Below are 56,913 nucleotides of genomic sequence, written 5' to 3'. Positions count from 1 at the left end.
AGCAAATTTTTCGAGCGCTGCCCGCGCCCGATCCTGTGCTTCCGAGCGCATGATTTCGCCCACGCCCAGAATTTGCTGGAAATCCGAATCATCGATCACGAAAAGCAGGATGAGCGAGCCGCCCGTGTTTTTTGCACGGCGCGCCGCATAGGCAACGGCGCGCCCGCATTCGGGCGTTTCGTCGATGACAGCAAGAAACTTGCGGCGGTGACCGGCTTCCCGGCTAAGTCGTTTTGATACCATGGCCGCAATTTGCCATCGGGATTGATCGTCTGCAAGCTGGCATTTGGCAGGGCGCGATGATCGAAACGCGCCCTGCTGATCAATAAATTCAGTTCTGCAACCAGCCGACGATGTCGCGGACATGGCGCATGGTCTGTTCGGCGATCACGCCAGCCCGCTCGCCGCCATCGCGCAGAACGCTGTCGATGTAGGCCGGATCGGCGACCAGTCGGCGCATCTCATGGGTGATCGGCGAAAGCTTCGCGACCGCCAGTTCGGCAAGCGATGCCTTGAATTCGGAGAACTGGCGTCCGCCGAATTCCTTCAGCACATCTTCCTTCGACTGGGAGGAAAGGGCCGCATAGATGCCAACCAGATTATCGGCTTCCGGACGACCGGCGAGGCCATCGAGTTCCGTTGGCAGGCCGTCGGAATCGGTCTTTGCCTTGCGGATTTTCTTGGTGATGGTCTCTTCGTCATCAATCAGGTTGATGCGCGACAGGTCCGATGGATCGGATTTCGACATCTTCTTGGTGCCATCGCGCAGCGACATGATCCGCATTGCCGGGCCGGAAATAACCGGCTCGGTGAGCGGGAAGAAGCCCGATACCTGCTCGTCACCAACCTGCATATCCACACCGATGCCGAGCGAGGCGATACGGTCGGAATAGTCATTGTTGAACTTCTGGGCGATATCGCGGGTCAGTTCCAGATGCTGCTTCTGGTCCTCGCCGACCGGTACGGCGGTGGCGCGATAAAGCAGGATGTCGGCGGCCATCAGGCTCGGATAGGCAAACAGGCCGAGCGAAGCATTTTCGCGGTCCTTGCCTGCCTTGTCCTTGAACTGGGTCATGCGGCTCATCCAGCCGATACGCGCGACGCAGTTGAACACCCATGCAAGTTCCGCATGCTGCATGACGCGGCTCTGGTTGAAGACGATGCTCTTCTTCGGATCGATGCCAGCGGCGAGGAAAGCTGCGGTGACTTCGCGGGTCGACTGCATCAGTTCAGCCGGATCGGGCGAAACGGTCAGGGCGTGCATGTCCACGACGCAATAGATGCAGTCGTTGGTGTTCTGCATATCCACCCACCGCTTGATCGCCCCGAGATAATTGCCGAGGTGAAGATTTCCGGTCGGCTGGACGCCGGAGAAAACAAGCGGTTTGAACGTGCTCATGATCGTTTCCTAAAAAAGTTAGCCCCGCCGGTGGAGAGCGGGGATTTTGAATGCTGGTCTTTTCGCAGAGACGCAGCCGCCTTTCAAGCGCGAATTATTGCTCGCTTTCAGGGGCTTTCTTTGCCGCGCCGCGCTTGATGTTGCGGCGGATCATCCCCGTATTGGCCCCGCCGAGACCGAAGGCAAAACCGAAATAAACCACCATTGCGGCGACCACGATTGCGGTCACGGTTCCCGCCCGTACAACGAGCGGCGCAGCCGAGGAAAGCTCATAGGCGAAGTAGCCGATGGCAAAATGGATGCCGGCAGCCATGATCGCGGCAGCGACGAGGAGGCGCGGAATGCGGGTGAGGAGTGGAATATCCTGCCCCCAATGGCCGCGCTTCACCAGTGTCGCGAAAAGCAGCACGGCGTTGACCCAGCCCGCGACGATTTCAGCGGTGGCGATGCCGGTTGGTCCGAAATGCGGAAAAAGCGTGATGGCAAGCGAGACGTTCACCGCCACCGAAATGGCGGCAAAGATCATCGGCGTGCGGGTATCCTCGCGGGCGAAGAAGCCCGGAATGAACGCTTTTATCAGCACGAAAGCAGGAAGGCCGAGGCCATAGATCGCCAGAATATTGGAGACGACGAGCGTGGAGTCCGGGCTGAACTTGCCGCGTTCGAACAGAAGACGGACGATGGGTTCCGACATGACGAGCAGGGCCGCCGCCGCTGGCAGCGTCAGAAACAATGTGAACTCGACCGAACGGTTCTGCAGGTTAGACGCTTCTTTCATATGCCCGCCGCGCAGCGCGCGCGCCAGTTCCGGCAGCAGCACGGTCGCCACCGCGATGCCGACGACGCCGAGCGGAAGCTGATAGATGCGGTCTGCATAAACGAGCGAGGAAACCGCGCCTTCCATGCCTGAGGCGATGTTGGTGTTGATCAGCAGGTTTATCTGCGTGATGCCGCCGGTGATGGCGGCAGGAAGCGCCAGAACCAGCAACCGTTTGACATTGGAGGTGAGGCGCGGGCGACGAAAACCGATCTTGATGCCTGCATTGCGCACGGCAATCCAAACAATGGCAAGCTGAACCAGGCCCGCAGCCATGACGCCCCAGGAAAGGCCGTAGCCTACCGAAAGCGCGTCATAGCCGCGCCACCAGGCCACGGCCAGAACGCCGATCAGGATGATGTTGAGAAAAACCGGCGCAATGGCCGCGGCGAAATAGCGGTGCAGCGAATTGAGCATCCCGCCCATCATCGAAGCAAGCGACATACAGGCGAGATAAGGAAACATGATGACGGCGAGGCGCACCGTATTGTCGAATTTTACCGGATCGTCGGTGAAACCCGGAGCGATGACCGTGCGCACGATGAAGGGCATGGAAAGTTCCATCACGATGGTCAGGAACAGAAGCACGGTGAAAAGCACGCCGAACACTTCTTCGGAAAAACGGCGTGCGCCGTCCATGCCGTTCTTTTCGATTTCCTTGGCAAAAAGCGGCACGAAGGCGGAATTGAACGCGCCTTCGGCAAAGAGCCTGCGGAATGTGTTTGGGAAACGGAAGGCGGCATTGAATGCATCGGCCACTGGACCGGTGCCAAGTGCTGCCGCCATGAACATCTCGCGCGTGAAGCCGAAAATGCGGCTCATCAGCGTGCCGGACGCGACCGTGGCGAACTTTTTGACCAAACTCATTTACTGAAAAACCTATGCTGCGGCCTGCGACGAGCGGCCGTTTGTCTTGCTGCCATTTTCCGCGCCCAGCACACCAAGCAGCTTGCGCCTGATATTGCCCTGGCGGGTGGCGTTTGAAATCTTGTGGCCCACTAGGTCGGTTACGTAAAAACTGTCAATCACCTTCTCGCCAAACGTGGTGATATGGGCAGAAGCAATATCCAGTGAAAGGTCGGAAATAAGGCCGGTCAGCTCCGAAAGCAGGCCGGGTCGATCCAGTCCTTCCACCTCGATGACGGTGAACTTGTTGGAGAGCGTGTTATTGATCTCGACGCGCGGCTCCACCTTGAAAGCCTTGGCAGCCTTTTTCGGCTTGGTGCGCTTGGCCAGCACGTCGGGCAGATGCGCCTTGCCGGACAGGACATCCTCGATGACCTTGCCGACGCGTTCAGCGCGGCGGCGCTCGTCGTCGTCGGTATCGAATTCGCGGCTGATGAGAATAGTGTCCAGCGCGCGCCCGTCGCCGGTCGTGAAAATCTGCGCGTCTACGATATTGCCGCCTGCCGCGGCACAAGCGCCGGTGATGATCGACAACAGGCGCGGATGGTCGGGCGCCAGCACCGTGATTTCGGTCACGGCCTCGAATGTATGCGGCTTGGCCATGGTGGCCAGAGCCCGCTGGTTGCGGTCGGCTTCCCGAATGAAATGGGCGTGCCGGACCTGATCCTCAAGGCTGACTGTAAAGAGGTAGTTTTGATAATGCAGATCGAGATAGGCTTCGCGCTCATCCGATGGCCAGTCGGCCAGTTTTCCGGCAAGCGCCTGCCGTGCCTGCCGGTCGCGGTCGGCGCGGGACAGTTCCGAAAAGCCGCCGGTTAAAACCAGTTCGGTTTCATAGAAGAGCGTGCGCAGAAGCTGGCCCTTCCAGCCATTCCACACGCCAGGGCCGACCGCCTTGATGTCGCAGACCGTCAGGATCAGGAGAAGCTTCAACCGCTCCATGGTCTGTACCATGTCGGCAAAGTCTATGATGGTCTTGCGATCATTGAGATCACGAGACTGCGCCACCATGCTCATGGTCAGATGTTCGCGCACAAGCCATTCGACGGTTTCGGTTTCGGCGGGGGTAAGGCCGAAGCGCGGTCCAAGCCTGCGGGCGATGCGCGCACCGGCAACCGAGTGGTCCTCCGGGCGCCCCTTGGCGATGTCGTGCAGGAGCAGCGCTACATAAAGCAGGTTGCGGTCACGCTTGACGGTGGTGATGAGGTGGTTTGAAAGCGGATGTTCGTTTTCAAGCTCGCCATGCTCGATTTCCGACAGCACGGCGATGCAGCGCAGCAGATGCTCATCCACCGTATAATGGTGGTACATGTTGAATTGCATCATGGCGACGATCTTGCCGAAATCCGGAATGAATTTCCCAAGCACGCCGGATTCGTTCATGCGGCGCAAAATGAGTTCGGGATTGCGCGGCGAAGCGAGGACTTCCAGGAAAAGCCTGTTGGCTTCGGGATTTTCACGCAGATCGGCGTTGATGAGCTTCAGCGAGCGGGTGAGCTGCTGCATCGCTTCGGGATGAAATTCCAGCCCGTGCTTGTCCGCCAGATGGAAGAGACGGATGATATTGACCGGATCTTCCTTGAAAACCTCCGGCCGCGCGATGTTGATGCGGTGATTTTCCGAAACGAAATCGCCGTCTGCGGAAAGCTTGCGCTTGCGTCGCGAGAAAGTGAGGAAGATGCGGTTGAAGCCCGGAACGTGCTTGGCTTGCTGTTCCTCCAGCGCGGCACAGATGATGCGGGTGAGGTCGCCCACATCCTTCGCCACCAGAAAGTAATGCTTCATGAAGCGTTCGACATAGTTCTGGCCGGGGTGCGCCGTATAGCCAAGGCGTTCGGCGATTTCCGGCTGTATATCGAAGGAAAGGCGCTCTTCTGCCTTCAGTGTCGCAAAATGCATGTGGCAGCGCACGGCCCAGAGAAAATCCTCGGCCTTGTTGAACAGCTTCAGCTCGGCGCGTGACAGAACGCCGAGCTTGACCAGTTCTTCCTTGGTCTTGACGCGATAAAAATATTTGGTGATCCAGAACAGCGTGTGCAGGTCGCGCTGGCCGCCCTTGCCTTCCTTGACATTCGGCTCGACCAGATAACGGGTTTCGCCCGCCTTGCGGTGGCGCTGGTCGCGCTCGGCAAGCTTGGCCTGAATGAATTCGGGGCCGGTATCCTTGACGATTTCCTCATCGAAGCGGGCGACAAGCGTCTTGAAAAGGTCCTTGTTGCCGGAGAGCAAGCGTGCGTCGAGGATCGCCGTGCGGATCGTCATGTCCTCGCGCGCCAGACGGATGCACTCATCGATATTGCGTGTGGAATGGCCGACTTTCAGCCCCATGTCCCACAGCATGTAGAGCATGTATTCGACCACCTGCTCGCCCCAGGGGGTCTGCTTGTAGGGCAGCAGAAACAGGAGATCGATATCCGACCCCGGCGCCAGCCCGCCCCGCCCATAGCCGCCGACTGCGACGATAGCCATATTTTCGGCCTTCGACGGATTGACCATCGGATAGGCCTTGGTGGTGGCGAATTCGAATAGCGCCTCGATCAGCGTGTCCATGAGAAAGGAAAGGCGTTTGGCGCAGAGCGTGCCGCCGCCATCCTTCATCAGCATGCCTTCCGCATTGGCGCGCCCGCGCACCAGAGCATCCTTCAGGGCCTGAAGCACCACTTTGCGCACGGTCGGGCTGGTATAGTTTTCGTCCGTGGAATCCGCCAGTTCGTTGAGCTTGCGGCGCAGCGTTTCGGGATTGACGATCTCTTCCAGCTTAAGGTCGTGTGCGCTCATGCGGCATGTAGATCCGGTTTGCGGAGAAAGGACAGCGGGCAACCTATCCTATAGCCGCTTTTATCGACGATGAATATCCAAAAGCAAAGGCCGGGTTTCCCCGGCCTTTGCATCGTTATTCGCTGTTTTTTCAGTTCGTCGCATTATAGGCGGTGATTGCCGCCATGTTGACGATGTCGGAATCCTTCGCGCCGATGGTGACGATCTGCGCGGGCTTGTCGAGGCCGACGAGCAACGGGCCGATGATCGTTGCGCCGCCCAGTTCCTGCAGCATATCGGCGGCAATCGAGGCCGAGTGATTGTCCGGCGTGACGATCACATTGGCCGGACCCGACAGGCGGATGAACGGATATTGTTCCATCAGCTTCGGGTTCAGCGCCACATCGGCACTCATTTCGCCATCGAATTCGAAATCGACATGGCGTGTCGCCAGAATGCGGACGGCTTCCTGGATACGTGCGGAGCGTTCACCGCCCATATGGCCAAAAGTCGAGAAGGCGGTCAGCGCCACTCGCGGCACATAACCCATGCGGCGCGCCATGCCTGCGGCTTCCACCGCAATGTCGGCAAGTTCGTCTGCGGTTGGCATTTCATGGACGGCGGTATCGGCGATGAACACGGTGCGTCCGCGGCAAAGCGCGATGGAAACACCGACCACGCGGTGGCCGGGCTTGGAATCGATCACGCGGCGCACGTCGTCCAGACCGGTCGCGTAGTTGCGGGTCACGCCCGTCACCATGCCATCGGCATCGCCAAGCGCCACCATGCAGGCCGCAAAATGATTGCGGTCATTGTTGATGAGGCGGTGGCAATCGCGTGTCAGATAGCCCTTGCGCTGGAGTTTCTCGTAGAGATAGTCGGCATAGGCGGCATTGCGGCTCGACAGGCGCGCATTGATGATTTCAATGCCGGGGCGGTCGAGATCAAGACCGGCAGCCTTGGCTGTGTCCTGCACCCGTTCCTCGCGGCCCACCAGAATTGCGGTGCCAAGGCCCTGATTGACGTATGAAACGGCAGCACGCATCACCTGTTCTTCTTCGCCTTCGGCAAAGACGATGCGCTTCGGCTGGCGGCGCACGCGTTCATAGATGCCGCGAAGGGTCGAGGCGATCGGATCGCGGCGCGCCGACAGTTCGCGCTTGTAGCCTTCAATGTCGGCAATGGCGCGTCCGGCAACGCCGGTTTCCATCGCAGCCTTGGCAACGGCAGCCGAGACGGATGCAAGCAGGCGCGGATCGAACGGTACCGGAATGATATAGTTCTGGCCAAAGCGCGGACGGCTGCCCTGATAGGCGGCAACCACGTCGTCCGGCACGTCCTCACGGGCGAGTTCGGCCAGCGCGTTGACGGCGGCGATTTTCATCGCGTCGTTGATGGTCGTCGCGCGCACGTCGAGCGCGCCGCGGAAGATGTAGGGGAAGCCAAGCACATTGTTGACCTGGTTCGGATAATCCGAACGGCCGGTAGCAACGATGGCGTCGTCACGGATGCGCGCCACTTCTTCAGGCGTCACTTCCGGGTCGGGATTGGCCATGGCGAAGATGATCGGGTTCGGCGCCATGGAGCGGACCATGTCTTCCGTGAAAGCGCCTTTGGCCGAAAGGCCGAACACCACGTCCGCGCCGTTCAGGGCATCGGCGAGCGACCGCTTGTCGGTCTTCACCGCGTGCGCCGATTTCCACTGGTTCATGCCCTCTTCGCGGCCCTGATAGACGACGCCCTTGGTGTCGCACAGGATGACGTTTTCCGGGGCAAAACCCATCGCCTTGATAAGCTCGATACAGGCGATGCCCGCCGACCCCGCGCCATTGCAGACGAGCTTTGTCGTCTTCATGTCGCGGCCGGTCAGGTGCAGCGCATTGATGAGGCCGGCGGCGGCGATGATGGCCGTTCCGTGCTGGTCGTCGTGGAAAACCGGAATATCCATCAATTCGCGCAGGCGCTGCTCGATGATGAAGCAGTCGGGCGCCTTGATATCTTCCAGATTGATGCCGCCAAACGATGGGCCGAGATAGCGCACCGCATTGATGAAAGCGTCGATATCGGTGGTATCGACCTCAAGATCGATGGAGTCAACATCGGCAAAGCGCTTGAACAGCACGGCCTTGCCTTCCATGACCGGCTTCGATGCGAGCGCGCCCAGATTGCCGAGGCCGAGAATGGCGGTGCCGTTGGAAATGACGGCGACCAGATTGCCCTTGGCCGTGTAATCATAGGCGAGAGCGGCGTCTTCGGCGATTGCCTTCACCGGCACAGCGACGCCCGGCGAATAGGCGAGCGACAGGTCGCGCTGCGTGGTCATGGGCTTGGTGGGGTTGATCTCCAGCTTGCCCGGACGACCCTGCGCGTGAAAGTCCAGCGCTTCCTTCTCACTGGCTGTGGGTGCGCGTTCTGATGTGTTGCCCTTCGGCGTCGAGGCTGGCATGTTCCCTCCGGTTTTCTCTGCGGGAAAACCTCGATAGCGCCAGTCTTGCATTGTGTAAACAGCGCTTACGGGAATAGATATTCATCCAAAAGCGATGGAATACGAAATTTTATGACTTTGGCGTTGTTCGCCAAGCAATAAATGAAGGTTTGCCAATGGAAGCGAAGGCGAGTGAACATATGTTGGATGCGGAAGAAAATGCCGCCGAGGCACCCGTTCGCCTGACGCCGATGATGGAACAATATATCGAGATCAAGGCAGCCAACGTCGATTCGCTGCTCTTTTATCGCATGGGCGATTTCTACGAGCTGTTCTTCGATGACGCGGTGGAGGCATCTGCGGCGCTCGGCATCACGCTTACCAAGCGCGGCAAGCATCTGGGCGAGGATATTCCCATGTGCGGCGTGCCGGTCCATGCCGCCGACGACTATCTGCAAAAGCTGATCGCCAAAGGCTACCGGGTTGCAGTCTGCGAACAGGTGGAAGATCCGGCGGAGGCGAAGAAGCGCGGCTCCAAATCGGTGGTGAAGCGCGACGTGATCCGCCTCGTCACGCCTGGAACGCTGACCGAAGAAAAACTGCTGGACCCATCAGAAGCCAATTTCCTGATGGCCATGGGGCGCACGCGCGGCGATGGGGCGCTGGCGCTCGCCTGGATCGATATTTCGACTGGAACTTTTCGCGTGGCGGAAACCACGTCGGACCGGCTTTTCGCCGATGTGATGCGCGTGGACCCGCGTGAACTGGTCGTGGCCGACAGCGCCTTCCACGATGAGGAATTGCGCCCCGTCTTCGATCTGGTCGGCAAGGCGGTGACGCCGCAACCGGCGACCCTCTTCGATAGTGCTGCTGCGGAAGCGCGCATCCAGCGCTATTTCAACGTTGCGACGCTCGATGGTTTCGGCCAGTTCAGCCGCTCCGAGCTTTCGGCCATTTCCGGTGCGATTGCCTATATCGAAAAGACGCAGATTTCCGAGCGCCCGCCGCTGATGCGGCCCGAGCGCGAGCATGAAGGCGGCACGATTTTCATCGATCCGGCCACGCGCGCCAGTCTGGAACTGGTGCGCACCATGTCGGGCAGTCGCGATGGCAGTCTTCTCAAGTCCATTGACCGCACCGTTACCGGAGGCGGCGCGCGGCTTCTCGCCGAACGTCTGACCGCGCCACTGACCAATCCGAAGGAAATCGCGCTGCGGCTCGATTCTGTTTCCTGGTTCCTGAGCGAACCGGGCCTCTGCGAAGCCATGAGGGCTGAACTGAAAGGCGTGCCGGATATGCCGCGTGCGCTTTCGCGTCTTGCCGTCGGGCGCGGCGGGCCGCGCGATCTGGGTGCGCTTGCGCGAGGCTTCGAAGCTGCGCACACCATTGCAGGCCTGCTGGAAAGCGCTTTGCTGCCCGACGAGCTGGCCCATGCCCGCGATGCGGTCAGCGCCATGCCTGCCATCTTTACAGCGCATCTCGACCGGGCTTTGGCTGATGAATTGCCGCTCCTGAAACGCGACGGCGGTTTCGTGCGCGCAGGCTATAATGCCGAACTCGATGAAATGCGGGCCTTGCGCGACCAGTCGCGCCGGGTGATCGCCGGATTGCAAGCCGACTATATCGAAGAGACCGGCATCAAGTCGTTGAAGATCAAGCATAACAATGTGCTTGGCTATTTCATCGAGGTGACGGCCAACAATGCCGGGGCGATGACGGGTACGGATGAAGCCAAGGGCCGTTTCATCCATCGCCAGACCATGGCCAATGCCATGCGCTTTACCACGACAGAACTGGCGGAACTGGAAAGCAAGATCGCCAATGCCGCCGACCGCGCCTTGTCCATCGAGCTTGCCGTGTTTGAGGAACTGACGGCGGAAGCCGTTTCTCATGCCGACAGCATCCGCGCGGCAGCATCGGCGCTCGCGGTTTTCGACGTTTCGGCAGCGCTTGCTGTGCTGGCGGAAGAGCAGGGCTATTGCCGCCCGCAGGTCGATGACAGCCTGTCCTTCAACATTGTTGCCGGTCGTCACCCGGTTGTCGAGCAGGCTTTGCGGCGGCAGGCGGCCAATCCGTTTGTTGCCAATGATTGCGATCTCTCTCCGCAAGAGGATGGCGGGAACGGTGCGATCTGGCTTCTCACCGGCCCGAACATGGGCGGTAAGTCGACCTTCCTGCGCCAGAATGCGCTGATTGCCATTCTTGCGCAGATGGGCTCCTTCGTCCCTGCCGGGTCCGCGCAGATTGGTGTCGTGGATCGGCTGTTCAGCCGTGTCGGTGCTTCGGACGATCTGGCGCGCGGGCGCTCCACCTTCATGGTCGAAATGGTGGAAACGGCAGCGATCCTCAATCAGGCAGGCGAGCGCTCGCTGGTGATTCTTGATGAGATCGGGCGCGGTACGGCGACTTTCGACGGACTTTCCATTGCCTGGGCCGCGGTTGAATATCTGCATGAGAAGAACCGCTGCCGTGCGCTGTTTGCTACCCATTTCCATGAAATGACGGCGCTTTCAGAAAAACTGGAGCGGCTTTCCAATGTCACCATGCGGGTCAAGGAATGGGACAATGACGTCGTCTTCCTGCATGAAGTGGCGAAAGGTGCCGCCGATCGTTCCTATGGCGTACAGGTCGCGCGTCTTGCTGGTCTGCCGGAAGCGGTCGTCAACCGTGCGCGTGACGTGCTGCACCAGCTCGAAGCCGGTGAAACATCCGGCAAGGCTGACAAGCTGATTGATGACTTGCCGCTGTTCTCGGTCGTCTTGCAGCAGGAAAAGCCGAAGCCGCAGGTTCGGGCCAAGGACAGCGAACTGGCGAAGGCGGTCGCCGCCATCAGCCCGGATGAGCTGACGCCGCGCGAAGCACTGGACCTGATCTACAAATTGAAGGAACTGGCCGGAAAGGCGTGAGGTTTCTGGACCCTCGCCCTTCGATCCTTCGACAGGCTCAGGATGAGGCTATGCTCCCCACCTCAGGAGAAGGGCGCGGTAGTCTGTTTGAGATTCTGGGTATGACGTGCCGAAAATGGTAATGTTTGCGAACCGGAGCGGAGTGAACCGGAATATCTACAGACTACACAAAACGGTTCGCTTCCGCGCCGTAATACGTAATGTAACGGCTGGAGATGCGCTCAATCGGCAGGATGATGAACACATCCGTGGTGCCGAATGCCTCGTCGATCACGGCGCCATCCCCGATCATCGCACCGAGACGCAAATATCCCTTCACCAGAGGCGGCATGGAAAACAGTGCAACCTTGTTGTTGATGGCTTCCTTCGGCATCAGGTCCATGGCCTGATAACGATTGGGCAAGGCGCGAACGTCCCAGTCATCGGTGGCCCGGCAATTGTGATGAAGGAAGGACAGGCCGAGTGCGTGCGCGGCAGGCACAGCGCCGTGGAACGACGCGCAGCCGAACATCACATCGATGGAATGGCGGCGGCAATAGGCCCAGGCCCCTTGCCACAAAAGCTCGACGGTACGCTTGGAACGGTATTCCGCCTTCACGCAGGAGCGACCAAGTTCAAGCAGACGAAGATTCGGGCGCGAAAGGGCCAGGCGCTGCACGTCATATTCGTCGGCAGAATAGAAGCCGAGCGCCTTTTCCGCCTGATCGCTGCGCATCAGGCGATAGGTGCCGACAATCTGCTGGTGTTCCGGCACGGGAAGGGCGGTATCGTAAACGAGAAGGTGATCGCAAATGGCGTCAAAGCGGTCGGCATCGCGAAGCTCCACGGCTTCTATGCTCTCCCGGCGCGCACCCATTTCGTCGAAGAAGACGCGAAAGCGCAATTCCTGCGCGGCTTCCACGGCCTCGCGTGAATTGGCAAGCCGTACTTCCAGCGATCCGATGCGCCCCAGAACAATGGGGTCGCCGCCGGACGCAAACAGCGCCTGTTGTGCTTCTAAGCCTGACATGACCGTATCATCAATGATTTGCTGGTCCATTCCAAGCAGTACTGTCATGATGATGGCTCCTGATTTGCCTATTCCCGTATTCCTGAATGGCTTTCCCACTGATATTTCAGCGAGAGCCGCCAATTCCAGCCTTCGTCCGCCCTGATTGAAAGGACGGGCGTCCAGTTCGGCCGAAGCATTACAGATTCAGTGCTACGCGAGGATGACAGAAGCATGTCACCAATGTGTCAATTCGAGTGGCCGGACCTTATCCCCTTCAAAAAGCTTTTAATTTCACGCGATCAAATTATGCGAAAGGCAGAAACTGTTCAAGCCGTCCCGTCAGCGGATGGCCGTCAGCGGGTGGCCCGCTCGCGCCGCCAGCCGAGAAATTCTTCCAGAATGATAAGCCCAGCGCCGATGGTTATGAACGTATCGGCGAGGTTGAAAACAGCGAATGACCATGTCGGCAGATGGAACAGGATATAATCGACCACATAGCCATGCATCACACGGTCGATGAGATTGCCGATTGCACCGCCAACGACCAGCGCGAAACCGTAGCGCGCGAAAATGCGGTCCGGCGCGTTGGTCCACCACAGGTAGAGCACGAACAGGATAACTGCGGCGGTGATTGCCACCAGTCCCCAATCATGCAGCCAGGCGAGCATGGAAAAGGCGATGCCTTCATTGTGCGTCCGGAACAATGCGAGGAATGGCAGCAGGTCGATCTGCTGGCCGTAGCCCATCCGTGTTTCCACCAGATGCTTGACGCCCTGATCGATCAGCACCGTGAGGATGACGACAAAAAGCGAGGACCAGACCGCATGCCGCTTCATCCCTAAGCCCTTTCATCGAGCGTGAGCGCGTCGCGACGAATTTCGTACAGCATGACGCCGGTGGCAATTGCGAGATTAAGAGAATCTGCGCGTCCTGCTTGGGGAATGCGGGCTAGCTTGTCGCACGTATCGGCAAGGCTGTCCGGCAAGCCCTGCTGTTCGTTGCCCATCATCAAGACCACGGGTTTGTTGGCATAGGGAATGGTGCGGTAGTCGACGGCGCCTTTCAGATGGGTGCCGACGACTAGGCCGGAAACGCCTTTGCGCCAGTTGAGAAAATCGGCTTCACTCACCTTGTAGAGCGGCATGGAAAAGACCGACCCCATGGTGGCGCGCACGGTTTCCAGCGAATAGGGGTCGGTGGTGTCGCCAATCAGAATAACGCCCTTGGCGCCAACCGCATCGGCGGTACGGATGACGGTGCCAAGATTGCCGGGGTCGCGCACGCGGTCGAGCGCGATATAAACGTCGTTGCCTTTCGGCTTGAGGCTTGCAAGCGGGCGATATTGCTGCTCGAAGACGCCAACCACCATTTGCGGATTGTCACGCCGCGTAATGGCGGCCATGATCTTTTCGGTCACTTCCAGCACCAGTCCGCCCTTGGCGAATGTGCGGGCGGCGACCTGCTCGACCATTTTGTTGCCCTTGCCGGATTTGGCGAAGACCAGCGTCTTGATGCGCCAGTCCTGTTCCAGCGCGTCGATGACAAGCTTCAGCCCTTCGGCCAGAAACACGCCCTGCTGGTCACGGAATTTTTTCAGCGCCAGCGAGCGAAGGTCCTTCACAATGGGATTGGTAAGGCTGGTAACTTCCTTGACCTGACCCACCCGGGGGCTTTTGGAAAAATCGTCGTCACGGCTCATTTGGCTACCCAGCGGCTGAACATGGAAGTGGAAAGTGCGCGTCCTGCCGCCCGTTCACGCAGGATAAGTTCACCCGATTCGACTGTCCCGCCAAGACCGGTGAAACGGTCGCGCATTAGCTCGTGAATGGCGAAGAAGGATGCGCGGATGGAATAGGCTGTCAGGATGACGGCGAGCGGCTTTGGCGTCATGATCGACCGGCATGTATCCACCATGGCAGGCAGATGCTCGAACAATTGCCAGACCTCGCCGCTCGGGCCGCGTCCATAGGCAGGCGGGTCAAGCAGGATGATGTCATAGAAGCTGCCGCGCCGCTCCTCGCGCTGCACGAATTTCATCGCGTCTTCGCAAATCCAGCGGACCGGCTTGTCGGAAAGCCCGGCCATTTCCTGATTTTCACGCGCCCATAAAATGGCTTTCTTGGATGCGTCCACATGGGTCACTTCCGCGCCAGCCCGTGCCGCCACCAGCGAGGCCACGCCCGTATAGCCAAAAAGATTGAGCACCTTCACGCTTCGTCCGGACTTTACACCTTCGCGGATAAGCCCGTCCATGAATGACCAGTGCGCGGCCTGTTCGGGGAACACGCCGACATGGCGGAATGAGGTGAACCGGCCATGAAAGGAAATACCGTCGTGCTGCATCGGCCATGTTTCACCGAGCGGCACTTTCGGGAACGCCCAGCGCCCCATGCCTTCCTCATCGGTGTTGCCGGTGAAGACGGCGTCCGCCTGATCCCACTCTTTTTGCGGCAGGCTCGGCAGCCAGATCGCCTGACCTTCCGGGCGCACGATGCGATAGGGGCCATATTGCTCGAGCTTCAACCCGTTGCCGCTGTCGAGCAGCGCATAATCGGGCGAAGGTTCCGTTTCGAGAATGAGCGGCAGTCTTTCCGCCGGACGCGCACCGGCATAAGGCTTGATTTCGCGAAGCGGGGTAACGGGCTTGTCGTCTACGGGCTTGGGTGCAGCCTTGGCGAATTGCGGGCGCGGCTTTTTGAAGGACGAACCTTTATTATCAAATTTACCTTCAGGACGCGGCGCATCATGTCTCGCGCGCTCAAAACTGCGTTCCTGCTTGCCGCCCGACGGCTTTTTGCCTTTTCCCTTTGGCGCTTTCACCCGAAACTCCAATCATCGTGATTGGGTCTAGGTAGGATAAACAGCGCCGGTGCGAAAGGGGAAAACGTCGTCCAATCGCGCACAAAAGGCTTTTCAAGGCACGAAACCCGGAAGTTTTGCTTCCGGGTTCGAGAATGACGGCCGTTTCAGGAATTCACGACCGATATATTGCGCTTTTCGGCGGCTGTGCTGCGCTCAAGCAGGCGAGCCGCCTCCTGCTTGTACATCCGCTCCTTGCGTCGATGCTTGCCCTGAGTGAGCCACGTCACCAGAGAACCGATGACAACGCCAAGAAGGAGCGCACCAAAAAGCCACAGGAACAGAGGCGCATTATAGGATAGCGCCGGATTGCCCGGATTGAACGGATCGACCGTGAATTGCACCGACGCACGATTGGCAACCGACAACGCAATCAGAACGACGGCGAGCGGTACAAGAACGATGATGGCGATGATGCGTTTTGCCGCCATAGCGTCTATCAGACTGCGCCGTTGAGACGGTCGCGCAGTTCCTTGCCGGTCTTGAAGAAGGGAACCCACTTTTCTTCCACGTCCACCGTTTCACCGGTACGCGGATTGCGGCCGCTGCGGGCAGGGCGGTTTTTCACCGAAAAGGCGCCGAAGCCACGCAGCTCAACGCGATTGCCTTCGGCAAGTGCATTGGTGATCTCGTCGAATACCGCGCCCACGATGTTTTCGACATCGCGCTGAAAGAGATGCGGATTGCGGCTGGCGATAATCTGAACGAGTTCCGATTTGATCACGGCTTTAAACCCCTGTTCTTCTGTTTGTTTCATCCGGCAGCTACCGGATATTGTTCGTGTGCCCGGCTGGCGTCAATTCGTTTCAGGCGTACCGTCAACGTGCCAAACCGAAAGAAGTCCGTCAAGAAAGATGCGCTCCCTGGCGATCTGCTTCAACATGCCATCGGCTTCCTGTGGCGCGCCGATAAGGCGCGCACCGGCGTGAATGATGAGATCGCGCAGGGAAAAACCGGTTTCGCCGCTGACCGGTTTCCATTCCAGGCGAGGCAGATCCTTCGACAGCCCCTTGCCTGCAAGCCAGGCCACGGCTTCCTCTTCACCGCCCAGCCCGTCGATCAGCTTTTTGTCCAGCGCCTGCCGTCCGGTAAAAACCGCACCATTGGCAAGTGCGAGTGCCTGTTCATGCGTGAAAGAACGGCGTTTTTCGACAATATCGACGAACCACGCATAGGAATCCATGATCATGTTGCTGATCATGCCCTTGGCCTCTTCGCTGGCCGGGCTGAAATAATTGGGTTCCGCCTTGAGCGGCGAAGACTTGATGGTTTCAACCTTCACGCCGATCGTATCGAGCAGCTTCGAGACGTCCGGATATTGAAACAGAACCCCGATGGAGCCGACGATGGATGTCTGTCGCGCGATGATGTGATCGGATGCACTGGCAATCATGTAACCGGCGGAGGCAGCGAGCGTGCCCACCTGCGTCACGACCGGCTTTTTCTCGGCAATCTTGCGCACGGCTTCGAAAATGGCTTCGCCGCCAACCGTCGTTCCGCCCGGCGAATCGAGAACCAGAATCACGCCTTTGACGGCATCGTCCTTGGCGATCTTGTCGAGGCGCTTCAGCAACTCCTCATTCTCGAAGATGGTGCCCTCGATGCGAACCTTGGCGATATGCGGCTGGCTGAAATTCGCGCCGCGCATGGACCATGAAGCGAAGACGGCAATCACGGCTGCGATCAGAAGAAGGAAGGCTGCACGCCAGACGGTCAGCTTTCTGCGCAGTTTGCGGCGTTCGATGATTGCTTCGGCGTCTTGAGCCATTCCCGTCCATCCATTGGTTCAAATAGCGTGGTTTGCGCTTGGCATTCACCTTTTGCCTCGAATGAGGACACGCGGCAAGTATCTTCGAAAAATGGGACTGACCGGAAATCGTTCGTGTTTCGCGAAATGCTCCGTTATCTGGATGTATATTGTAATGACGCTGCGCGCGATTCCCGGTTTGTTGTCAGCTCAGCTTTCATGGTGGCATCACGCCCGGCTGTAATTCGGTCCGGATTTGTGATATCAAAGAGTTGATTAGCATTCCATCAGGGATCGATGGAGTGAAAATTGGGCTGAATTATCAAAGGCATAATCCGCTCCTGCTCTTTATTTCCGAGGCGGGTGTGGTGTTTTGCGCGGTATAAAGCTATTGAGCAACCGACTATTTCACCCCAAATAAACCTTATTGAAATGAAAAAGCGCGACACGGACGCGCCGCTTATTGAATTCTACGAGCCGTCAAGGAACTGAACGCCGCATGACTGTCGATACCACAAATAGCCATGCGCCGCATAGCGCGACCGCTCAAGGTCGCGGCATAGGCAGTGTGCGTTTTGGTGCGTCGGAGAAGGCCGAGACGCTTTTTCATGCCGCGCAGCGCCATTCGGTTCGTGTCCGTGTCTTGAAGACCGCTCTTCCGGTCGCCGCTATTATCGTGGCGGCTGTATTCTCATGGTACACGTTTCTGGCCACGCCGAACACGCCCATTAAGGTGGAAGTGAATAATGGCGGCGAAAGCGGCAAGCTCGTCATGACGAGTCCGCATCTGAACGGATACACCAAGGATAATCGCCCTTATTCGATGACTGCTGCCAAGGCGACGCAGGATGCGAAGAACAGCGGAGCGATTTCGCTTGAAGGCATTTCCGCCGAGCTGCCGGTTGGCGAAAAGGGCATGGCAAAGGTCGAGGCAACGTCGGGCGTTTACGACAACGCCAATGGACGTTTGCAACTTGATAAGGACTTTACTGTTACGACAGATGACGGTTTGCGTGCAGTGATGCATTCCGCGGACGTCAATCTCAAGAGCGGGCAGATCACGACCGACAAGCCCGTCGATATCCGCAGCGGCAGCACGCATATTCTGGCCGACAGCATGCAGGTCAAGGACAACGGCAAGGTTCTTATTTTCGAGAACAAGGTTCGAATGACTGTTGACGGCAGCGTTGTTTCGCCCAACAAGGCTCCCTGAAAAGGGCGCTGATTTGAGGATAGGGAAGCGTTCGGGCCGATTTTTATCTGTGCGGACGCTTGAGTGCATTCTGAAGCCGGTTTTTGGACCGAAATGTGCTCGAAAACAAATTGTTAGAGCGTGATTCTGATGCAATCGGAATGCTACAGGCTCTAAATCGCTTTTTTGATCGCATTTTGCGATGCCGAATGTTCCCATTTGGACGCAAAGTGCTTAATGTTGCGTCTGACCGCATATCGGCTGAGGGATGGTCGAATGCTTCGGGGAGCTGAAGATATATGGAACGCGAGACGGGCAAGATGAACAAGGGTACAATGGCCCGCACTTTGCGGATGGGATTTGCAGTTCTGGCGCTCGGGCTTGTCGCGGCTCCGGCAGCTTCTCTGGCACAGGAAGGCGCGGCCGTGAACGGCCTGAAGCTTTCCAACAGCAAGGCCCCCGTCAAGATCGACGCTGACAAGCTGGAAATGCGCGACAAGGAAGGCGTTGCCGTCTTCACTGGCAATGTTGCCGTTTCGCAGGGTGATGCCCTGCTGAAGGCGGGCCAGATGACGGTCTACTACAACAAGGCCAAGAAAGACGGCGAGGCGCAGGCGCCGGAGCCGACAAGTGCTGGCGTCGGTGGCCTTGATTCGTCGAGCATCGATCACATCGACATTTCGGGAAAAGTTTATCTCAAGTCGGGCACGCAGGTCGCAACCGGCGATACGGGCCGTTATGACGCCAAGAACCAGGTGATGGTTCTTCAGGGACAGAAAGTGGTCCTGACCGATGGCGATAATGTCGTGACCGGCTGCAAGCTGACGGCGCATCTTGATACGGGTCGCGCCAATGTCGAGAGCTGCAAGGGACAGTCCAAGGGTCGCGTGTCGATCATCATGGCTCCGAAAGATCAACAGCAGGGCGGCGCTGCGCCCAAGCAGAACTGACCGGAGCAGGCGTGGGATTGTTCTGGAACAAGAAAGCCGACGGGCCGCAAGCCGCATCGCAGAATGTGAACGCACCATCCGATGTCGCGGGTGCCATGCCCGGCCAGCCGGGTAAATCGGCGCGTCTCAAGGGAACGCTGGTGGCGCGCGGTCTTTGCAAGAGCTATCGTGGACGGCAGGTCGTCAATGGCGTGTCGTTCGGCGTGCGTGCGGGCGAGGCAGTCGGCATTCTGGGTCCGAACGGTGCAGGCAAGACCACCTGTTTCTATATGGTGACCGGCCTTGTTCCGGCTGATGCAGGCTCCATCGAGATCGACGGTTTCGATGTCACATCGATGCCGATGTATCGCCGTTCCCGTCTTGGCATCGGCTATCTGCCGCAGGAAGCCTCCATTTTTCGCGGCCTCTCGGTGGAAAACAACATCAAGGCCGTGCTGGAAGTGGTGGAAAAGGATCGTTCCAAGCGCGCCTCCGAGCTGGATGCGCTTCTGGAAGAGTTTCACATCGCTCATTTGCGCAAGGCACCCGCCATTTCGCTTTCCGGCGGTGAGCGCCGCCGTCTCGAAATTGCGCGCGCGCTTGCCTCGCGCCCGAACTTCATGCTGCTCGATGAGCCTTTTGCTGGCGTCGATCCGATTGCCGTTTCGGATATCCAGCAGCTTGTCCGTCATCTGACGAGCCGCGGCATCGGCGTGTTGATTACCGACCATAATGTGCGTGAAACGCTCGGCCTTATCGACCGCGCCTACATTATTCACGCCGGTCAGGTGCTGACGCATGGCCGTCCCGCTGAGATTGTCGCCAACCCGGATGTGCGCAGGCTTTATCTCGGCGATCAGTTCACTCTTTAAAGCGCCATTGATCTGAATAAATTCAGATCCCCGCTCCAGATTCTCCCGTTGTAAGCATCATTGGCGGGCGCGAAATAGGCGTGCGTGCCATGATTCGCGCCGCTTCTACCGCGACTAATTTCCCTTTTGCTCGGAAAGCGCGCATTCTGAATTGACAAGCAAGGTTCATACCAGTTTTCATTCAGCCTGGCCGGAACAAGTGGTTCTTGGCGGTGGGCAAGGGTGAAACAGGGGAGATAACGCGTTCCATGGCTTTGTCGCCCAAGCTCGATTTTCGTCAATCTCAATCGCTGGTCATGACCCCCCAGCTAATGCAGTCGATCAAACTGCTGCAGATGACGCATGTTGAGCTTGAACAGTTTCTCGACGGTGAAATCGAAAGAAACCCGCTGCTGGACCGAATTGAGGCAGCAAATGATGATTTTTCGAGCGCGGACCCTGTGCCGGAAGGTGCCGAAACGGGCGGAGACGAGCTCGCATCCGACGACATGTCTGACGGCGACTGGTTCAAAACGGATGCTTCGGACGATGCCGAAAATCTCGCATCCACTTTCGACAGTTCGCTTGAGAACATCTTCCCCGACGATCCGGGACGTTTTGACGAAGTCGGCCCCGATCTGGCTGCGCAATGGAAATCGTCAACCGGCGACGGATATGTTGCGGGCGGCGGTTATGACATTGATCAGGTCACGGCAAGCCGGGTTTCACTGAGCGAGCACGTGGCGGAACAGATTACGCTGACTTTTTCCGGTGTGACAGACCGGTTCATCGCGACAGCGCTCGCCGACGCGCTGGATGAGAGCGGCTATCTGCGTGTCGACATTGTCGGGCTCGCCCAGAATCTGGGCGTGGAAACGGCAGAGGTCGAACATATTCTTGGTATCGTGCAAACCTTTGATCCGCCCGGTCTTTTTGCCCGCGACCTGCGGGAGTGCCTGGCAATCCAGCTGCGCCTCAAGGACCGTTTCGATCCGGCCATGGAAGCTTTGATCGACAATCTCGATCTTCTGGCGCGGCGGGATTTCGCAACGCTCAAGAAGCTGTGCGGCGTCGATCAGGCCGATATTCTCGATATGCTGACCGAAATCCGCATGCTTGATCCGAAGCCGGGTGCTTTGTTTGAAATTTCCGTCGCCGATGCCATCGTGCCGGATGCACTGGTGACGCCCTCGCGTGACGGTGGCTGGGCTATCGAACTCAATCCAGCCGCGATGCCCCGTCTCATCGTCAACAATGAATATTATGCGGAGGTAAGCGCTTCCGTGAAGGCCGAGGAAAAAGCGTTTCTCTCGGATTGCATGCAGACGGCGAACTGGCTCATGCGCAGCCTCGACCAGCGCGCGCGAACAATCCTCAAGGTTACGCAGGAAATCGTCCGGCAGCAGGACGCCTTTCTGCGCCACGGGGTGACCCATTTGAAGCCGCTCAATCTGCGCATTGTCGCCGATGCTGTCGGCATGCATGAATCGACCATCAGCCGCGTGACCGCGAACAAGTTCATGGCCACGCCGCGCGGCGTGTTTGAACTGCGTTATTTCTTTACCGCCTCCATCGCTTCGTCGGAGGGCGGCGACGCCCATTCGTCTGAAAGCGTGCGCCATCGTATCCGCCAGATGATTGACGCCGAAGCGCCCGAAGACGTGCTTTCTGATGACGCCATCGTGGATGCGCTGAAGAAGGACGGTGTGGATATCGCGCGAAGAACCGTCGCAAAATATAGGGAATCGATGAATATTGCTTCATCAGTTCAGCGCAGGCGTGAAAAGAAGGCGAGATTGTCAGCTTCCTGAATGTGAAAGTCAGAGCGCTTCCGCTCATTGCGGCATGAAGAGATTGTTATAAATCACAGATTGTGCCTTCGGGGTTTTGTACCCGTATTCCAATAGGGCGATGGCTCTAAAATTTTGGATTTGCAGCTTCCTTGTTTCAGAAAAATTCGACGTCGATTTCTGAGAAGAACCGCATAGCAGGATGATCAGCTGGCAGGAGGAGCAATTGACAAGCGCCAATTCACCCAATAGAAGCCCCGCTCGCGCGGCGAGCCTGGTCGGGGACCCTTTGTTTTCCGGGTTTCGCAACGAGCCGTCAGCGCGGGCGTGCGGGCGGTAAAACAATTGCGTTTTACGACGCAAGCCGCGTCGAGGCAGAATTGAAGCATGGTTCCCAATAGCGAAACCGATTGGGAGGAAGGCGTGGATTTGGTGTTTCCAGCAAATGCTTTTTTGCAGGAAACGTCTGATAATCCGTAATTTCTGGAAGAAATTGCGGTGGTGCATATGTTTGAAGAAAGGCAGCGTGACGTGCCGGGAAAATCCAGGCAACAGACCGGCTGGTGGCGCGTTACGTAAAAGAGCGGTGTGCGGCAACCATCCCGGTGAGGGGCTATCGATTGGCGCAGCTACGACTTCCAAGGCTTTTCGGAAGGTGTTTCAACACCTCGCCGGAAAGTGCGCCTGAGAAGGGGGCTTGCTCCGTGAATCCGATTGGAAAAACGCACAGGACGAAAAGCATCTTTGATGCTGGTTCGCTTTGCGCTTCGCTCGCCTTGTGATTAGACTGAGTCCTGTGGTGTAACGCAAATGAGGTGTGCCAAATGACTCTGCGTGTATCTGGAAAGCATATGGACGTCGGTGAAGCTTTCACAACCCGGATCGTTGATCGGGTGAACGAAGCTGTCGGCAAATATTTCGATCATGGCTTTTCCGGACAGGTTACGGTCACCAAGTCCGGTTCGCGTTACAGTGCAGATTGCACCTTGCACCTCGATAGCGGTGCAACCTTGCAAAGCACTGGCGACGCACAGGATCCACAGCTGGCTTTTGAAGCGGCTGCGGACAAGATCGAAACCCGCCTTCGCCGCTATAAGCGCCGTCTGAAGTCGCGCCCGGCTACACAGCCAGATGCGATCTATGATGACGTTGCATATCGTGTTATGGCACCCCTGTCGGAGGAAGAGGAGGATCTTCCGGCGGATTATGCGCCGACTATCGTTGCGGAATCGTCCGTCGCCCTGCGCACCATGTCGGTGGCGTCGGCGGTCGTGGAGCTGGATCTGATCGAGAATCCGGTTCTGGTATTCCGCAATGCCGGCAATGATGAAGTTAACATCGTCTACCGTCGCGCGGACGGCAACATCGGCTGGGTCGATCCATCAATGGTCACCCGCCAGGCCGCGCCACGCGCCTGACGGCAAACCTGAAGCGCACGCAGCGGATCGCGACTAGGCGGCCGCGTGCGCTTCCCAAAACCGGGCCGTGACGGCCTGATTGAAGAAGGAACGGAGAGAATGGATCTTAGTGATCTGATTCAGCCAGGGGCGATTATCCCTGCGCTGAAAGCCAGCTCCAAAAAGCAGCTTTTGCAGATTCTGTCTGAAAAGGCTGCGGAACTGACCGGTCTCCCTGAGCGTGAAGTTTTCGAAACAATTCTCCAGCGTGAGCGCCTCGGTTCCACCGGGGTAGGGAACGGCGTCGCCATCCCGCACGGCAAGCTGGCGAACATCAACAAAATAGCCGGAATCTTCGCCCGTCTGGAAACCCCGGTCGATTTCGAGGCTCTGGACGATCAACCCGTCGATCTTGTTTTTCTGCTTCTCGCGCCGGAAAATGCCGGCGCGGATCATCTGAAGGCTCTCTCGCGCATAGCCCGCATGCTGCGCGATGCCGACACTGTTGCCAAATTGCGCGGTACGCATGACGCGCAGGCACTTTATTCATTCCTGACGGCTCAGCCCGCTTCCAACGCAGCCTGAGTTCAATAGAGCATTTCCAGCAAAGGTGCGAAGCGGTTTTGCGTCGGAAAATGCGCAACAGATAGATAGAGCGGTTCAGACGTTTCATTTAAACAGGGACCGGTCTCTTTTATCGAAAAAAACCGCCGTTCAGCTCGAACGGCGGTTTTTCTTGTTCGCTTGCGGAAACAATTTGCGCAAGGAAGGGAATACTCCCAGCAGAACCATGCGGAGAGGCGATACCGGCGATGGCCGATATCGCATCAAACCTTAGTGCAGCATCACGGTGCGCAGTTCGTGGTCTTGCGCGCCCTGCAGCGCGGTAGCGCGAACATCGGAAAGCACGATCGGTTCGCCACTGGCGCCGAAGAGCGCCCAGAGTTCGAGGCCCGGCTCGATCGGTGGGAGGGCAGGGAAGCTGCGGGCAAGGTCATCTGAACGGATCTTGCGCACATAGGCAACTTCACCTTCGCCGAGATGGGCGAATTCGTTTTCGGTGAATATGTGTCTGTTCATGGTCTTAGCCTCCATTTTGTCGGCATGTCATTTGCGACCATGCCGCATCAGAGCTTCACATTTTCAATATAGCGCTGTTGTGCTGAACAAAAACTGAACAGGTTCAGTCTTTCACCGCTATGTTGATTCGCTTGATCAGCCGCTCGGGTTCCGGACGGTCGAGATCGATGGCCAGAAGGCCGTTTTTCAGATCGCAACCGAGAACCCGCATGCCGTCCGCCAGAACGAAAACGCGCTGGAATTGTCGGGCAGCGATGCCGCGATGCAGAAATTCGCGCTCGGTATCGTCGGTCTGGCGTCCGCGGATGACGAGCTGGTTGTCTTCCGTCATGACTTCGAGGTCATCGCTGGAGAAGCCGGCTACCGCCAAGGTGATGCGCAGGCGTTCGGAGCCCGTCTCGCCGCGCAGGCGTTCAATATTGTAGGGCGGATAACCGTCGCCGGATTTCGCGATCCGTTCCAGCGTCTTTTCCATCGTGTCGAATCCGAGCAGCAGAGGGCTCGAAAACGGTGTCATTCTTGTCATTGCATCAGTCCTTGATGAGAAGCGACCGTTATGAAGAGAACCCTTACGGCGTTTCTCTTCGCTCTCTGATATGGCTTGTGAAAAGCCCGACTTCAAGGGCCAATCCGGATTCCTTCGCTTCAGGGTAAAACGAAGTCCAGCTGCAAGATACCCGGCAATATTAAGGTGCTGCTAAAGCGCATCCCGAAAAGATGTCCGTAAAAAACAAACGGTTGGAGCGCCGATCTGATTTCAATCAGATCGAAGCGCGCTCTATCGACGAGCTTCTGAAAGCGCTGCGCCAAAAGCTGTTGCGAAGCTTTCACGATCATCGGGATTGAGGAACTTGCCGATGGCGACGCTCTTCTCGCGGCTTTCGACGCTCATGCCGGTGATCCCTATGTCCGGTTTTCGCGCGACCTCGAACCTTGTCCAGAACGGATTGAAGCGATGGGCGGTCATCTTGCCGGACGCCGCATATTTGCGAATATGCAGGGCTGAGCGCGACACGGAGATTTCCTCGCGGGCGCGGGCGGCGTGGTAATTCCAGCGAAAAGCCAGATAAATCAGCAGGACATCAAGGCCGAAAAAACCGAAGATCGGCCAGGCACCGATGGACCAGAAGAGAATGCCGACGAACATCCAGCAACCAATCAGGGCGCCCATCAGGACGGTAAAGCCCGTCCGCCCCAGCGACCGATAGGGGGTGAGCAGGGCTTCGAAAATGGGTTTGTCGAACCGGTCGGGTTCCGCGCCGTCTGGATGGTGCATCGTTTTCAGATCATCTCGCAACCCCGCAATGGGCCTGCGTCAAGCTGCTGATTGTTTTGTCGATCAAGATGCCATTATAGAGACGGAATGGAAAAGGCCAAAATCAAATCGCCCGTGAACGCTTCTCCTGCCGCGCCCCGCCAGCGTCGTGTGCGGGGCACGCTTTATACGGCAGACGAGATTCACGAGATATTTCGCCGCTTTTCCATCCAGAGGCCGGAGCCGAAGGGCGAGCTTGAGCACGTGAATGCCTTTACGCTTCTCGTCGCCGTCGTTTTGTCGGCACAGGCCACCGATGCGGGTGTCAACAAGGCCACGCGCGGCCTCTTTGCCGTCGCCGATACGCCGCAGAAAATGCTGGCGCTCGGCGAGGAGAAGGTCGGCGATTATATCCGCACCATCGGCCTTTGGCGCAACAAGGCGAAGAACGTCATCCTCTTGTCGGAAGCATTGATCCGCGATCATGGCGGTGAAGTTCCCGGCGATCGGGACGAACTGGTGAAGCTGCCGGGCGTGGGCCGCAAGACGGCCAATGTGGTGCTGAACATGGCTTTTGGCCAGCCGACTATGGCGGTGGACACGCATATTCTGCGCATCGGCAACCGGATCGGTCTTGCGCCTGGAAAAACCCCGGAAGCTGTTGAAGCCATTCTGGTGCGGGTCATTCCGGCGGAATACATGCTGCACGCGCATCACTGGCTGATCCTGCACGGGCGCTATACCTGCAAGGCGCGCAAGCCGGAATGCGAGAAATGCGTGATTGCCGATATCTGCAAATATCCGGCGAAAACCTGCGATGTGCCTGCGCCGCTTATCCCCTTGCCGCCGCAGGAGTAAGTCGGGCTTCGCGCTGCGAGATGGCTTTATGCAGATGGACCATCATCGTGGCGGCGAAAAGCGGCGTCAGAAGGTTGACGATGGGGATCGCCATGAAGCCTGCAATCAGCAATCCGGCCAGAAAGACCGTCACGCCATAATGTGACCTGAGCGCCTTCGCTTCCGCTTCGGATCGATAGCGCATGGCCGCAAACTCGAAAAATTCCCGTCCGAGCAGATAGGCGTTGATGACGAAGAATGCGATCAGGTTGACGCCGGGTATGAACAGCATCAGCAAGGCAACAATATTGCCGAGGATGACGATACCCAGAAATTTCAGCGAAACGATGATGGAACGGCCGGTTGGCAAGGGCGTGCCGGGAGGATCGTTCGGATAGTCTTCGCGCTCGACCACTTCTGCGACATCATCGAGAAAGAGACCTGCCACAAGTGCGGTGACGGGTGCAATCATCAATGCCAGCACAAGAGCCAGGCCGAGCCCCGCGACTATGGCCGCGACAATGCCGAGCCAACCGGCCCAATCCGGCATGCCGGGCAATATCTGCGCCATCCACGGCCAGGCAAGGGTAAAAAAGATTTGACGGATCGCCGCCCAGAGGCCGACCAGCAGCAAAAGCGTCAATCCGAGCGTCTTCCAGAAAGCCGCGCGCAATTCCGGCGTGGTCAGGCGTTTCAGGGCTTTCAGAGCAGCTTCCAAGATCATTTTCGACCCAATTCCGACTGTGGACGAAGATGCAAATAAGTACGGCTTCGCCCCGGTACAAGCTGCACTACCCACAATGCGGAAGCGTGGCAGGGTAGCCAAAGGGGTTGCAAACGGCTAAACCCGCACGCACATGACTGCCGCATATCGGCCTGAAGCATGTCGCGGAAAGTGATGGCGATCTGTTTCTGGCGACAGGAGACTAATCAGAAGGGGAGCTTCTCGCGCTCATGGCCACATTCGACGTTCTTTGCATCGGCAACGCCATTGTCGATATTCTTTCACGCACCGATGACGCATTTCTGGAAACGAATGGTATCGTCAAAGGCGCGATGAACCTGATCGATGCGGAGCGTGCGGAACTGCTCTATAACCGGATCGCGGGGCCAGCGACGGAAATGTCCGGCGGCAGCGCCGGAAATACGGCAGCAGGCGTGGCGAGCCTCGGCGGACGCTCTGCCTATTTCGGCAAGGTCGCGACCGATCATCTGGGCCGTGTTTTCGCGCATGATATCCGCGCACAGGGCGTTGCCTTCGATACGCGCCCGTTGGAAAACGGATCGCCGACGGCGCGCTCGATGATTTTCGTGACGCCGGACGGCGAGCGCTCGATGAACACCTATCTCGGCGCTTGCGTGGAACTGGGGCCGGAAGACGTGGAAACCTCCAAGGTGTCCGATGCGAAGGTGACCTATTTCGAAGGCTATCTGTGGGACCCGCCGCGTGCCAAGGAAGCCATCGTCATGGCCTCGAAGATCGCGCATGAGAAAAATCGCCAGATGGCGATGACGCTTTCCGATCCATTCTGTGTCGACCGGTATCGCGAGGAATTTCTGCAGTTGATGCGCACGCGCACGGTCGATATCGTCTTTGCCAATGAGGATGAGGCCAAGTCGCTCTATAAGACAAAGTCGCTTGAAACGGCGATTGCCTCCATGCGCATGGATTGCGCGCTTTCAATCATCACCCGTTCGGAAAAAGGCGCCGTCGTGGTCACGCCTGACCAGACCTTGACGGTTCCCGCCATCGAAATCGATGCCTTGGTCGACACGACCGGGGCAGGCGATCTTTACGCCGCCGGTTTCCTTTACGGCTATACGAACGACCGCTCGCTTGAAGATTGCGCGCGCCTCGGTTCACTGGCGGCGGGTCTTATCATCCAGCAGATGGGGCCGCGTCCGCAGCTCAGCCTGCAGGCGGCTGCAAGCCAGGCAGGGCTTGTATAAAACTATTCAGGCCTGATGATCCGGTCGCGCTGAAGCTCTTCTTCGGTGCGTCCGGGGCGGCTTTTATAGACCGGCAGTGTCCAGCCGAAATAAAGTGCGCCGCCACGAATGACAAAGGCGGTCAATGCGGCTGCGATTGCACATATGGCTGGCTCGACATGCAGCCCGGCGAGCAGAACGTAAAGACATGCGCCCGCGAGCGAAGCCGTGACATAGATTTCACGGCGCATCAGCACGGAAGGCTCGCCAGCCACCATATCGCGCAAGATTCCGCCGAGCGTAGCCGTGGAAATGCCGGTCACGATGGCGACGGAGGGTCCGAAGCCGAGCGCCATCCCCTTGGCGGCACCCAATACCGTGTAGGCCGCCATGCCGATGGCGTCGAGCCAGAGCAGGACGCGATAACGCGATTCGACCATATGCGCGGTGAAATAGACAAAAATCGCTGCCAGTGTTCCCGCCAGCAGATAAGAGGGTTCGACAACCCAGAAAACCGGGGCGCCAAGCACGAGATCGCGCAATGTTCCGCCGCCAATGCCGGTGATATTGGCGAGGAAAAGAAAGCCGATAATGTCGAGCTGGCGACGCGAAGCGGCAAGAGCACCAGTCGCAGCGAAAACGAAAACGCCCGCGAAGTTCAAAAACTCAGGAATCGTCACGCTGCGGGTCTCCTCCAGATATACGGTGATAATTTTTCACCGGTGCGCCCCAATAGCAATATGCAAGTTATTCCAAGGCGCTGAGACGCTCTATTTCCTTGTTTTACGCATTATCCTGCGCAAAACCGCTTCGCGCTTATGGTATTCTGCTCAGTCGTCGCACCGGCTGAACTTGGCAGCATTGCAAACCGGATGGCCGATATGAAAAGAGCGGCAGACAAAGCCGCCGCTCTCGTCTCATCGGTTAGTGATTGAAATCAGGCATCGCTCTCGGGAGCGGCAGCGCCATTATCGGCTGTTGCCTTCGGGCCGCCCTTCGAAACACCAACCATGGCCGGGCGCAGAACCCGGTCGCCAATGGCATAACCATCCTGCACGACCTGAACGACGGTGTTGTTCGGCAGATCCGGATTCGGCACTTCAAACATGGCCTGATGGAAATTCGGGTCGAACTTCTGGCCTTCCGGTTCCAGTTTCTTGACGCCGTGACGCTCCAGGGCGAGCAGCATGGCGCGTTTGGTCATTTCGACGCCGTCGGCGAGCGACTTCAGGCTGGCATCGGTTTCGAGAGCATCGGCAGGGATAGCCTCAAGCGCGCGGCCAAGATTGTCGGAAACCGAAAGCATGTCGCGGGCAAAATTGGTCACGGCATAGGTGCGCGCGTCCTGCACATCCCGCTGGGTGCGCTTGCGCAGGTTTTCCATTTCGGCGGCAGCGCGCAAAAGCTGGTCCTTCAGCTCGCCATTATCCGCTTCGAGCATGGCAATCCGGTTGGCGGTTTCATCCACTTCCGCTTCGGCTTCATCCTCGGCAGCTTCCGCACGGGCTTCGGCTTTGCGCGCCTTCAGAAAATCGTCGGCGGCACGGCTCAGCGCCTCGCGATCCCGGGGATTGTTGATATCGCGCTGCTCAAGATCGGGGTTCTGGGATTTGTTTTTTTCGTCAGCCATCATGCTACTTCCGTCTTGAATATCTTCTGGGGCGGATATCGAGTTTCATGTCGATAAAATCAAGGTCTATTTTCAGGGCCTTGGTTTGTCCCGGCACGTCTGACAGTTACCGCAACAGCCGGGATACGATTTGGGCGGTATAGTCCACCATCGGGACGATCCGCGCATAATTGAGCCGTGTGGGGCCGATTACCCCCAGGGCACCAATAACCCTTTGCTCGCTGTCGCGATAGGGGGCGACCACCAGCGACGAGCCGGAAAGCGAGAAAAGCTTGTTCTCCGAGCCGATAAAGATGCGCACCCCTGATCCGGCCTCGGCAAGATCGAGAAGCTGGACCATGCCGTCCTTGGTCTCCAGATCATCGAACAGATGGCGCAGGCGCTCTATGTCTTCCTGCGCATGGATGTTTTCCAGAAGGTTGGCGCGCCCGCGCACAATCAGCCGTGCCGGTTGATCGGTTCCAGCGCCGCTCCACACCGCCAGCCCCTGGGCGACCAGTTCCTGCGACAGCTGGTCGAGTTCCTGCCGCGTTTCTTCCGTCAGCTTTTTCAGCTCCGCCTTGGCTTCGGAAAGCGTGTGACCGTGAATATGCGCATTGAGAAAATTCGACGCTTCGACAAGCTGCGAGTTGCTGATGCCGGCGGGCAGGCTGACGACGCGGTTTTCGACATCGCCATTCTGCATGACCAGCACCGCAAGCGCCCGGGTCGGCTCCAGGCGAACAAATTCGATATGTTTCAGCGCACCTTCCGCCTTGGTGGCCAGCACGAGGCCAGCGCCGCGCGACAGGCCGGAAAGAACCTGACTTGCTTCGGTAAGCACGCTTTCGACCGAATTGTTTGTGCCGGCGGAACGAACCTGCGCTTCAATGGAGGAGCGTTCCTCCGGCGGTAGGTCGCCCACTTCCAGAAATGCATCGACAAAAAAGCGCAGTCCGATCTGCGTCGGCAGGCGTCCGGCTGAAACATGCGGCGCATAGATCAGGCCCAGATGCTCCAGATCGCTCATGACATTGCGGATGGTCGCAGGCGAAAGCGTGTGCGGCAGCAATCGCGACAGGTTGCGAGAGCCGAGCGGATCGCCATCGTTCAGATAGGTTTCCACAATCAGCCTGAAAATATCGCGCGAACGCTGGTCGAGCGAACTCAAAAGCTGGTGTTCCGGCGTTTTCATCATAATATGGTCGCGAACTCTAGAAATAGGACACGACAAATATAAGGGCGCAAGCCAAAGCGTCAAAGGCTTTAGATCCATCCTGACAGGCATCTCAACATCTGTGTCGGTTTTTCGGGGCAGATGGCTTTCTATTTGTGCGCGGGGGGCCTAAAAAGTCGCACCGGAAAAATTGAATCGAGGAATTCCCTAATGCGTCCATCCAAGCGTGCAGCCGACGAAATGCGCGCCGTCTCGTTCGAGCGCGGCATCTCCAAACATGCGGAAGGCTCCTGCCTCGTCAAGTTTGGCGACACGCACGTCTTGTGCACGGCGAGCCTTGAGGAAAAGGTGCCGGGCTGGATGCGCAATACGGGCAAGGGCTGGGTCACGGCGGAATATGGCATGCTGCCGCGTTCGACCGGCGACCGCATGCGCCGCGAAGCCGCCGCTGGCAAGCAGGGCGGGCGCACGCAGGAAATCCAGCGCCTGATCGGACGAAGCCTCCGCGCCGTTGTCGACATGCAGGCGCTCGGCGAAGTGCAGATCACGGTCGACTGCGACGTTATTCAGGCCGATGGCGGCACCCGCACGGCGGCAATCACCGGCGGTTGGGTGGCGCTTCATGAATGCCTGCGCTGGATGGAAGCGCGCCAGATGGTGCGTGTCGAAAAGGTCCTGAAAGACCATATTGCTGCGATTTCGTGCGGTATCTACGAGGGCGTGCCTGTGCTCGACCTGGACTATGCCGAAGATTCCGTCGCCGAAACGGACAGCAATTTCGTGATGACCGGCAAGGGCGGGATCGTTGAAATTCAGGGAACGGCGGAAGGCGCGCCTTTTTCGGAAGAAGAGTTCGCCAGCCTGATGAAGCTTGCACGCGGCGGCATCGATCGTCTTGTGTCCTTGCAGAAAATGGCGGTGGCTTAAGCTATTTGCAGCCGAACAGGACGACTTTTGGAACAGGCTCTGATAGGACAGTACCTGCTCCATCTCAATGAGGAGACCTGATCCATGCGTGCCGCCCGCATTCTTGAAACCGCGCTCTATGTCCGCGACGTCGCCGAGGCGATGGAGTTCTATCAGGGAACGATGGGGCTGGAGCCGGTTGGGAAAGTCAGCGACCGCAACGCTTTCTTCCGCTGCGGCGAAGGCATATTGCTTCTCTTCAAGGCGGAAGAAACCTTGAAGCCGCCATTGCCCGATCATCTGCCCGTGCCAACGCATGGCACGACGGGGCCGGGTCATGTATGTTTTGCCGCAAGCCGCGCCGAGATCGACGGCTGGCGGAAACATCTGGAACAACATGGCGTCGCCATTGAGGCCGAGTTCGATTGGCCCAACGGCGCGCATTCGATCTATTTCCGTGATCCATCCGGCAATTCGCTGGAGATCGCTGAACCGAAATTATGGGCTAGAGCATGATCCCGAAAAGTGGGAACCGGTTTTCGGAAAAGATTATGCGATGTTAAAACAGGTCATGAAAATGAGAACGCTGGAAAAGGGCAAGCTGATCGTTGCCTCGCACAATGCAGGCAAGCTCAAGGAATTTGACGGGCTGATCGGCCCGTTCGGTTTCGAGGTCAGCTCTGTTGCCGCTCTCGGTCTTCCTGAACCCGATGAAACGGGCACGACATTTGAGGAAAACGCCTATATCAAGGCGCTTGCTGCGGCAGAAGCCACCGGCCTGCCCGCCTTGTCCGACGATTCCGGCATGATGGTCGATGCGCTTGACGGCGATCCCGGCGTCTACACCGCAAACTGGGCCGAGACCGAGGACGGTACGCGCGATTTCGACATGGCGATGCAGAAGGTCGAGAACCTGCTGCGGGAAAAGGGCGCCGTTGAACCGCAGCAGCGCAAGGCACGCTTCGTGTCGGTCATCTGCCTTGCCTGGCCGGATGGCGAGGCGGAATATTTCCGGGGTGAAGTTGAGGGCACGATGGTCTGGCCGCCGCGCGGCACGACCGGCTTCGGTTTCGATCCGATTTTCCTGCCCGATGGCTATGAAAAGACCTTTGGCGAAATGACCGCCGATGAAAAGCATGGCTGGAAACCGGGCGACGCTTCGGCCCTGTCGCACCGGGCGCGTGCCTTCAAGCTTTTTGCCGAAAAAGCGCTCGACGTGGAGCAGGCCTCCGCAAAATGAACAAGCTGTTTCCCCCTTTGCAGGAAAAAAATGCTGCCAGCGCGATCCCTATTGCGCGGGTAAACGGGGAAAATGCATTTGGCGTTTATGTGCATTGGCCGTTCTGCCTGGCCAAATGCCCTTATTGCGACTTCAACAGCCATGTCCGTCACAAGCCGGTGGATCAGGCGCGTTTTTCCGAAGCGTTCCGGCGCGAAATGGAAACGCTGCGCGAACGCACCGGGCCGCGTACCGTCACCAGCATTTTTCTGGGCGGCGGCACGCCATCGCTGATGCAGCCCGAAACGGTGGGCGCGCTGCTCGACAGCATTGCCTCGCATTGGTCTGTTGCGCCGGACATCGAAGTGACGCTTGAGGCCAACCCGACCAGCGTGGAGGCCGACCGTTTTCGCGGCTATCGCGCTGCGGGCGTCAACCGCGTGTCGCTCGGCATTCAGGCGCTTAACGATCCCGATCTGCGCCGTCTCGGGCGCATGCATTCGGTGGAAGAGGCAAAAGCGGCCATTCGCCTGGCGCGCGAGATTTTCCCGCGCCTGTCCTTCGATCTGATTTATGCGCGCCCGAACCAAACCATTGAGGCCTGGCGCGAGGAGTTGAAGGAAGCAATCGGGCTCGCCGCCGATCATCTGTCGCTCTATCAGCTGACGATCGAGGAAGGCACGCAGTTCTATAATCTCTGGAAGGCGGGCAAGCTGACGACGCCTGAGCCGGATCACGCCGCAGCGCTTTATGAGGAAACGCAAAGGGTGACGGCGGAGCATGGTCTTCCCGCCTATGAGATTTCCAACCATGCGGTGCCGGGGCGCGAGTCGCAGCACAATCTCGTCTATTGGCGCTATGGGCAATATGTCGGCATCGGTCCGGGCGCGCACGGGCGCTTCGTGGAAAACGATGTACGCACCGTGACCATGACCGAAAAACACCCGGAAACCTGGCTGGACAAGGTTGAACGCAGTGGCCACGGCATTATCGAGGAAGAATATCTCGATGGCGGGCAGGAAGGCGACGAGTTCCTGATGATGGGACTGCGCTTGCGCGAAGGGATCGATCTTGCCCGTTATGAGCGGCTTTCCGGCCATGCAATAGACGAGAAGCGACTGGCGAAGTTGATTGCCGAAGGCATGATCGAGCCGATGGGCGGCAGCATCATTCGCGCAACGCCGGACGGTGCGCTGGTGCTGGATGCGCTGGTCGCTGATCTCGCGGCATAAAGGATAAGCAATGACTGATGATACGGGCGAGGGGCGGCGGGAATATGTGGTGGGCGGCACGACAATGCGCGCCCGGCCGCTGGAGCCCGCACTTTACATCGTCTCTACGCCGATCGGCAATCTTGGCGACATGACGTTGCGCGGGATCGAAACGCTGGCTTCCGTCGATATTCTGGCCTGTGAAGATACACGCGTGACCCGTGTTCTTCTCGACCGTTATGGCATTTCTCGCCGTCCGATCAGCTATCACGAACACAACGCCGCCGAGGCTGGAGAAAAGCTGATTGCGGCGCTGACGGCGGGTAAAAGCGTTGCGCTGGTGTCCGATGCAGGGACGCCGCTCGTTTCCGATCCGGGCTTTCGTCTGGTCGGTGAAGCGCGCGAGGCGGGTATTCGGGTTGTCCCCATTCCAGGCGCTTCCGCCGTTCTGGCAGCCCTTGCCGCTTCAGGCCTTCCGACCGACGCCTTCATGTTCTGCGGTTTCCTGCCGTCCAAACATGGCCAACGGCTGTCGAAGCTTGAAAGCTTGAAAGCAATTGATGCCACGCTGGTATTCTACGAGTCGCCCAACCGTACCGCTGCAACACTGGCCGACATGGCTGCTGCTTTCGGAGCGGAGCGCGCAGGCGCGCTCTGCCGTGAATTGACCAAAGCCTATGAAACCGTTGTCACGGCATCGCTTGGTGAACTTGCGGCCCGGTTCGACGGTGAGGATCGTATTCGCGGTGAGGTCGTGCTGCTGGTCGGCCCGCCAGCCGGCGATGCTGTTCCGCAAAGCGAGGAAGATATCGACAGGCTGCTTCTGTCGCTTGCCGCTGAACTGCCGCCATCCAAGGCCGCAGGCGAGGCGGCGCGCATGACCGGCGGTCAGAAATCGGTTCTCTATCAGCGCCTCATGCAGCTGAAATCGGAGCAGCGATGACCGATCTCCGCGAGAAAAAGCGAACTGCTTTCTTTCGCGGACACAGCGCCGAACGCATGGCCGCTCTGGTGCTACTTCTGAAAGGTTTTCGCATTGTCGCGCGGCGCTATCGGACACGGCTCGGCGAAATCGATCTGATCGCCCGGCGCGGCAATCTGGTGCTCATCGTCGAGGTCAAGGCGCGGCGCAGTCTGGAAGCCGCGCACCTCGCCGTCACGCCTGAGGCCATGCACCGCATCGAAGCCGCCGCCGATCTCTGGCTGCAACGCCAGCCCGATCATGCCCGCTTGTCGCTGCGTTTCGATCTGATTGCAGTATTGCCGCGACGATGGCCGAAGCATGTTCCTGCATTCTTCACGAGCGGCAATTACTTATAAGTCTATGTAAATCCTATAAAAATTGTAGGGTATATTCACCCTGCTTTCGGGAATGAAAATCCTGCAATTGCCTGATTTGAGAAAAAGTGATGCGCGGCGAGATTTTCGCACGCAAGCCCGTTTCTTATAAAATTACGCCGCTCAAAGGATAATGGCGCCATCTTAAAAGGATGGTGCTCATGTCTTTTTCGCAAAAGCGTCTGCTGGCTGACTTTCCTGCCTTCTTCCGGGTGTCGGAAGAGGTGGTTGTCGTCGTCGGCGGCGGCGAGGAAGCACTCAACAAGGCGCGCCTTGTGGCGCAGACGTCCGCACGCCTTCGCATCGTGGCCGAAGAAACGGAACATCATCTGGCTGAGTTCATCGCAAGCCATGATGTGGAGCATGTGGCGGCACCTTTTGCATCGGAACATGTTGAAGGTGCAAAGCTTGTTTTCGTGGCAACCGGCGATGAAGCGCAGGATTGCGCCGTTGCCGCCATGGTGAAGGCCGAGAGGGTTCCGGTCAATGTCGTTGACCGTCCGGCACTTTGCGATTTCCTGACGCCAGCCATCGTCAACCGTGCGCCGCTGACGATTGCAATTGGTTCCGAAGGCACGGCCCCGGTCCTGGCGCAGATGGTGCGCGCGCGCATTGATGCCGCCTTTTCGCCGCGTCTTGGCGAGCTTGCGCATTTTGCCGAAAGCTGGCGTCCACGGGTCGAACGTGCGCTGCCGAAAGGTCTGGCGCGCCGCAGCTTCTGGCGCGGGTTCTTTTCAGGCCGTGTTGCCAGCGCCATTGAAAATGGTGATCGCGCCGAAGCTTATAAGGCTGCGAGCGACCTGATCGAGCAGCGGGACAATGCCGCCGGTTATGTCTGGCTGGTCGGCGCCGGTCCGGGCGCGGAAGACCTGCTGACGCTTCGCGCGCACCGCGCGTTGATGGAAGCCGATGTCATCGTGCATGATGCGCTGGTGCCGGAAGGTGTCATCGCCATGGGTCGTCGTGACGCCGAGCGCCTTGCCGTCGGCAAGCGCAAGGGCTGCCATTCCAAGAGCCAGGAAGAGATCAACCGCCTGCTGGTTTCACTCGGGCGGCAGGGCAAGCGCGTTGTGCGGCTGAAATCTGGCGATCCGCTGGTGTTCGGACGCGCAGGCGAGGAAATGGCGGCATTGCGTGCCGCCGGTATCGGGTTCGAAATCGTGCCCGGCATCACCTCGGCCTTTGCCGCCGCTGCCGATATGGAGCTGCCGCTGACGCTGCGGGGTGTCGCGTCGTCGCTGGTGTTCACGACCGGCCATGACATGACGGGCGACGTGCTGCCGGGCTGGGCAAAGCTCGCCGTCTCCGGCGCGACCATCGCCGTGTATATGGGCTCGACCGTCGCCGCATCGGTAGCCGCACGCCTGATTGGTGCGGGACTGCATGAAGATACCGCCGTGGCTGTGGTGGAAAATGCGAGCCGGCAGGACAAGCGCCTGTTTCACGGCACGCTCAAGGATTTGCCGGATCTGGAAAGCCGCAAGGAGCTTTCCGGCCCGGTCATGGTGATCATTGGCGACGCGGTCGCCGGTGCCGCAATCGACAAAGCCGAAGCGCTGGCCCTCAAGCCGGTTTCCGTCGCAGCCTGAACCCGTGGATGCGGGTAACAAAAGTTTGGAGTTTGGAAATGATCGTAAAAGTTCTCACTGCAAACCGGCTGATCGACGGACAGGCTGTGTGGCTCGGCGCCGATGGCTCCTGGCAGGAAACCATCGACGGCGCGCTGGTGGCCCGTCACGCGGAGGCCGTCGAGGCTCTTGAAGATGCGGGCAAGGTGGCTGCGAAAGCCAATCTGGTCGTCGATGTGAATGTGATCGATGTCGAGGAGCGCGCGGAGGGGCTTTATCCCATCCGCCTTCGCGAGCGCATCCGCCTTTCCGGCCCGACCATCGTGACCTTCGGCGATTTGCCTCTCGACAAGCCTGAATTGAAGCGCGCCTCGTAATATCTGTTGACGCATTTCCGGACGCAAAACCGGTTCCCACTTTCGCTGGAAATGCTCTGAAACCGGACCTAGCCTATGTATCGTTATGATGAATTCGACCGCGATTTCGTTGCGGCCCGTGTTGCCCAGTTCAAGGATCAGGTCGAGCGCCGACTGTCGGGCGAACTGACGGAAGAACAGTTCCGTCCGCTGCGCCTGATGAATGGCCTTTATCTGCAATTGCATGCCTATATGCTGCGGGTGGCCGTCCCTTATGGCACGCTGTCGAGCCGCCAGTTGCGCAAGCTTGGCCACATTGCGCGCGTCTACGACCGCGGCTTCGGCCATTTCACCACGCGCCAGAACATCCAGTATAACTGGCCTGCATTGAAGGATGTCCCGCGCATTCTGGAAGAGCTGGCGGAAGTCGAAATGCATGCCATCCAGACCTCCGGCAATTGCATTCGCAACGTGACCGCCGACCATTTCGCAGGCGCAGCCAGCGACGAAGTGGCCGATCCGCGCCCCTTCGCGGAAATCCTGCGGCAATGGTCTTCGCTGCATCCGGAATTTTCCTATCTGCCGCGCAAGTTCAAGATCGCCATTGTCGGCTCGGAGCATGATCGTGCCGCCATTCAGGTGCATGACATCGGCTTGCAGCTGAAGAAGAACGAGGCGGGCGATCTGGGTCTTGCTGTCTATATCGGCGGCGGTCAGGGCCGCACGCCGATGGTGGCCAAGAAAATCCGCGACTTCCTGCCTATCGAGGACATGCTGACCTATGTGACGGCGATTGTCCGCGTCTACAATCTGCATGGCCGCCGCGACAACAAGTATAAGGCACGCATCAAGATCCTCGTCCATGAAACCGGTGTCGAGGAACTGACCCGCGAGATTGATGCCGAGTGGGAAGAAATCCGTCATGGCGAGCTGAAGCTGCCGCAGCGCGATATCGACGCCATCGAAAGCTATTTCCGCATGCCGAACCTGCCGCAACGGCCGGAAGGCTGGGAAGTGCTGGCGGTGACGCAAAAGGCCGATCCGCAATTTGCAAGCTGGGTGGCGCGCAATGTCACGCCGCACAAGCATCCGGATTATGCCGTCGTCACCATTTCACTCAAACCCATTGGCGGCATTCCGGGCGATGCGAGCGCGGAACAGATGGAGTTGGTAGCCGATATTGCGGCAACCTATTCCTTCGATGAAATCCGCGTCAGCCACGAGCAGAATCTGGTTCTGCCGCATGTGGCCAAGGCCGATCTCGCAGCCGTCTACGATCTCTTGCAATCGGATGGTCTGGTGACGCCGAATGCCGGTCTCATCACCGACATCATCGCTTGCCCCGGCCTCGACTATTGCGCCCTTGCCAATGCGCGCTCCATCCCGGTGGCGCAGCGCATTTCCGAACGTTTTGGCGACCAGCAGCGCCAGCTTGAAATCGGCGATCTCAAGATCAAGATTTCCGGCTGCATCAATGCCTGCGGCCACCATCATGTCGGCCATATCGGCATTCTGGGCGTCGAGAAGAAGGGTGAGGAACTCTATCAGATCACGCTTGGCGGCTCGGCGGATGAACAGTCGGCCATTGGCGAAATCACCGGTCGCGGCTTCTCGTCGGAAGATGTGGTGGATGCCATTGAAACGGTGGTCGACACCTATCTCGCCTTGCGCGAAAGCCCGGATGAGACCTTCCTCGCCGCCTATCGCCGCGTCGGCATGGAGCCGTTCAAACGCGCGCTTTATGGAGAAATCAGCCGTGCAGCTTGATGCTGAACAAAGCGCTGCCGCCGAAGCCCGCCTTCTGGAGGTGAGCCACGGCGCATCTACCCCGCAGGAAGTGATCGCGCTCGCCACGCGTGAACTCTACGGGGGGCAGATCGCGGTTGTGTCTTCCTTCGGCGCGGAATCGGCAGTGCTTCTGCACATGATTTCGGAAATCGATCCCGCGACCCCGGTTCTTTTCCTCGACACGGGCAAGCATTTCCGGGCAACGCTCGATTATCGTCACGATCTGGTGGACCGGCTGGGATTGACGGATGTGCAGGACATTCTGCCCGTTGAGGAAAGCCTTAAAAGCGAAGACCCGTTCGGCGCTTTGTCCATGACCGACAAGGATCGCTGCTGCTTCATCCGCAAGGTCGAGCCGATGGCGCGCGCCGTTGCGCCCTATCGCGCGTGGATGACGGGGCGCAAGCAGTTTCAGGCATCGACCCGCGAGAGCCTGCCGGTTTTTGAGGCCGTGGGGCCGCGTATCCGTATCAATCCGCTGGCGCGCTGGCAGGCGGCGGACCTCAAGGCCTATGCCGAAAAGTACGATCTGCCGCCGCATCCTCTGGTCGCGCAGGGCTATCGCTCCATTGGCTGCATGCCTTGCACGCGACCTGTAGGCGAGGGCGAAGATCAGCGGGCAGGCCGGTGGGCTGGATCGGAAAAGACAGAATGCGGCATCCACCTGTCGGGTCTGTCGGATAGCTTGAAGAATTTGGAAGCAGGGGACCGGAAATGAGCGATATCAACGAAACCAAACTCTGGTCTGCCGATGGCTTTCGCGAAGACGACTATGTCTTTGCCGACGATCTCGAGGCGGCGGGCGATGCGCCTGCGATCATCATTCCGCTGGCCATCTGGCTCGGTCTGGATGAGGAGCGCCGCCGCGTCTCCAACCGCCGCATTGGCGTGACGGTCGCGCCCGGCGAAGCCATCGATCCGCTTCTGGACGATCTGGGCAGCATTCCGTTGATCGCCTTGCAGTTTCCGGCTTTCAATGACGGTCGCTCTTATTCCAAGGCCGAGATTTTGCGCCGCGAAGGTTTTGCAGGCGAGTTGCGCGCCGTTGGCGATGTGCTGATCGATCAGGCCGCGCTAATGCTGCGCACCGGCTTTGACAGCCTTCAGGTGACGAACAAGGTTGCGCAGACGCGTCTTCATGAAAATCGTCTTGTCGATACACCCGGCTATTATCAGCCGGGACGCGGTTCTGTGCCGGAAGAAGGCGGTTTCGCCTGGCGGCGGGTGAAGGCCGGTTAAGCATTTCCCTTAAATTTGTCATTTGTCTACGCGCTTTGATGCGCTAAACACGCCTCACGAATTTAAGGGAGTTGCGGCGTGATCCGACATATTGTTTTCTTCAGCGTCAAGCAAGGTCAGGATATCGAGACGGTCAAAAAGGGGCTGGAACAGCTTGGCACCATACCCCATGCCGATCTTTTTGAAGTTTTGCCGAATTCCAAGGTCGATCCAATGTGCGACCGTATCGATCTGGTCGTTTATGCCGAATTCAAGGATGAGGAAGCGCTTTTTGCTTTCAAGAAGCATCCGACTTATGACGCGACAACGCAACTTGTGCGCCCGATGCGCGAACTGCGTTTTTCCGCAGATGTTGTGACGGACAAGTCCTGATTACCAGTCGGCCTGTGGTCTTTCCTGTAGCGGAAGGCCACCGAAAAGATCGGGTTCGCTGGACGTTCTCGCGCGCTCGATATTGAGAAGCTTGAGCTTGGTCGCAGTGCCGCCAGCCGCCGAAAACCCGCCAACCTTGCCATTGGAGCCCAGCACTCGATGGCAAGGCACGATAATCGGAAACGGGTTTTTGCCCAACGCATAGCCGACCGCCTGCGACAGACTCACATCGCCGATCCGTCTGGCAATCGCGCCATAGGTCGTCGTCTCGCCCGCTCTCAGCTCCAGAATGATTTCATAGACCTGCCGGTTCAAATCGGGCTGGGTATCGAGCGCCAGCGGCGTGCCGGAAAAATCGACATCAGCCCCCGTCAGAAGCGCGCGCACGCCTTCCACTGCGTTGCTGACAAAAGCCGGAAGATTGATATCTTCCGCACCGGGAAAACGCTCGCCAAGCCGGTAGCGGGTTTCCTTTTCGTCAGCGTCTCCAATCTCGACGCCAACGATCTTCGGGCCGCGCCAGGCAATGCCGCACGGTCCGATTTCTGTTTCGAAAATGGTAATGCCTGACGATTCCATGGAAGTAATATTAGCATGGTTTCGGCCGGGACAAATGCCGGTTATCGGGCAACCATCGGAACGTTCACGTGAAAAAGTCGTAACAATTGCGGAAATTGGCGCAGCGAAACGGTTGAAGAACGGCACGAATAATGATTGTGTTGTGGCAACCGGCCAATGCCCTTAAATGGCCAAAACGATTGACGAGAGTTTCCGGCACCTGTCGCGGCGGGAGCGGAACCGAGGAATTTAAATGGACGATTACGAGCGATATGCCACAGGGTTGATGATCGTTTTTGGCGCGCTGATCATCGGCGGGCTCATGGCGGCGAACCTGTATCACGGCGACAAGCCGGGCTTTTTATTCGCACTGGGCGCTGCTGTGGTCAGCTGGTTCGCGGCCTTTGCCGTCCTGTTTGACAAGCCGCGCGTCTATGGCGTGATGATTGCCGTTGCGATCGGGCTGGTTGCAGCTTCGATCGGTGCCTATGTCACCTGATCGGCAGATCTTTCGATCATGGACAAAGCCCCGCATGAGCGGGGCTTTGTCGTTTCAGAGATAAGGTGAATAGCACTGGCGCCGCGGCCCGTAATTGGGCTGGAATGTGTTGTCGTAGGCTCGATAGGAGCGATAACGATTATAGCACCAGCGCACATGCGGGTTGCCGCCGCGATAGATCGGGGCAGGACGGTAGCGATAAACCGGGCCGGGGCCCCAATAACGGCGGTCATAGCGATAATAAGGCCGATAACGCGGACGATCATGCCGCCAGTGGCGATGGTGTTCGCGCCAATAGCCACGGTCGCCGCGATAGTCGTAATATTGAACCTTCTGCACATTCGATGCCGGGGCCTGTGCAGACGGTGTCGCCATCGCAGACGGCTGCGCCGCACTGGCAGTCCCGGCAGCAGCGGAAAGTCCCAAGCCGAGTGACAAACATGCGGCAAACAGGGAATAAGCAAACCTTTTCATTGGTCTCTCCTCACAGCGCATTCCCGAAAGTATGAACCGTTTCGGAAAAATGCGCGCAAAAACAAACAACACATATTGTCCCTGCGGTCATTTTTGCCCCCACATTGTGGCGGGGCGGTGGCTCCGCGCAGTCACGATTTCTTCCTTCGGGCAATAGACGGGTGATGCTCAATCCGGGGCGGAAAACATTTGTCCCGAATTGACATAAAGATATGTTTATGTCATTAAGCGAACTTCCCGATGTGCGTATGGCAGGCAATATCAGGTGGGCATGTCCCAAACAGCCCCTTGGCCTGGTAACAGATTGAATACAGGCGGTGTTTTATGGCCTCTCCCCTCGATGGTCTTTTTGGTGCAACGGCAGCGCAGCCGGATGGCTCGGAAGTGCTGGCAGCTCTCACCAAGGCAGCGCGTGAGCGCATCCTGATCCTCGATGGCGCGATGGGAACCCAGATTCAGGGGCTTGGCTTCCATGAGGAACATTTTCGCGGCGATCGTTTCGGCGCCTGCGACTGCCAGCTTCAGGGCAATAACGACCTTCTGACGCTGACCCAGCCCAAGGCAATCGAGGAAATTCATTATGCCTACGCGATTGCGGGCGCGGATATTCTCGAAACGAATACCTTCTCTTCCACGAGAATTGCTCAGGCCGATTACGGCATGGAGGATCAGGTCTACGAGCTGAACCGCGATGGCGCGCGCCTTGCGCGCCGCGCCGCCTTGCGAGCCGAGCAGAAGGACGGCCGCCGCCGCTTCGTGGCGGGCGCTCTCGGGCCGACAAACCGCACCGCTTCGCTGTCGCCGGACGTTAACAATCCCGGTTTTCGCGCTGTCACCTTCGACGATTTGCGCCTGGCCTATGCTGAGCAGATCAGGGGGCTGATCGACGGCGGTTCCGATATCATCCTGATTGAAACCATCTTCGACACGCTGAATGCGAAGGCAGCTGTCTTCGCATCGGAAGAAGTGTTCGAGGAAAAGGGCATCCGCCTGCCGGTGATGATTTCCGGCACGATCACCGACCTGTCCGGCCGTACCCTGTCGGGCCAGACGCCGACGGCTTTCTGGCATTCGCTGCGTCACGCCAAGCCGTTCACCATCGGCCTCAACTGCGCGCTCGGCGCCAACGCCATGCGCGCGCATCTGGATGAATTGTCGACCATCGCCGATACATTCATCTGTGCCTATCCGAATGCTGGCCTGCCGAACGAGTTTGGCCAGTATGACGAAACGCCGGAAGCAATGGCCGCCCAGATTGAAGGCTTTGCCCGGGACGGTCTGGTCAATGTGGTGGGCGGCTGCTGTGGATCGACGCCGGAACATATCCGTGCCATCGCCGAGGCGGTTGCAAAACATCCGCCGCGCAAGCCCGCCAGGGTCGCGCCGCTGATGCGCTTGTCGGGCCTCGAACCTTTCACGCTGACCGAGGACATTCCCTTCGTCAATGTCGGCGAGCGCACCAATGTCACGGGTTCCGCCCGGTTCCGCAAGCTGGTGAAAGCCGGTGATTTTGCGGCTGCGCTTGATGTGGCGCGTGATCAGGTTGTCAATGGCGCCCAGATCATCGACATCAACATGGATGAAGGCCTGATCGATTCCGAAAAGGCGATGGTCGAGTTTCTCAACCTGATCGCCGCCGAACCGGATATCGCTCGCGTGCCGATCATGATCGACAGCTCCAAATGGGAGGTGATCGAGGCTGGCCTGAAATGCGTTCAGGGCAAGGCGGTGGTCAATTCCATTTCGATGAAGGAAGGCGAGGAAGCCTTTATCCATCATGCAAAGCTTGTCCGCGCTTATGGCGCGGCGGTGGTCGTCATGGCCTTCGATGAAACCGGGCAGGCCGATACCGAGGCGCGCAAGATCGAAATCTGTACGCGTGCCTACAGGATTCTGACCGAGCAGGTCGGCTTTCCGCCGGAAGATATCATCTTCGATCCGAACATCTTTGCGGTGGCGACCGGGATCGAGGAACACAATAATTACGGTGTCGACTTCATCGAAGCGACCCGGCAGATTATCGCCACCTTGCCACATGTGCATGTGTCGGGCGGCGTGTCGAACCTGTCCTTCTCCTTCCGCGGCAATGAGCCGGTGCGAGAGGCGATGCATGCGGTGTTCCTCTACCACGCCATTCAGGCGGGCATGGACATGGGCATCGTCAATGCCGGCCAGCTTGCGGTTTATGATGCCATCGATCCGGAACTGCGCGAGGCCTGCGAGGATGTGGTGCTGAACCGCCGCTCCGATGCGACGGAACGCCTGCTGGAAATCGCCGAACGTTTCCGCGATTCCGGTTCAAGGGAAGCCAAGGCGCAGGATCTGACATGGCGTGAATGGCCGGTTGAAAAGCGCCTTGAACATGCGCTCGTCAACGGCATTACCGACTATATCGAAGCCGATACGGAAGAGGCGCGTCAGTCTGCCGAAAGGCCGCTGCATGTCATCGAAGGGCCGCTGATGGCGGGCATGAATGTGGTTGGCGATCTGTTTGGCGCAGGCAAGATGTTCCTGCCGCAAGTGGTCAAGTCAGCCCGCGTGATGAAGCAGGCGGTAGCGGTTCTCCTGCCTTATATGGAGGAGGAAAAGCGTCTGAACGCGGAAAACGGCATCGGTGACGGCGAGCGCCAGAGCGCTGGCAAGGTTCTGATGGCGACCGTAAAAGGCGACGTGCACGATATTGGCAAGAATATCGTCGGCGTCGTGTTGGCCTGCAACAATTACGAAATCATCGATCTGGGCGTCATGGTGCCATCGCAGAAAATCTTGCAGGTGGCGCGGGATGAGAAGGTGGACATTATCGGTCTTTCCGGCCTCATCACACCGTCGCTCGACGAGATGGCGCATGTGGCGGCGGAAATGGAGCGCGAAGGCTTTGAGATTCCGCTTCTGATCGGCGGCGCGACGACCAGCCGTGTTCATACGGCGGTGAAGATTCATCCGCGCTATGAGCGCGGGCAGGCGGTCTATGTCGTCGATGCCAGCCGCGCTGTCGGCGTGGTATCGGGCCTGCTGTCGCCGGAAGGCAAGCAGGATTACATTGACGGTGTTCGCGCCGAATATGCCAAGGTTGCAGCCGCCCATGCGCGCAACGAAGCCGAAAAGCAGCGCCTGCCGATTGCGCGCGCCCGCGCCAACGCGCATAAGCTCGACTGGGATAATTTTGCGCCGGTCAAGCCGGCATTCACCGGCACGAAGGTCTTTGACGATTACGATCTGGCCGAAATCGCGCGCTATATCGACTGGACGCCGTTCTTCCAGACCTGGGAATTGAAGGGCCGCTACCCGGCGATCCTCGAAGACGAGAAGCAGGGCGATGCTGCCCGGCAGCTTTGGGATGACGCGCAGGCGATGCTGGCGAAAATCATCGATGAAAAGTGGTTCGCGCCAAAGGCGGTCGTCGGCTTCTGGCCAGCCAATGCGGTGGGGGATGATATCCGCCTTTTCACCGATGAAAGCCGGAAGCAGGAACTTGCAACTTTCTTCACGCTGCGCCAGCAATTGAGCAAGCGCGATGGCCGTCCGAACGTAGCCATGTCCGATTTCGTGGCGCCTGCCGAGAGCGGAAAGCAGGATTATGTCGGTGGCTTTGTCGTGACCGCGGGTATTGGCGAAGTGGCGATAGCCGAACGTTTCGAACGCGCCAACGACGATTATTCCGCAATCTTGGTAAAAGCGCTGGCTGATCGCTTCGCGGAGGCCTTTGCCGAGTTGATGCACGAGCGTGTGCGCAAGGAGTTCTGGGCCTATGCTTCCGACGAAGCCTTTACGCCGGAAGAGCTGATCGGCGAGCCCTATAAGGGCATTCGTCCGGCTCCCGGCTATCCGGCGCAGCCCGATCACACAGAGAAAACGACCCTGTTCCGCCTGCTCGATGCTACCGCCAATACCGGCGTGGAACTGACCGAAAGCTACGCCATGTGGCCTGGCTCCTCCGTGTCGGGTCTCTATATCGGCCATCCGGAAAGCTATTATTTCGGCGTGGCCAAGGTGGAGCGCGATCAGGTCGAGGATTATGCGGCGCGCAAGGGCATGACAGTCGAGGAAGTGGAGCGCTGGCTCAGCCCTATCCTCAACTATATGCCGGGTGCCGGAAAAGACGAGGATGCGGCGGCCTGACCGGCCGTCGCGAACCTTCCCTTTCCTGCTTTATCGACGCGCATCCGCCTGCCGACGTCTATTAAGCATAACTTAAATACTCGTCATTCTGACAGGTTTGCTGAACCCGTCAGACGGTTCTAGTGTTTACAGGATGCAAATCGGTTTCGGTTCTGCGGCGCGTGAGCATTTCCAGCGAAATGTGAGCGGCTTTCCATTCGCAAGTGCTTACAAATATAGTTGAAGAAGATGCAGCTGTTCTGGCAATGGAAAGCGCGTGTTGACATTTGTTTTCGAAGTCGGCATGTGAAGTATTTAATATTTAAGTACTTTATTAATTGCTAATTATATAAATAATAGTTGTGATAAAAATCTTCGGAAATTATCAATTTGTGTTCATTTGAGCGTGCTTTGCTATATGGTGGAAAACCGATGATTGTGTTAGTCCTCTGCGGCGCAATCGTTTCGTGTAATGGCGCTACATTTTAATAAAATCAAAATTAGAACTTAATTGGGATGTCTGCAATGAAATGGGAACAAATCTATGAATCCATGCAATCTGCTGACGACGTCGAACAGCTCCTTGAATACATAAATACCTATGCCAAACAGTGCGGATTTGCACATATGGCTTATGTCATGCGCGTTCCCCTCCTGAACGGCGTAGTTAAATGGCTTAGCTTTGGCTCTTTGCCCCAGGAATGGACCGATCACTATGCTGACAGAAAATATGCGGACGTGGATCCATTGATTCGCAAGGCTTTGAACAGCATCGAGCCATTGGTCTGGTCATCGAAGCTGTTTGCGGAGGCCCCGCAAATATGGACAGATGCCCAGCGCTTCGGCATCAAGGTCGGGATTTCCCAACCGTGCTGGGCGGCGCAAGGCGTGTTCGGCATGCTGTCTTTTGTGAGAAGCGGTCCGGCCCTGTCCTCTGGCGAAATTTCAATGTTGCGGCGCCAGATGCAAATCACGGCCAACCTGCTGCATCTGTCCATGTATGAACATCTCGACATTCCGACAATGAACTGCGTTTCCGAGGTGAACCTGACAACACGCGAGCGGGAAATCCTGCGCTGGACGAGTGAGGGGAAGACCGCCGAAATCATCGGCACGATCCTCAATATCTCGACGCGCACGGTGAATTTCCATATCAGCAACGTGCTGACCAAGCTCGTTGCGGTCAACAAGGTCCAGGCGGTCGCCAAGGCCCGTACCTTCGGACTTCTCTAACTCCCTTCCAGGTCCCTCGGCGGTTTGATCCGAAGGGCATCTTTCAGCGGCTTTCCGGTTTGCGCTTTTTCTGAAACGGGCTACACATTCATTATCATTCTCGGAGGATCAATGAATGACTGCCCAGCCGAACTCTCTTGAAGCCCGCGATATCCGCTACCATCTCCATTCCTATACTGATGCTGTCCGCCTCGAGGCGGAAGGTCCGCTTGTGATCGAGCGCGGCGACGGCATTTACGTCGAGGATGTAACCGGCAAGCGCTACATCGAAGCGATGTCGGGACTTTGGAGCGTCGGCGTGGGCTTTTCCGAGCCGCGTCTGGCGGAAGCCGCCGCACGGCAGATGAAGAAGCTGCCTTTCTACCATACGTTCTCCTACCGCTCGCACGGGCCGGTCATCGATCTGGCTGAAAAGCTTGTCTCGATGGCGCCCGTGCCGATGAGCAAGGCCTATTTCACCAATTCAGGCTCCGAGGCCAACGATACGGTTATCAAGCTGATCTGGTATCGCTCCAATGCGCTGGGCGAACCGGAGCGCAAGAAAATCATTTCGCGCAAGCGCGGCTACCACGGTGTCACGATTGCCTCTGCCAGCCTGACAGGCCTGCCCAATAATCACCGCTCCTTCGACCTGCCGATCGATCGCATCCTGCATACGGGTTGCCCGCACCATTATCGCGATGCGCTGCCGGGAGAAACCGAAGAACAGTTCGCAACGCGGCTGGCGGATGAGCTGGAACAGTTGATCCTCGCAGAAGGTCCGCACACCATTGCCGCATTCATCGGCGAGCCGGTGATGGGTGCAGGCGGCGTGGTCGTTCCGCCCAAAACCTATTGGGAAAAGGTGCAAGCCGTTCTCAATCGCTACAATATTCTGCTGGTTGCCGACGAAGTCATCTGCGGTTTCGGACGGACAGGCAACCTGTTCGGCAGCCAGACATTCGACATGAAGCCCGACATTCTGGTCATGTCAAAGCAGCTTTCGTCATCCTATCTGCCAATCTCGGCGTTCCTCATCAACGAGCGCGTCTACGCGCCGATTGCTGAGGAAAGCCACAAGATCGGCACGCTTGGCACGGGCTTCACGGCATCGGGGCATCCGGTGGCGGCGGCTGTGGCATTGGAAAATCTCGCGATCATTGAAGAGCGCGATCTGGTTGCCAATGCGCGGGATCGCGGCGCCTATATGCAGAAGCGCCTGCGTGCGTTGCAGGATCATCCTCTGGTTGGCGAAGTGCGTGGCGTCGGTCTTATTGCCGGTGTCGAACTTGTCATCGACAAACAGGCCAAGACAGGCCTTGAACAAGCGGGCTCGCTGGGCGCACAGGCAAATGCAGCGCTTCAGGAGCGCGGCGTGATTTCCCGTGCAATGGGCGACACGCTTGCCTTCTGCCCGCCGCTCATCATCAACGATCAGCAGATCGATACGATGGTGTCGGCGCTCGAAGCGGCGCTCAACGATGTTCAGGCGAACCTTGCCCAGGCATCACTCGCCAAGTAATAATTTGCTCTGGAGCCGTCCGAAAGACCGGCGGCTCCAGAGCGAAAACCTGTTTAATATCACAAAAATTGTATGATTTTCCGTAACTTGGCGGGAAATCGGCTTTTCTACGCGCGCGCAAATTTGTTCCGGCCCGGCTTGCAAATACGGTAGTTTTTCGCGCAAGCCAGTTGCAATACGCGATAGGTTTCTTTCACTTTCCCGCATCATTTCACGACAATGCGCGCACTGTGGCTTTTGCCGCATCTGCGCCGGATGAAGGCTTATGCCAACCCTCCCGCCAGTATCGAGTCCTATCCGGTTGCCGGGAGTAAGTAGTCGTGCATCATGCATCCCTGACCAAGAACCTGACGCATCTGCAACGCCTTGAAGCAGAGGCGATTCATATTTTTCGCGAGGTTGCGGCAAGTTTTTCCAATCCGGTGATGCTCTACTCGGTCGGCAAGGATTCGTCAGTGATGCTGCATCTGGCGATGAAGGCATTCTATCCGGCTCCGCCACCCTTTCCCTTTCTGCATGTCGATACGACATGGAAATTCCGCGAGATGATCGAATTTCGCGATGCTGAGGCCCGTGAGAAGGGTTTTGAACTCCTCGTCCATATCAACGAGGATGGCGTACGCGAGGGAATCGGACCTTTCAGCCACGGGTCGAACGTCCATACCCATGTGATGAAGACGGTCGCCTTGCGGCAGGCGCTCGACAAGTACAAGTTCGATGCCGCCTTTGGCGGCGCCCGTCGCGACGAAGAAAAATCGCGCGCCAAGGAGCGCATCTTTTCCTTCCGCAACGCACAGCACGGCTGGGACCCGAAAAACCAGCGTCCTGAGATGTGGAAGATCTACAACACGCGCGTTTCCGCCGGAGAATCGATCCGCGTCTTCCCGCTGTCGAACTGGACCGAACTCGATATCTGGCAATATATCCTGCAAGAAAATATCCCCATCGTCCCGCTTTATTTTGCAGCGCATCGCCCGGTGGTCGAGCGCGACGGCATGCTGATCATGGTCGACGATGACCGCATGAAACTGCGTCCAGGCGAGCAGGTGGAAAACCGGCTGGTGCGGTTCCGCACACTCGGCTGCTATCCGCTGACGGGCGCAATTGAATCGAGTGCGGCCGACCTTTCCGACATTGTCGAAGAAATGTTGATCGCCCGTACATCCGAGCGGCAGGGCCGCGCCATCGACCGCGATGAAGCCGGTTCGATGGAGAAGAAGAAGCGCGAGGGCTATTTCTGATGAATGCGGTAATCAAGCCTGTTGCGACCAATGCCGCAGTCAGCGATTTTCTGGCCGATCAGGAGCGCAAGACCCTGCTGCGGTTTCTCACTTGCGGCTCGGTGGATGATGGAAAGTCAACGCTGATCGGGCGGCTGCTCTACGACACGAAACTGATCTTCGAGGACCAGCTTGCTTCGTTGAAGAACGACAGCCGCAAGTTCGGAACGACCGATGACGATTTCGATTTTGCGCTTCTGGTGGATGGTCTGGAGGCTGAGCGGGAGCAGGGCATCACTATTGATGTCGCCTATCGCTTCTTTTCGACGCCTCGCCGCAAATTCATCGTCGCGGACACGCCGGGTCATGCGCAATATACGCGCAACATGGCAACCGGCGCATCGACTGCCGATCTTGCCATCGTGCTGATCGACGCCCGGCAGGGCGTGTTGACCCAGACCCGCCGACATTCCTTCATTGCCGCCGCACTTGGTATCCGTCACATCGTTCTGGCCATGAACAAGATCGATCTGGTCGATTTCTCGCAACAGGCCTTTGATCGCATCGTTGCCGACTATATGAGCTTCGCCAAAGAGCTTGGCTTTGCCAGCATCCAGCCCATCCCGCTCTCGGCGCGTTTTGGCGACAATGTCACGCTCCCATCGCCCCGCATGGACTGGTACGAGGGGCCGCATTTGCTCGAACATCTGGAAACCGTGCGCATCGACACGGAGGCGGCGGCAAAGCCCTTCCGCTTTCCTGTTCAATATGTGAACCGGCCCAATCTCGATTTTCGCGGTTTCTCCGGCACCGTGGCCTCCGGTTCGATCAGCGCCGGTGACGTAGTCGTGGTTGCCAAATCCGGCAAGACATCCCGCGTGAAGCGCATCGCCACCTATGACGGCGACCTGCCGCGCGCGTCCGAAGGCCAGGCTGTCACATTGGTGCTGGAGGATGAGGTCGAGGTTTCACGCGGCAACATGCTGGTGGGAACGGAAGCCCGGCCCGAAGTGGCGGATCGCTTCTCCGCCAATATCGTCTGGTTCGGTGAGGAAGCCTTGCATCCCGGCCGGTCCTATCTGCTGCGCACCGAGACAGATCAGACGCCGGTAACGATCAGCGAGATTGTCTACAGGACCGATGTCGACAGCTTCACCCGTCAGGAAGCATCCCGCCTCGACCTCAACGAGATTGGCCTTTGCCATCTCCAGACCGTGGATCAGATTGCATTCGACCCTTACGCCGACAATCGCGTAACGGGCGCCTTCGTCCTGATCGACCGGCTGACCAACGCGACTGTGGGCGCCGGAATGATCGACGGCGCGCTTCGTCAGGCGACGAATGTGCACCTGCAGTCCTTCGACCTCGACAAGCAGGCTCGCGCTGCGCAGAAATTCCAGAAACCAGCCGTACTCTGGTTTACGGGCCTGTCCGGCTCCGGCAAATCCACCATTGCAAACAGGCTGGAGCAGCGGCTCCATGCGCTTGGCAAGCACACTTATCTGCTGGACGGCGACAATGTCCGCCACGGCCTCAACAGCGATCTCGGTTTTTCCGAGGAGGACAGGGCAGAAAATATTCGTCGTGTCGGTGAGGTTGCCCGTTTGATGACCGATGCGGGGCTGGTGGTGCTGGTTTCCTTCATCTCGCCGTTTCGGGCTGAGCGGGATCGCATTCGTTCCCGGCTGCCTGAGGGTGAATTTGTCGAGATATTCGTGGATACGCCGATAGAGGAATGCATCGCCCGTGACCCGAAAGGGCTTTATGCGCAGGCCTTGCGCGGCGAGATAAAGGCTTTTACCGGGATCGATTCTCCGTATGAGCCGCCGGTATCGCCAGAGCTTCGTCTGGACACGACGGGCCGGGACGTTGACGAACTCGTCGCGGAAGTAGAAAAGTATCTTGCCGAACGTGGTATCATCGGCAGTTATGGCAGCGATTCCTGGTCGATCTGAAGAATGAAGATTTCCGCCTCCCCGAAAGCCGATCCGAGCGGCGAAGCAATGCTTGCCGTGCTGCAGGAAGCCGCACTGGAGGCGGGTCGCGTCATCATGAAGCACTATGCCAATGGTTGCGCGGTTCACAGCAAGAAAGATTCTTCCCCGGTCACGGAAGCAGATCGTGATGCGGAGGCTATCATCCTTTCGGCGCTGGCTTCGGTCGCCCCGGATATTCCGGTTGTGGCTGAAGAGGAAGTGGCGGCGGGGCGCCTGCCTGCGCAACTCGGGCGGCGATTTCTGCTGGTCGATCCCCTTGACGGAACACGCGAATTCCTGCTCCGCAACGGCGATTTCACCGTGAATATTGGCTTGATCGAAGATGGCGCTCCGGTTCTGGGCCTCGTTTATGCACCCGTTCGCAATCGCATGTTCATCGGAACCGGCAACGGTGCCGAAGAAATAACGACGACCGGGGATCATGCGATCGGATCGCGGCGCGGAATAGCGGTGCGTGTCCACGGGCCGGAGCGCCTCGCAGTATGCAGCCGCTCACACAATAATCCGGAAACGAAAAAATTCCTGAGCGACAACAGGATCAGCGACTGCGTTTCCGTCGGTTCGTCGCTGAAGTTTTGCCTGATTGCCAGCGGAGAAGCTGACATCTATCCGCGCTTTGGGCCGACCATGGAATGGGATACGGCGGCAGGCGACGCTGTTTTACGCGCCGCGGGCGGCTTGACGACCACTTTCGACGGGATACCGCTCTCCTACGGCCAGCGTGCCAGCGAAGGTGTCGCCGGTTTTGCCAATCCCAATTTTGTCGCTTTCGGAGGCGGATCACGGCCTGTTTTCGAGGCCGCTTGAATCTCTTTCCAGCTTTTCGGGTTCGACATTCAAAAAAACGACAAGATGCTCTTGCGGCTTGAAATCTGGAGCGTTATAAGCCGCCTCAATGGTCAAGGCCACATGGTCACGGAGTGTAGCGCAGCCTGGTAGCGCACCTCGTTCGGGACGAGGGGGTCGGAGGTTCGAATCCTCTCACTCCGACCATTTTTCCCGATGTTTTCGCTTTATTCCTTGTTGCCGAAAACCGACATACGCATGAATTCTCCGTCGTACTGGGCAAGGGCGACCACGCGCTTGCGGTCCAGAATCTCCACCCTGTTTGAACGGAACAGGATCAGCCCTTCTTCCCGCAAGTCGCGCAGCATCCGATTGAGATGGATCGGCGTCAGCCCCAGCGCATCGGCAAGCTGATATTGTGTCAGCGGGCAATGGAAGGAGTTCGCATCGCCCATCCCGGAGGATTGCACGCGGTCGGAAAGCTCAAGAAACAGATGCGCGGTGCGGACGAAGGCAGCGCGACAGCCGATATTGGTAAGATGCTCGATCAGCATGGATCGCTGGCGCGCAAGAAGCTCTATGAAAATCAGGCTTAGGCGTGGCGCGCGCTCGAGCGAGGCTTCAAGCGAGACAATCGGAATTTCGAACACCGACATGGGCGTGACTGCCGTGATCGTATTGTAGCTATAACCATTGGCGGTTCGAAACCCGAGAAAATCGCTCCGCATGGGGAAGTCGATAATCTGCCTCTCGCCGCTGGCCAGATCACGATAGACACATCCCCAGCCGGAACGCACGAGATGGAGGCTTCTGATTTGTTCTCCCTGCCTGATGATCGCGGCATCGGCGGCAAAGTCGTTTTCGATAATGGTGAGGGAAGAAAGCGCGTCTGTTTCCCGCGCTCCAAGCTTGGCGCAAATTGGAGAGGCCTCCAATAAACCAATGAGCGCTTCAGTCGTTGGGTCTGTGGTCTGCCTGCCACTGTGCATTTTAAACCCGTTGGAGCGTATTCCGATATGTGTAAAACGGCCTTTCGGCAAGAATGCGCATTAAGACGAACAGTTAGGGCGCTGATTCATCCAAGCAAATCGAAATGCGTTCCCTGTACGTCAGCAGCAATCAAATGGCGGTATTCCGTCTGGAAAACCTGGAGCATTTCCGGCGTAAACGTCGCCTCCGGCTTCTCAATTTTCAGTAAAGGCAGAAGTCCTCTAAACGAAAGATATAGAGGATATATCTCCTGCCGTTCAAGTCTATCTTACAATTGGTCATAAATTTTATGTATTGCTAACATAAGTTAATGACACGATTATTTCCCGATAGCAATATTCACGTTGGGCATGGTTGGGGCTCTATCCATGCAAGCATTGGAAAAAACTCGTCTCTGACGAAAGTAATAGTAGGATGCATAAACATCGAGCAAGTTGAGTATGCCGGGAGCATCACATGTTGGAAGCAAGAGGGGATAGCATTTGGACTGCTTTGGAGCAGGGGGATAGGGGACATGCTGCGGGTATTGAAGCCGCAGGGGGGCGGCGCATGTTGCTCATATGCAAGAGCAACCTTGAGCGGCAATGTCTTTATAACGGGCTTGTGCTGAACGGTCTCAAGCTGCCCGTGGAGACACAGGCGGCAATCGAGCTCGCGGACCCGACTGACGATATCGCAGTTGTTCTTATCAATATCGGCTCCAAGCGGCTGGCCGATCCGTTTTTCTCGGAAAAATTGCAGGCCGTAATCGAGCTTTGGCGTCCGGTTCCAGTGGTCTTTCTTGCTGAACGCGAGGAGTGGTCCCAGGTCGTGCGCGCCATGGAAATCGGCGCTCGTGGTTATATCCCCACTTCAGTTGACATCAAGGTCTGCGTCGAGGCTATTCATCTGGCTACTGCCGGCGGCATGTATGTGCCAGCTTCCATGGTTTTCCAGAGCGCGCCGACTGACATCGATGATGACGTGCTGGGAGAATTGCTCACGGCGCGGGAAATCGAGGTCGTCCATGCCATCCGGATTGGCAAGTCGAACAAGATCATCGCTTTTGAACTCGGCATGAGCGAAGGCACCGTCAAGGCGCATGTGCACAATATCATGAAGAAGATCGGCGCCGCCAACCGCACGGAAGTAGCGTGCAAGCTGCACAGAATGTACGGCGAGAAATTCGACGTCGATTAGCGCATTTCGATCTGATTGGATCAGATCGGCTATATCTCTATGGTTTAACGCGCATCTTTTCCGAAAACCGCTCCACACTTTTCGGGAAGCGCTCTCAAATGCTGGCTTCACGCAGGCCGCAATTGCGCTTGCGCTGGCGAAGAATCCTGAAAATTGAATTCCATTCCGGGACATTCGAGTTGAAGTGGTTGCTTTCTATTGAAAAACCGCGAAATTACCTGAATGCAATCCGAAGAAATCCAGCCCCAGGACAATTATGCAGCTCACGCCCCGTCACAATGCAATTCTAGAGCTCGCTCGCAAACAAGGGCAGGTTCTGGTGGAGGATCTGGCTGCGGCTTTTGACGTAACGCCGCAGACCGTGCGCAAGGATCTGAACGATCTTTGCCGCGCCCGGATGCTGCGTCGTATCCATGGCGGCGCGCTCTATCCGTCCGGCGTGGAAAATATGGAATATGAAGCGCGACGCCGCATCGCCGCGCACGAAAAGGAATCGATCGGGCGTGCTGCCGCCGAAATCATTCCAGACGGCGCTTCCCTGTTCATCAATATCGGCACGACCACCGAAGCCGTCAGCCAGGCATTGGTCGATCACAGCAATCTGATGGTCATTACCAATAATATCAACGTTGCCAATACATTGCGCGTCCATCCCTCAATCGAGGTGGTGGTTGCGGGCGGCGTGGTGCGCCCGTCTGATGGCGGCATTGTTGGTGAAGCCGCAGTGGACTTCATCCGGCAATTCAAGGTCGATTACGCAATCATCGGCGCTTCCGCGATGGATGAGGATGGCGCGTTGCTCGATTTCGATTTTCGCGAAGTGAAGGTGGCGCAGGCCATTATCGCCAATGCCCGGCACGTGATTCTCGTCACCGATTCCACAAAACTGGAACGCACCGCGCCGGTGCGCATCGGTCACATATCGCAGATCGATACCTTCATCACCGATCACTGTCCGTCGAACCAGCTGCGGGAATTGTGCCGCGAAAGCGAAGTCGAGCTGATCGAAACCCTTGGAGAAAGCCAGATTGAGGAAAAGCGAACCTAGTTTCGTTTCATTTTCGGTTTGCTTTCGTATTAAATGAATTATATTCGCTTTGGTTTTCGGAGAGCGGTCTTCGGGGTTCGCCATGGCGCAAGAGAATTTATTCGACATTTTTGTAATCGGCGGCGGCATCAACGGCTGCGGCATCGCGCGTGATGCGGTTGGCCGGGGATTTTCCGTTGGCCTTGCCGAAATGAACGATCTGGCAAGCGGCACCTCGTCGCGGGCAACCAAGCTCATTCACGGCGGTTTGCGCTATCTGGAGCACTACGAATTTCGTCTGGTGCGCGAGGCGCTGATGGAGCGCGAGGTGCTGTGGGCCAATGCGCCGCACATCATTCATCCGATGCGGTTCGTGTTGCCTTATCACAAGGGCGGGGTGCGCCCTGCATGGCTGCTGAGGCTGGGGCTGTTCCTTTATGACCATCTGGGCGGGCGCAAAAAGCTTGCCGCCACGCGGACGCTCGACATGCGTTCCGATCC

Annotated in this window: 54 protein-coding genes and 1 tRNA gene (2 of these 55 cut by a window edge); 32 read left to right on the top strand and 23 right to left on the bottom strand. The window is 57.9% G+C overall.

All coding sequences use genetic code 11. From position 1 onward, the window contains the following. The 5 genes from AC0TOF_RS15525 to AC0TOF_RS15505 form a co-directional block, all read right to left on the bottom strand. Positions 1–243, bottom strand: partial view of a universal stress protein gene (locus AC0TOF_RS15525; protein WP_122003048.1) — the beginning only. It extends 246 nt beyond the left edge of the window; 243 of the gene's 489 nt are visible here — the first part of the coding sequence; its start codon is at positions 241–243; its stop codon lies off the left edge, out of view. Positions 244–331: 88 nt separating this feature from the next. Next, entirely contained in the window at positions 332–1,399 is a 1,068-nt protein-coding gene (gene trpS, locus AC0TOF_RS15520) for a tryptophan--tRNA ligase (RefSeq protein ID WP_473768918.1), read from the bottom strand. A gap of 94 nt (positions 1,400–1,493) precedes the next feature. Further along, a complete protein-coding gene (murJ, locus tag AC0TOF_RS15515; RefSeq protein WP_473768917.1) occupies positions 1,494–3,083 on the bottom strand; it encodes a murein biosynthesis integral membrane protein MurJ in 1,590 nt (529 codons plus the stop codon). A gap of 12 nt (positions 3,084–3,095) precedes the next feature. Next, positions 3,096–5,900, bottom strand: coding sequence for a [protein-PII] uridylyltransferase (locus AC0TOF_RS15510; RefSeq protein WP_473768916.1), 2,805 nt, complete (start codon positions 5,898–5,900; stop codon positions 3,096–3,098). Between the two features lie 130 nt (positions 5,901–6,030). Then, positions 6,031–8,325 (bottom strand): NADP-dependent malic enzyme, encoded by a 2,295-nt coding sequence (locus AC0TOF_RS15505; RefSeq protein ID WP_473768915.1) that lies wholly within the window; start codon positions 8,323–8,325, stop codon positions 6,031–6,033. A 155-nt stretch (positions 8,326–8,480) separates the two neighbouring features. Between AC0TOF_RS15505 and mutS the strand changes: the two genes are divergently transcribed. Beyond that, on the top strand, positions 8,481–11,210 hold the full coding sequence (mutS, locus tag AC0TOF_RS15500; protein ID WP_473768914.1) for a DNA mismatch repair protein MutS: 2,730 nt from the start codon (positions 8,481–8,483) through the stop codon (positions 11,208–11,210). A gap of 163 nt (positions 11,211–11,373) precedes the next feature. Here mutS and olsB read toward each other — a convergent pair whose 3' ends face one another. From olsB to sppA, 7 genes are all read right to left on the bottom strand, one after another. Continuing rightward, positions 11,374–12,267 (bottom strand): l-ornithine N(alpha)-acyltransferase, encoded by an 894-nt coding sequence (gene olsB, locus AC0TOF_RS15495; RefSeq protein ID WP_473768913.1) that lies wholly within the window; start codon positions 12,265–12,267, stop codon positions 11,374–11,376. 287 nt (positions 12,268–12,554) lie between these two features. Further along, on the bottom strand, positions 12,555–13,037 hold the full coding sequence (gene lspA / locus AC0TOF_RS15490; RefSeq protein WP_473768912.1) for a signal peptidase II: 483 nt from the start codon (positions 13,035–13,037) through the stop codon (positions 12,555–12,557). A gap of 2 nt (positions 13,038–13,039) precedes the next feature. Next, a complete protein-coding gene (locus AC0TOF_RS15485) occupies positions 13,040–13,900 on the bottom strand; it encodes a TrmH family RNA methyltransferase (RefSeq protein WP_122003055.1) in 861 nt (286 codons plus the stop codon). Further along, entirely contained in the window at positions 13,897–15,021 is a 1,125-nt protein-coding gene (locus AC0TOF_RS15480; RefSeq protein WP_473768911.1) for an RsmD family RNA methyltransferase, read from the bottom strand. Before AC0TOF_RS15480 ends, AC0TOF_RS15485 begins: the two co-directional genes overlap by 4 nt. Before the next feature lie 146 nt (positions 15,022–15,167). Next, positions 15,168–15,491: a LapA family protein gene (locus AC0TOF_RS15475; protein ID WP_122003057.1), complete on the bottom strand. Its 324-nt coding sequence runs from the start codon at positions 15,489–15,491 to the stop codon at positions 15,168–15,170. A gap of 8 nt (positions 15,492–15,499) precedes the next feature. Beyond that, complete coding sequence (locus AC0TOF_RS15470; RefSeq protein ID WP_004687882.1) at positions 15,500–15,784, bottom strand: integration host factor subunit beta; 285 nt, start codon at positions 15,782–15,784, stop codon at positions 15,500–15,502. Between the two features lie 72 nt (positions 15,785–15,856). After that, the gene (sppA, locus tag AC0TOF_RS15465) at positions 15,857–16,828 is read right to left on the bottom strand and encodes a signal peptide peptidase SppA (RefSeq protein WP_473768910.1); all 972 of its coding nucleotides are present in this window, start codon (positions 16,826–16,828) and stop codon (positions 15,857–15,859) included. Positions 16,829–17,306: 478 nt separating this feature from the next. Here sppA and lptC point away from each other — a divergent pair, with 478 nt between their 5' ends. From lptC to rpoN, 4 genes are all read left to right on the top strand, one after another. Next, entirely contained in the window at positions 17,307–18,020 is a 714-nt protein-coding gene (lptC, locus tag AC0TOF_RS15460; protein ID WP_473768909.1) for an LPS export ABC transporter periplasmic protein LptC, read from the top strand. Between the two features lie 278 nt (positions 18,021–18,298). Continuing rightward, the gene (locus AC0TOF_RS15455) at positions 18,299–18,949 is read left to right on the top strand and encodes an LptA/OstA family protein (protein ID WP_473768908.1); all 651 of its coding nucleotides are present in this window, start codon (positions 18,299–18,301) and stop codon (positions 18,947–18,949) included. Positions 18,950–18,960: 11 nt separating this feature from the next. Continuing rightward, positions 18,961–19,800, top strand: coding sequence for an LPS export ABC transporter ATP-binding protein (gene lptB / locus AC0TOF_RS15450; RefSeq protein WP_122003061.1), 840 nt, complete (start codon positions 18,961–18,963; stop codon positions 19,798–19,800). Between the two features lie 248 nt (positions 19,801–20,048). Next, on the top strand, positions 20,049–21,590 hold the full coding sequence (gene rpoN, locus AC0TOF_RS15445; protein ID WP_473768907.1) for an RNA polymerase factor sigma-54: 1,542 nt from the start codon (positions 20,049–20,051) through the stop codon (positions 21,588–21,590). A gap of 24 nt (positions 21,591–21,614) precedes the next feature. On the opposite strand, the gene AC0TOF_RS15440 is transcribed toward rpoN, so the two are convergent. Next, on the bottom strand, positions 21,615–22,211 hold the full coding sequence (locus AC0TOF_RS15440) for a hypothetical protein (RefSeq protein ID WP_473768906.1): 597 nt from the start codon (positions 22,209–22,211) through the stop codon (positions 21,615–21,617). A 182-nt stretch (positions 22,212–22,393) separates the two neighbouring features. Between AC0TOF_RS15440 and hpf the strand changes: the two genes are divergently transcribed. Then, positions 22,394–22,987, top strand: a complete 594-nt coding sequence (hpf, locus tag AC0TOF_RS15435) for a ribosome hibernation-promoting factor, HPF/YfiA family (RefSeq protein ID WP_105540902.1) — start codon at positions 22,394–22,396, stop codon at positions 22,985–22,987. A 99-nt stretch (positions 22,988–23,086) separates the two neighbouring features. Next, positions 23,087–23,551, top strand: a complete 465-nt coding sequence (ptsN, locus tag AC0TOF_RS15430; RefSeq protein ID WP_006465889.1) for a PTS IIA-like nitrogen regulatory protein PtsN — start codon at positions 23,087–23,089, stop codon at positions 23,549–23,551. 249 nt (positions 23,552–23,800) lie between these two features. On the opposite strand, the gene AC0TOF_RS15425 is transcribed toward ptsN, so the two are convergent. From AC0TOF_RS15425 to AC0TOF_RS15415, 3 genes are all read right to left on the bottom strand, one after another. Next, on the bottom strand, positions 23,801–24,046 hold the full coding sequence (locus AC0TOF_RS15425; protein ID WP_010658006.1) for a BQ00720 family protein: 246 nt from the start codon (positions 24,044–24,046) through the stop codon (positions 23,801–23,803). A 103-nt stretch (positions 24,047–24,149) separates the two neighbouring features. Continuing rightward, entirely contained in the window at positions 24,150–24,572 is a 423-nt protein-coding gene (locus AC0TOF_RS15420) for an Hsp20 family protein (protein ID WP_006470903.1), read from the bottom strand. A 252-nt stretch (positions 24,573–24,824) separates the two neighbouring features. Then, positions 24,825–25,322: a DUF2244 domain-containing protein gene (locus AC0TOF_RS15415; RefSeq protein WP_122003063.1), complete on the bottom strand. Its 498-nt coding sequence runs from the start codon at positions 25,320–25,322 to the stop codon at positions 24,825–24,827. Positions 25,323–25,409: 87 nt separating this feature from the next. On the opposite strand from AC0TOF_RS15415, the gene nth reads away from it, so the two are divergent. Then, complete coding sequence (nth, locus tag AC0TOF_RS15410) at positions 25,410–26,159, top strand: endonuclease III (RefSeq protein ID WP_473768905.1); 750 nt, start codon at positions 25,410–25,412, stop codon at positions 26,157–26,159. Here the strand turns inward: nth and AC0TOF_RS15405 are convergent. Beyond that, positions 26,134–26,862, bottom strand: coding sequence for a sulfate transporter family protein (locus tag AC0TOF_RS15405; RefSeq protein ID WP_473768904.1), 729 nt, complete (start codon positions 26,860–26,862; stop codon positions 26,134–26,136). The two genes, nth and AC0TOF_RS15405, sit on opposite strands and share 26 nt — an antisense overlap. Positions 26,863–27,092: 230 nt before the next feature. On the opposite strand from AC0TOF_RS15405, the gene AC0TOF_RS15400 reads away from it, so the two are divergent. Beyond that, positions 27,093–28,088, top strand: coding sequence for an adenosine kinase (locus AC0TOF_RS15400; RefSeq protein WP_122003066.1), 996 nt, complete (start codon positions 27,093–27,095; stop codon positions 28,086–28,088). Between the two features lie 2 nt (positions 28,089–28,090). Here the strand turns inward: AC0TOF_RS15400 and AC0TOF_RS15395 are convergent, their stop codons facing one another. From AC0TOF_RS15395 to hrcA, 3 genes are all read right to left on the bottom strand, one after another. Then, positions 28,091–28,747, bottom strand: coding sequence for a trimeric intracellular cation channel family protein (locus AC0TOF_RS15395; RefSeq protein ID WP_122003067.1), 657 nt, complete (start codon positions 28,745–28,747; stop codon positions 28,091–28,093). A 257-nt stretch (positions 28,748–29,004) separates the two neighbouring features. Continuing rightward, positions 29,005–29,697: a nucleotide exchange factor GrpE gene (gene grpE / locus AC0TOF_RS15390; protein WP_122003133.1), complete on the bottom strand. Its 693-nt coding sequence runs from the start codon at positions 29,695–29,697 to the stop codon at positions 29,005–29,007. Positions 29,698–29,803: 106 nt separating this feature from the next. After that, the gene (gene hrcA, locus AC0TOF_RS15385; protein WP_122003068.1) at positions 29,804–30,874 is read right to left on the bottom strand and encodes a heat-inducible transcriptional repressor HrcA; all 1,071 of its coding nucleotides are present in this window, start codon (positions 30,872–30,874) and stop codon (positions 29,804–29,806) included. A gap of 189 nt (positions 30,875–31,063) precedes the next feature. Here hrcA and rph point away from each other — a divergent pair, with 189 nt between their 5' ends. The 12 genes from rph (at position 31,064) to AC0TOF_RS15325 (ending at position 40,850) form a co-directional block, all read left to right on the top strand. Continuing rightward, positions 31,064–31,780, top strand: a complete 717-nt coding sequence (rph, locus tag AC0TOF_RS15380; RefSeq protein ID WP_122003069.1) for a ribonuclease PH — start codon at positions 31,064–31,066, stop codon at positions 31,778–31,780. A gap of 84 nt (positions 31,781–31,864) precedes the next feature. Continuing rightward, on the top strand, positions 31,865–32,275 hold the full coding sequence (locus AC0TOF_RS15375; RefSeq protein ID WP_473768903.1) for a VOC family protein: 411 nt from the start codon (positions 31,865–31,867) through the stop codon (positions 32,273–32,275). Positions 32,276–32,336: 61 nt separating this feature from the next. Next, positions 32,337–32,999 (top strand): RdgB/HAM1 family non-canonical purine NTP pyrophosphatase, encoded by a 663-nt coding sequence (gene rdgB / locus AC0TOF_RS15370; protein WP_473768902.1) that lies wholly within the window; start codon positions 32,337–32,339, stop codon positions 32,997–32,999. Continuing rightward, the gene (gene hemW, locus AC0TOF_RS15365) at positions 32,996–34,210 is read left to right on the top strand and encodes a radical SAM family heme chaperone HemW (RefSeq protein WP_122003071.1); all 1,215 of its coding nucleotides are present in this window, start codon (positions 32,996–32,998) and stop codon (positions 34,208–34,210) included. Before rdgB ends, hemW begins: the two co-directional genes overlap by 4 nt. Positions 34,211–34,220: 10 nt before the next feature. Continuing rightward, positions 34,221–35,132: a 16S rRNA (cytidine(1402)-2'-O)-methyltransferase gene (gene rsmI / locus AC0TOF_RS15360; protein WP_473768901.1), complete on the top strand. Its 912-nt coding sequence runs from the start codon at positions 34,221–34,223 to the stop codon at positions 35,130–35,132. Next, positions 35,129–35,509 carry a YraN family protein gene (locus AC0TOF_RS15355; RefSeq protein WP_473768900.1) on the top strand — a complete coding sequence of 127 codons (381 nt, stop codon included), beginning with the start codon at positions 35,129–35,131 and terminating at the stop codon, positions 35,507–35,509. The genes rsmI and AC0TOF_RS15355 overlap by 4 nt, the downstream gene beginning before the upstream one ends. A gap of 170 nt (positions 35,510–35,679) precedes the next feature. Then, positions 35,680–37,116, top strand: coding sequence for a siroheme synthase CysG (cysG, locus tag AC0TOF_RS15350; protein WP_473768899.1), 1,437 nt, complete (start codon positions 35,680–35,682; stop codon positions 37,114–37,116). A 38-nt stretch (positions 37,117–37,154) separates the two neighbouring features. After that, complete coding sequence (locus AC0TOF_RS15345; RefSeq protein WP_122003075.1) at positions 37,155–37,472, top strand: DUF2849 domain-containing protein; 318 nt, start codon at positions 37,155–37,157, stop codon at positions 37,470–37,472. Between the two features lie 75 nt (positions 37,473–37,547). After that, entirely contained in the window at positions 37,548–39,218 is a 1,671-nt protein-coding gene (locus AC0TOF_RS15340; protein WP_122003076.1) for a nitrite/sulfite reductase, read from the top strand. Continuing rightward, positions 39,193–39,957, top strand: coding sequence for a phosphoadenylyl-sulfate reductase (locus tag AC0TOF_RS15335; RefSeq protein ID WP_473768898.1), 765 nt, complete (start codon positions 39,193–39,195; stop codon positions 39,955–39,957). The genes AC0TOF_RS15340 and AC0TOF_RS15335 overlap by 26 nt, the downstream gene beginning before the upstream one ends. Next, positions 39,954–40,478 (top strand): DUF934 domain-containing protein, encoded by a 525-nt coding sequence (locus tag AC0TOF_RS15330; RefSeq protein WP_473768897.1) that lies wholly within the window; start codon positions 39,954–39,956, stop codon positions 40,476–40,478. Before AC0TOF_RS15335 ends, AC0TOF_RS15330 begins: the two co-directional genes overlap by 4 nt. Positions 40,479–40,556: 78 nt before the next feature. After that, positions 40,557–40,850, top strand: a complete 294-nt coding sequence (locus AC0TOF_RS15325) for a Dabb family protein (protein WP_122003079.1) — start codon at positions 40,557–40,559, stop codon at positions 40,848–40,850. Here the strand turns inward: AC0TOF_RS15325 and AC0TOF_RS15320 are convergent, their stop codons facing one another. Continuing rightward, positions 40,851–41,429 (bottom strand): methylated-DNA--[protein]-cysteine S-methyltransferase, encoded by a 579-nt coding sequence (locus AC0TOF_RS15320; protein ID WP_473768896.1) that lies wholly within the window; start codon positions 41,427–41,429, stop codon positions 40,851–40,853. Between the two features lie 232 nt (positions 41,430–41,661). Between AC0TOF_RS15320 and AC0TOF_RS15315 the strand changes: the two genes are divergently transcribed. Then, positions 41,662–41,907, top strand: coding sequence for a hypothetical protein (locus AC0TOF_RS15315; protein WP_010658028.1), 246 nt, complete (start codon positions 41,662–41,664; stop codon positions 41,905–41,907). A 54-nt stretch (positions 41,908–41,961) separates the two neighbouring features. On the opposite strand, the gene AC0TOF_RS15310 is transcribed toward AC0TOF_RS15315, so the two are convergent. Beyond that, the gene (locus AC0TOF_RS15310) at positions 41,962–42,381 is read right to left on the bottom strand and encodes a BA14K family protein (protein WP_473768895.1); all 420 of its coding nucleotides are present in this window, start codon (positions 42,379–42,381) and stop codon (positions 41,962–41,964) included. Positions 42,382–42,705: 324 nt separating this feature from the next. On the opposite strand from AC0TOF_RS15310, the gene metH reads away from it, so the two are divergent. The 7 genes from metH to AC0TOF_RS15275 all read left to right on the top strand — a co-directional run bounded on the left by metH (position 42,706) and on the right by AC0TOF_RS15275 (position 53,423). Further along, complete coding sequence (gene metH / locus AC0TOF_RS15305; protein ID WP_122003082.1) at positions 42,706–46,500, top strand: methionine synthase; 3,795 nt, start codon at positions 42,706–42,708, stop codon at positions 46,498–46,500. Between the two features lie 504 nt (positions 46,501–47,004). Next, positions 47,005–47,712, top strand: coding sequence for a LuxR family transcriptional regulator (locus AC0TOF_RS15300; protein ID WP_473768894.1), 708 nt, complete (start codon positions 47,005–47,007; stop codon positions 47,710–47,712). 115 nt (positions 47,713–47,827) lie between these two features. Further along, a complete protein-coding gene (locus AC0TOF_RS15295; protein WP_473768893.1) occupies positions 47,828–49,213 on the top strand; it encodes an aspartate aminotransferase family protein in 1,386 nt (461 codons plus the stop codon). A gap of 320 nt (positions 49,214–49,533) precedes the next feature. Next, positions 49,534–50,454, top strand: a complete 921-nt coding sequence (gene cysD / locus AC0TOF_RS15290) for a sulfate adenylyltransferase subunit CysD (RefSeq protein ID WP_473768892.1) — start codon at positions 49,534–49,536, stop codon at positions 50,452–50,454. Further along, on the top strand, positions 50,454–52,388 hold the full coding sequence (cysN, locus tag AC0TOF_RS15285) for a sulfate adenylyltransferase subunit CysN (protein WP_473768891.1): 1,935 nt from the start codon (positions 50,454–50,456) through the stop codon (positions 52,386–52,388). Before cysD ends, cysN begins: the two co-directional genes overlap by 1 nt. A 3-nt stretch (positions 52,389–52,391) precedes the next feature. Next, a complete protein-coding gene (gene cysQ / locus AC0TOF_RS15280; RefSeq protein ID WP_473768890.1) occupies positions 52,392–53,237 on the top strand; it encodes a 3'(2'),5'-bisphosphate nucleotidase CysQ in 846 nt (281 codons plus the stop codon). 109 nt (positions 53,238–53,346) lie between these two features. Continuing rightward, positions 53,347–53,423, top strand: a tRNA-Pro gene (locus AC0TOF_RS15275). Positions 53,424–53,443: 20 nt separating this feature from the next. Here AC0TOF_RS15275 and AC0TOF_RS15270 read toward each other — a convergent pair. Beyond that, entirely contained in the window at positions 53,444–54,205 is a 762-nt protein-coding gene (locus AC0TOF_RS15270; protein WP_473768889.1) for a Crp/Fnr family transcriptional regulator, read from the bottom strand. Between the two features lie 457 nt (positions 54,206–54,662). Here AC0TOF_RS15270 and AC0TOF_RS15265 point away from each other — a divergent pair, with 457 nt between their 5' ends. The 3 genes from AC0TOF_RS15265 to glpD all read left to right on the top strand — a co-directional run. Further along, entirely contained in the window at positions 54,663–55,385 is a 723-nt protein-coding gene (locus AC0TOF_RS15265) for a LuxR C-terminal-related transcriptional regulator (protein WP_473768888.1), read from the top strand. A 256-nt stretch (positions 55,386–55,641) separates the two neighbouring features. Beyond that, positions 55,642–56,433, top strand: coding sequence for a DeoR/GlpR family DNA-binding transcription regulator (locus AC0TOF_RS15260; RefSeq protein WP_473768887.1), 792 nt, complete (start codon positions 55,642–55,644; stop codon positions 56,431–56,433). Between the two features lie 82 nt (positions 56,434–56,515). Further along, positions 56,516–56,913: the 5' portion of a glycerol-3-phosphate dehydrogenase gene (gene glpD, locus AC0TOF_RS15255; protein ID WP_473768886.1), read on the top strand. The gene runs 1,114 nt beyond the window's last position; the window shows 398 of its 1,512 coding nt (coding positions 1–398); its start codon is at positions 56,516–56,518; its stop codon lies off the right edge, out of view.

This window comes from Ochrobactrum sp. PL_is501 (genome assembly GCF_055816895.1).
This window is presented reverse-complemented; position numbering and strand designations above follow the sequence as displayed.

What these genes read in the sequence shown, in the direction of transcription:
- trpS (WP_473768918.1), bottom strand. Translation starts at nt 1,399, where the DNA reads ATGAGCACGTTCAAACCGCTTGTTTTCTCCGGCGTCCAGCCGACCGGA.
- murJ (WP_473768917.1), bottom strand. Translation starts at nt 3,083, where the DNA reads ATGAGTTTGGTCAAAAAGTTCGCCACGGTCGCGTCCGGCACGCTGATG.
- AC0TOF_RS15510 (WP_473768916.1), bottom strand. Translation starts at nt 5,900, where the DNA reads ATGAGCGCACACGACCTTAAGCTGGAAGAGATCGTCAATCCCGAAACG.
- AC0TOF_RS15505 (WP_473768915.1), bottom strand. Translation starts at nt 8,325, where the DNA reads ATGCCAGCCTCGACGCCGAAGGGCAACACATCAGAACGCGCACCCACA.
- mutS (WP_473768914.1), top strand. Translation starts at nt 8,481, where the DNA reads ATGGAAGCGAAGGCGAGTGAACATATGTTGGATGCGGAAGAAAATGCC.
- olsB (WP_473768913.1), bottom strand. Translation starts at nt 12,267, where the DNA reads ATGACAGTACTGCTTGGAATGGACCAGCAAATCATTGATGATACGGTC.
- lspA (WP_473768912.1), bottom strand. Translation starts at nt 13,037, where the DNA reads ATGAAGCGGCATGCGGTCTGGTCCTCGCTTTTTGTCGTCATCCTCACG.
- AC0TOF_RS15485 (WP_122003055.1), bottom strand. Translation starts at nt 13,900, where the DNA reads ATGAGCCGTGACGACGATTTTTCCAAAAGCCCCCGGGTGGGTCAGGTC.
- AC0TOF_RS15475 (WP_122003057.1), bottom strand. Translation starts at nt 15,491, where the DNA reads ATGGCGGCAAAACGCATCATCGCCATCATCGTTCTTGTACCGCTCGCC.
- sppA (WP_473768910.1), bottom strand. Translation starts at nt 16,828, where the DNA reads ATGGCTCAAGACGCCGAAGCAATCATCGAACGCCGCAAACTGCGCAGA.
- lptC (WP_473768909.1), top strand. Translation starts at nt 17,307, where the DNA reads ATGACTGTCGATACCACAAATAGCCATGCGCCGCATAGCGCGACCGCT.
- AC0TOF_RS15455 (WP_473768908.1), top strand. Translation starts at nt 18,299, where the DNA reads ATGGAACGCGAGACGGGCAAGATGAACAAGGGTACAATGGCCCGCACT.
- rpoN (WP_473768907.1), top strand. Translation starts at nt 20,049, where the DNA reads ATGGCTTTGTCGCCCAAGCTCGATTTTCGTCAATCTCAATCGCTGGTC.
- hpf (WP_105540902.1), top strand. Translation starts at nt 22,394, where the DNA reads ATGACTCTGCGTGTATCTGGAAAGCATATGGACGTCGGTGAAGCTTTC.
- ptsN (WP_006465889.1), top strand. Translation starts at nt 23,087, where the DNA reads ATGGATCTTAGTGATCTGATTCAGCCAGGGGCGATTATCCCTGCGCTG.
- AC0TOF_RS15425 (WP_010658006.1), bottom strand. Translation starts at nt 24,046, where the DNA reads ATGAACAGACACATATTCACCGAAAACGAATTCGCCCATCTCGGCGAA.
- AC0TOF_RS15420 (WP_006470903.1), bottom strand. Translation starts at nt 24,572, where the DNA reads ATGACAAGAATGACACCGTTTTCGAGCCCTCTGCTGCTCGGATTCGAC.
- AC0TOF_RS15415 (WP_122003063.1), bottom strand. Translation starts at nt 25,322, where the DNA reads ATGCACCATCCAGACGGCGCGGAACCCGACCGGTTCGACAAACCCATT.
- nth (WP_473768905.1), top strand. Translation starts at nt 25,410, where the DNA reads ATGGAAAAGGCCAAAATCAAATCGCCCGTGAACGCTTCTCCTGCCGCG.
- AC0TOF_RS15405 (WP_473768904.1), bottom strand. Translation starts at nt 26,862, where the DNA reads ATGATCTTGGAAGCTGCTCTGAAAGCCCTGAAACGCCTGACCACGCCG.
- AC0TOF_RS15400 (WP_122003066.1), top strand. Translation starts at nt 27,093, where the DNA reads ATGGCCACATTCGACGTTCTTTGCATCGGCAACGCCATTGTCGATATT.
- grpE (WP_122003133.1), bottom strand. Translation starts at nt 29,697, where the DNA reads ATGGCTGACGAAAAAAACAAATCCCAGAACCCCGATCTTGAGCAGCGC.
- hrcA (WP_122003068.1), bottom strand. Translation starts at nt 30,874, where the DNA reads ATGATGAAAACGCCGGAACACCAGCTTTTGAGTTCGCTCGACCAGCGT.
- rph (WP_122003069.1), top strand. Translation starts at nt 31,064, where the DNA reads ATGCGTCCATCCAAGCGTGCAGCCGACGAAATGCGCGCCGTCTCGTTC.
- AC0TOF_RS15375 (WP_473768903.1), top strand. Translation starts at nt 31,865, where the DNA reads ATGCGTGCCGCCCGCATTCTTGAAACCGCGCTCTATGTCCGCGACGTC.
- rdgB (WP_473768902.1), top strand. Translation starts at nt 32,337, where the DNA reads ATGAGAACGCTGGAAAAGGGCAAGCTGATCGTTGCCTCGCACAATGCA.
- hemW (WP_122003071.1), top strand. Translation starts at nt 32,996, where the DNA reads ATGAACAAGCTGTTTCCCCCTTTGCAGGAAAAAAATGCTGCCAGCGCG.
- rsmI (WP_473768901.1), top strand. Translation starts at nt 34,221, where the DNA reads ATGACTGATGATACGGGCGAGGGGCGGCGGGAATATGTGGTGGGCGGC.
- AC0TOF_RS15355 (WP_473768900.1), top strand. Translation starts at nt 35,129, where the DNA reads ATGACCGATCTCCGCGAGAAAAAGCGAACTGCTTTCTTTCGCGGACAC.
- cysG (WP_473768899.1), top strand. Translation starts at nt 35,680, where the DNA reads ATGGTGCTCATGTCTTTTTCGCAAAAGCGTCTGCTGGCTGACTTTCCT.
- AC0TOF_RS15345 (WP_122003075.1), top strand. Translation starts at nt 37,155, where the DNA reads ATGATCGTAAAAGTTCTCACTGCAAACCGGCTGATCGACGGACAGGCT.
- AC0TOF_RS15340 (WP_122003076.1), top strand. Translation starts at nt 37,548, where the DNA reads ATGTATCGTTATGATGAATTCGACCGCGATTTCGTTGCGGCCCGTGTT.
- AC0TOF_RS15335 (WP_473768898.1), top strand. Translation starts at nt 39,193, where the DNA reads ATGGAGAAATCAGCCGTGCAGCTTGATGCTGAACAAAGCGCTGCCGCC.
- AC0TOF_RS15330 (WP_473768897.1), top strand. Translation starts at nt 39,954, where the DNA reads ATGAGCGATATCAACGAAACCAAACTCTGGTCTGCCGATGGCTTTCGC.
- AC0TOF_RS15320 (WP_473768896.1), bottom strand. Translation starts at nt 41,429, where the DNA reads ATGGAATCGTCAGGCATTACCATTTTCGAAACAGAAATCGGACCGTGC.
- AC0TOF_RS15315 (WP_010658028.1), top strand. Translation starts at nt 41,662, where the DNA reads ATGGACGATTACGAGCGATATGCCACAGGGTTGATGATCGTTTTTGGC.
- AC0TOF_RS15310 (WP_473768895.1), bottom strand. Translation starts at nt 42,381, where the DNA reads ATGAAAAGGTTTGCTTATTCCCTGTTTGCCGCATGTTTGTCACTCGGC.
- metH (WP_122003082.1), top strand. Translation starts at nt 42,706, where the DNA reads ATGGCCTCTCCCCTCGATGGTCTTTTTGGTGCAACGGCAGCGCAGCCG.
- AC0TOF_RS15300 (WP_473768894.1), top strand. Translation starts at nt 47,005, where the DNA reads ATGAAATGGGAACAAATCTATGAATCCATGCAATCTGCTGACGACGTC.
- AC0TOF_RS15295 (WP_473768893.1), top strand. Translation starts at nt 47,828, where the DNA reads ATGACTGCCCAGCCGAACTCTCTTGAAGCCCGCGATATCCGCTACCAT.
- cysN (WP_473768891.1), top strand. Translation starts at nt 50,454, where the DNA reads ATGAATGCGGTAATCAAGCCTGTTGCGACCAATGCCGCAGTCAGCGAT.
- cysQ (WP_473768890.1), top strand. Translation starts at nt 52,392, where the DNA reads ATGAAGATTTCCGCCTCCCCGAAAGCCGATCCGAGCGGCGAAGCAATG.
- AC0TOF_RS15270 (WP_473768889.1), bottom strand. Translation starts at nt 54,205, where the DNA reads ATGCACAGTGGCAGGCAGACCACAGACCCAACGACTGAAGCGCTCATT.
- AC0TOF_RS15265 (WP_473768888.1), top strand. Translation starts at nt 54,663, where the DNA reads ATGTTGGAAGCAAGAGGGGATAGCATTTGGACTGCTTTGGAGCAGGGG.
- AC0TOF_RS15260 (WP_473768887.1), top strand. Translation starts at nt 55,642, where the DNA reads ATGCAGCTCACGCCCCGTCACAATGCAATTCTAGAGCTCGCTCGCAAA.